Raw genomic sequence first — 52962 nt, 5'->3', positions numbered from 1 at the left:
CGTGCCTACCCCTCTCTCCGCAACCGCTCGACGACGAACTCCCGGTCGAGTTTCGAGATGAACGGGCCGAGCTGCGGGCCTTCGGTGTCGTCGAACAGCAGGCGGTAGCCCGCCGAGAAGAAGTCGCCGATGTCGATGTCGTGTCGCTTCGCCGTCTCGTAGATCTCGCCCTGTATCGCCTCGCCGTCGTGGCCCTCGGCGACGAAGTCCGCTAGTTCGTCAAGGGCCGCTTCTGTCTCTGAATCGAAGTCCGTCGCGGGCAGTTCGGTCCGTTTGAGTTCGTAGTCGAACTCGTTGTTCGTCCGGCGCGCCCAGTTGCGGGCGCGTTCGACGCGAGCGAGCGCGTTGGCGACGGCCCACTCCGGCGCGCCCTCGGGGATGTGCCCCTCCTTGCGGGCGATCTGCTCGCGCAGCTCGGGGTCGTCGGTCATCCCGAGGACGGCGGCGAAGGTGTAGGGGATGCGGACGCGCTCTTCGCGGGGGTCGTCGACGACCATCGGATAGGCCCGCTCGGCGACCTCTCGCTCTTCCTCGTCGCGGGGTTCGATTTCACCGAAGTACAGCGATTCGAAGCGGTCGAACCCGTCGACCAGTCGGTCGACGTTCTCGACGGAGAAGTCCCGCTGTTTGCGCGGGTTCTTCGTGAAGAAGTACTTGAACACCTCCGGTTCGAGGATCTCGAGCACCTCGTCGACGGTGACGACGTTGCCCGAGGAGGAGGAGAGCGGTTCGCCCTCCAACGTGAACCACTCGTAGACCATCGGCACGGGCGGGTCGACGCCAAGGACGTTCTCGGCGATGTCTTCGCCGGAGGGCCAGGAGCCCTCGGCGTGGTCCTTCCCGAACGGTTCGAAGTCGACGCCGAGAATATCCCACTGGGCGGGCCACTCGAAGCGCCACGGGAGTTTCCCGTCGCGCAGGGTGGCGGTTCCCTCGTGCCCACAGCCCTCGATGGTCTGGTCGCCGGCTTCGACGTCCGTACAGACGTAGTGCACCTCGCCGGCTTCTAAGTCCACGTCGGTGACGCCCTCGGTGAGCTTCCCGCAGTTCTCACACTGGGGGACGAACGGGACGTAGTCGTCGTCGACCTTGTCCTGGTACTCCGCGAGCACCTCGCGGGCGCGGTCGGCGCGTTCGAGGACGCGCCGCGTGACGGCCTCGAACTCGCCGTCTTCGTACATCTCCGTGTTCGAGACGAACTCGACGTCGACGCCGACGAGTTCGGCGCTCTTCTTCAACAGGTTGGTGAAGTGCGCGCCGTACGAGTCACAGCAGCCGAAGGGATCGGGGATGTCTGTGTAGGGCTTGCCGAGATTGCGACCGAGCGCGCCCGCGTTCACCTCGCCCAGACCCACGACGTTCCACTCCAGGTCGGCGAGTTGCCGGGGGACCTTCCGCAGTCGGTCTTTGTCGTCGGCGGTGAACACCTGCCTGACCTCGTGACCGCGGTCGCGCAGGGCCTCGGCCACGAAGTATCCCCGCATTATCTCGTTGAAGTGGCCGATGTGTGGCACGCCCGAGGGGGAGACGCCGCCCTTGATGACGATCGGGTCCTCGGGGTCGCGCGCCTCGACGGCGTCCGCGACCGAGTCCGCCCAGAACGCTCGTTCGCCGCCGCTACCGACTTCGTAGGGGTCTTCGGCCATTATGCCTCCGGGACGATCTCGGTGCCGTCGAACTCGCGGTCGGCGACGGCCGCCCGGACGCGTTCGGGGTCGGTGCCGTCTAAGACGACCGTCGGGATGCCCGCGCGCTCGATGACCTTCGCGGCGAGTAAGTCGACCGGCGCGTTGCTGCCGGCGGCCATCTCCATCCCGGCGATGATGTCCACGAGTTCGGACGCCGTGAGGTGGTCGAAGCGCGTCGCCTCGGGGTTTTCCTTGGGATCGTCGTCGTAGACGCCCGCGACGGAGGTGGCGTACACCAGCAGGTCGGCGTCGACGTACTCGGCGAAGGCGGCGGCCACGGCGTCGGTGGTCTGGGCGGCGACGATCCCGCCGAGGACGGGGATGTCGCCGCGGCGGATAGCCTCGCGTCCCGCCTCGTAGCTCTCGGCGGGGGTCGACGCCGCCCGGTCGTCCAGCGCCGCGGTGAGCAGACGGCCGTTCAGGCGCGTGACGGCGATTCCCAGCTGGTCGAGTTCGATCTCGTTGGCCCCCAGCTCGCGGGCGCTCTCGATGTAGTCCCGGGCGGTCGGACCACCGCCGACGACCGCGCCGAGCGTGTGTCCCGCTTCGTCGAGTGTCTGGAGCGTGGCGGCGTACTCGGCCACGCGGTCCGGTTCGAGATTCGGAGCGAGGACGCTCCCACCGATAGAGACGACGACTTTCATTGGCCCGGCGTAACCGCGAAACGCTCTTAAGGGTTGTCAACCCCAGCCGAATACCGCCGTCACAGCATACCGCACCCGCGGACGGTGGCTGACACACGTCAGACGTAAAACCAGCAATATTATCCGTAAAGTGGGCCAGAAATACGTGATAATACCGGGTTCGCGGTTCTGAAAAATGGCCCGCTCTGATCTCCGTACTAAGCGTTTAAATTACACTATAAAACGTCTAAGGCACTCTGAAACGGTTATAAAATATGCATTTCACGGCGATTTTTCCTGAAAGGCCCCGAAGTGACGCGAAGCTTCCTTTCTTTATATACTCTCTCCGGCAGAAGATGGAGTCGAGGTGACACAGATGAGCGCAACTGCATCCCCCTCCAACGAGGAAGAGCCCTCCAAAGAACAGCGCCTGAAGTCCTTCCTCGCGGAGAAGGCCGCCGACGGCGAGATGTACTTCAAGAGCAAATTCATCGCCGACGAGGTCGGCCTCTCGCCGAAGGAAATCGGCGCGCTGATGGTCAAGCTCAAAGACAGCGCCACGGAGATCCACGTCGAGAAGTGGTCGTACACGAGCGCGACGACGTGGCGCGTCGAACCCGCGTAAGGCACCCGCTCCCGCTTCCGGTCCCCACCCCGTTTCTCCTGTCGGGCAGAGTATATTAGTGTCCGCACGCTCTACGACTGAACGATGAGTCGTCCCGCCGACGAATCCCCGTCGCCCGCCGAGATGGCAGCCGTCTTCCACGTCGCGACCGTCCACCGAGACGGCGAGACGCTCCGATATTTCGGCGATCCGCTCGTCCCTCCCCGTAGCGTCGCCGACGAACTCGCTCCCGTGTTCGCCGAGTACGGCTACGACGTCGAGTTAGAGCGACAGGCGTCCGCGAAGCCGACCGACGGCGGGATGCCGCTCGACACGCGCGGACAGCAGTACGCGCTGGTCGCGGAACCGACCGAAGCGAGTCGCGGTGGCGTTCCGTGGCTCAACGTCGCGCTCTTGCTCGCGACGATCGCCTCGACGCTGTACGTCGGCGCGAGCGGGTGGTACTACATCCCCGTCGCTGAGGAACCGCTCCGCGTCTTCGAGGCGTGGCCGTTCGTCGTCTCGATGTTGGGCGTACTCGGCATCCACGAACTGGGCCACTACGCCGCTGCTCGGTATCACGGCGTCGACGTGACGCTCCCCTACTTCATTCCGTTCCCCTCGCTGCTCGGGACGATGGGGGCAGTCATCAACATCCGCGGTCGCATCCCGAGCCGGCGCGCGCTGTTCGACATCGGCGTCGCCGGGCCATTGGCGGGATTGGTCGCCACGGTCGTCGTCACGATAATCGGGCTCACGCTCGACCCGATCACCGTCCCCCAGAGCGTCCTCGACGGCGGTGCCGAGTACGGTATCAACTTCCACGACCCGCTCCTGCTTCAGGGCTTGCAAGAACTCGTCGTACTGCTCGGTATCGGTATCGAGTACGGTCCCCGAGAGGCCGTCCACCCCGTCGTCTTCGCCGGGTGGGCGGGGATGTTCTTCACGTTCCTCAACCTGCTCCCGGTCGGGCAACTGGACGGCGGGCACATCGTCCGCGCGATCGTCGGCCGCCGACAGGAGACCATCGCGGCGGCGGTACCCGGCGCGCTGTTCGCGCTCTCGGGATACCTCTATCTCACCCGCGACGCGCCCCCGATCGGCTTCGGCGTCTGGACCCTCTGGGCCTTCTGGGGCGTCTTCGCTACCGGGCTCGCCTACGCGGGACCGGCGGAACCGACGATCGACGAACCGCTCGACCGCCGCCGTATCGCGCTCGGTGTCGCGACGTTCGCACTCGGAATCGCCTGCTTCACGCCGATTCCGTTCGAGATAGTCACCGCGTAGCCACTCTTTCGTCACGCGGGCGAGACTGTTTCACACTTGGAGGAAGATTAACACGAATTCCGTCGATTTCAGCGTTTTGGACGGCGTTTACGGTCCGGTTGAGAACGGGAAAGAACGATTGTAGCGGCCAGAACTGTTGTGAGAAACTGCTGAACGGCGGCGAACGGTCGTATATTTATACGGGGACGTGTCTCGTACGTTCGTTCATAGCATGACCATCGACCCCGGTACGGCCGACGACGCGGACGGCGACCGAGACGGGAGCGAACTCACGCACGACGAACGGGCGAGTGCCGCGGCTGCGGCCGTCGAACAGGTCGAGACGGCGCTCGCCGCGGACGACCGATTTTAGCGGGCGTTCAGTGCGAGTACCCCCGGTCGGGGAGCGGCTCGCCGTCGAGCGTCACGCCGTCGTCGGTGACGGTACCGACCCGGTGAAGCGGACAGGAGACTGCTTCGCGTGCGGCCGCGAGGTCGTCTTCGGGTATCGCACACACCAGTTCGAAGTCCTCGCCGAAGAACACGCCCAGTTCTCGCCGGTCGTCGTCGTCCGTCGCGACCGTCTCGACTCGTTCGTCGATCGGGAGCGGGTCGTCCAGGGTGGCCCCGCAGTCGCTGGCCGCACAGATCTGGTGGACCGACCGGGCCAGACCGTCGCTGGAGTCCAGCATCGCCGTCGCGTAGGGGCGGAGCGCGACGCCCGCACGCACGCGCGGCTCGAACCGGAACAGATCGTTAGCCGCCTCGTCGTCGCCGCATTCGAACAACCGCAACGCGGCGGCCGAACGACCGAGCGTCCCCGTCACACAGATCGCTTCGCCCGGTGACGCGCCGGATCGGAGGACCGGGCTCTCCGTCTCGCCGAGCGCCGTCGTCGCGGCGGTGAACTCCTCGTGGCCGTCTAAGTCGCCGCCGACGTACTCGGCGCCGACCGACTCACAGACGTCTACCGCTCCGTCGACGAACGCCACCAGTTCGTCGCCGTCGAACTCCGGAGCGGCGTAGACGGCCACCGCCGCCGTCGCCTCGGCCCCCATCGACGCCACGTCCGACAGCGACGTGCCGACGGCCCGCCAGCCGGCGGTGTAGCGGGTCGTCCCGTCGGGGAAGTCCGTCCGCTCGTGAAGCATGTCCGTCGTGATGACCTGCCCGTCGAGGACGGCGCAGTCGTCGCCCGCCGCCGGGAGCCGGTCGCCGATGAGCGCGAGGGCCGCCTGTTCGTCCATACGCACGCGTCGTCCCCCCGGCGCAAAACGACCCGGGATACGTCCGTGGGGACGGCCCCTGTCTCGCGCGGCGTCGAGTCACCCCGTCGCGCGCACGTCGGTACGTTCAAATCGCCGACGCCCGACGGCCCGATATGGACGGCAACCGCTGGGCGACGGTCGCGGGCTTCGTCGGCGCACTCGGCGTCCTCGCGGTGCTGGTGTGGGTCGTCGGCGTCGACCGGACGCTGTCGGCGCTGTTGCGGGCCGACCCGGCCGCGTTGCTCGCCGTCGTCGGGATCGCCGTCGTCTGGATGACCGCGTGGGGCTTAGCGCTGTGGTCGGTGCTGAACGCGCTCGGGAACCCCGTCGCTCCCGCCACCGCGGTGCTGGTCTACACGGCGGCCGTCTTCTCGAACAACGTCACGCCGTTCGGACAGGCGGGCGGGGAGCCGCTCTCCGCGCTACTCATCTCCTCGGCGGCCGACAGCGAGTACGAGACGGGACTGGCCGCCATCGCCACCGTGGACACTGTCCACTTCGTCCCCTCCATCGGCTACGCCATCGTCGGCTTCACGTTCGTCGCGGCCGGCGCGGTTCGCCTCGGCCGCAACCTCGTGTTCGCCGCCGTCGCCGTCGCCGTGCTGGCGGTCGGCTTACCCCTCGCCGCGTACTTCGGGTGGCGCTACCGCTACGAACTCGAAGCCACCGTCGTCCGCGTGTTCACGCCGGTCGTTCGGACGCTCGGCCGGGTCGTCCCGCGGCGGTCGCCGCCGACGGCCGCGGCCATCGAGGCGCGCATCGAGAGCTTCTTCGCGGCCATCGAACGCATCGCCACCGACGGGCGGACCGTCCTCCAGACGCTCGGCCTCTCAGCGGTGGGGTGGGGCTGTCTGGCCGCGTCGCTATGGACGTCGCTGTACGCCATCGGCTACGCCGTCCCGGTGGCGACGGTGCTGCTGGTCGTGCCGCTGGGCAGCATCGCCAGCGTCGCCCCGCTTCCCGGCGGGTCGGGTGCCATCGAGACGGTGCTGGTGACGCTGCTGGTCTCCACCGCCGGCGTCCCGGCGGCGTCGGCGGCGTCGGCGGTGCTCATCCACCGGGGCGCGACGTACCTGCTCCCGACGCTCGTCGGGGCCGGCGTCGCCAGCGCCCTCGGCGCGAATCACGCGGCCGCCAGCCCCGGGGAGTGAACGGTTCACGCCCGACGAAGCGAACGATGCGCTTAAATGACGCGGACGGGAACCAAGGTCCAATGACGACACTCTACGACGCGCCCGCCGAGGACCTCATCGAGGCCCTCACCGAGACGTTCGAGGACGAAGACGACATCGAGGCCCCCGAGTGGGTCACCTTCACCAAGACCGGCGTCGACCGCGAACTCCCGCCCGAACAGGACAACTTCTGGGAGCGCCGCGCCGCCAGCCTGCTCCGGAAGGTCGCCGTCGACGGCCCCGTCGGCGTCAACGCGCTCCGCGCCGAGTACGGCAAGTCCAAGCAGGGTTCGACGCGCTACCGCGTCCGCCCCAAGCAGAAGGCGAAGGGGTCGGGAAGCATCATCCGCACCGCGCTCCAGCAGCTCGAAGACGCCGGCTACGTCGAGACCAGCGAGAACGACGGCCGCCGCGTCACCGGCGACGGACGCGCACTCCTCGACGACACTGCGGGCGAAGTCCTCACGGACATCGGCCGTCCGGAACTCGAACGCTACGCGTAACTCGTTTCTCCGTTCTCCGGCCCACAGTCGAGTCTCCGAAATCGTTTTCCCGCCGACACCGGTAGTTTCATCTAGCTATGAGCGGCGACCCCAGCGAGGAAGACATCGAAGAACTCCGCAAGCAGAAGATGGAACAGCTGAAAGAACAGCAAGAGGGCGGCGACGCCGAGGCCCAGCAGGCCGCACAGGAGCAAGCCGAGGCCCAGAAGAAGGCCGTCCTGCGCCAGCACCTCACCGACGGCGCTCGCAAACGGCTCAACACCGTCAAGATGTCGAAACCCGACATCGGCGACCAGATAGAGCAACAGGTCGTCGCGCTGGCCCGCAGCGGCCGCGTACAGGACCAGATCGACGAAGAGCAGATGAAGGAACTGCTCTCGGAACTCACCCCCGACTCGAAGAGCTTCGACATCAAGCGCCGGTAGATGCGCTGCGGACTGCTGTACAGCGCTGGCAAGGACTCGACGCTTTCGGCGCTCCTCTTAGACCCCTTCTACGACGTGACGCTCGTCACCGGGACCTTCGGCGTCGTCGATCCCGACCCGGCCCGCGAAGCCGCCGAAGCCGTCGGTTTCGCCCACGAGACGGTCGACCTCGACCCCGAGGTAGCCCGCGACGCCGTTTCCCGGATGCACGACGACGGCTACCCGCGAAACGGCATCCAGGAAGTCCACGAACACGCCGTGGAGACGCTGGCGGCGGGCGAGTGGACCGAGTCGCTGGACGCCGTCGCCGACGGCACGCGACGCGACGACCGCGTGCCGACGATCGACCGCCCGCTGGCCCAGAGCGTCGAGGACCGCTTCGGCGTCGACTACCTCGCGCCGCTCGCGGGCGTGGGTCGCGGCGCGATCGACGCGATGGCCGCCGAGAAACTGGACGTGGAGACCGGGCCGAGCGCTCAGGTTCCCAAGGCCGACTACGAGGTCGAACTGCGGGCGCTGCTGGCCGAGGAATACGGCGAGTCGGCCGTCGGCGAGGTGTTTCCCGAGCACACGCAGTCGCGGGTTCGCGGGTTGTCCCAGTAGCGCGGGACCGAGCCCGGTGTTCTCACGGGGAGATAACCGTCGGCTACTGCTAAGTGAGTCGGAGACCGACGGGTACGCGGGGGACGTAGATGACGATATTCGTGCCGTACGATGGGACGACGGTGTCGAGCGCGGCGCTCGAACGCGCTCAATCGCTCGCGTACTCGCTGGACGAGGCGCTCGTGGTTTCGACGGTCGTTCCGCGGGACCGGGAAAACGCACTCGACCACCAGTGGATAACGGCGGACGAGACGTTCGATGCGAAGGCGATCGTCTCGCGCTTCGAGGCGCGCGTCGCGTCGCTCGCGCCGACGGCGGAGTTTCACCCGATAGTCCTCGCCGGACGGGCCCAGTCGGGGAGCATCGCTCGGCGGCTACGGGACGTCGCCCGCGAGAACGGCGCTACGCTCGTCGTGGTCGGCAGCGACAACATCGGTCGCTTCGTCAGACCCGTAAACACCGTCGGCGGCCGGGTCGCCGCGCGACTCGACACCGACCTCTACGTCGTCCAAGAGACCGAAGCGGAGTACCCGCCCATCGCGACCGGGTGAGTCGCCCGTTCGTAGACCCGCTCGCGAACGGACAGGTTCAAGCGCGCCCTCGCTGTATGCGCGGACATGTACGACCGCGTCAAGGGCTTTCGCGACTTCTACCCCGAGGAGATGCAGGCGCGCCGGTGGGCGATGGACACCGTCGAGGACGTCGCCCGCCGGTACGGCTTCCGCGAGATAGGCACTCCCGCGCTCGAAGCGACCGAGATGTACGTCGACAAGAGCGGCGAGGAGATCGTCGAGGAACTGTACAGCTTCGAGGACAAGGGCGGCCGCGAGGTGGCGCTGACGCCGGAGCTGACCCCGTCGGTCGCGCGGATGGTCGTCGCCAAGCAGCAGGCGCTCTCGAAGCCCATCAAGTGGGTCTCGACGCGCCCGTTCTGGCGCTACGAACAGGTCCAGCAGGGCCGCTTCCGGGAGTTCTACCAGACCAACGTCGACATCTTCGGCTCGGCGGAGCCGACGGCCGACGCCGAGATCCTGGCCGTCGCCGTCGACATGCTCACCGACCTCGGCCTGACGAGCGAGGACTTCGAGATCCGGGTCTCCCACCGCGATATCCTCTCGGGCCTGCTCGAATCGTTCGACGCGGACGTGGACACCCGCGAGGCCATCCGCACCGTCGACAAGCGCGCGAAGATCGACCGCGAGGAGTACCTCGACGCGCTGTACGAAACGGGTCTCAGTTACGACCAGGCCGAGGAGTTCGACGACCTGCTACAGGTCGGCGAGGACGAGCTCGACGCGCTCGCGGAGCGTTCCGAGGCCGTCGCCGACGCCACGGAGAACCTGCGGGAAGTGCTCGACGCCACCGCGGACTTCGGCGTCCGCGAGCACGTCACGCTCTCGCTCTCGACCGCGCGCGGCCTCGATTACTACACCGGCGTCGTCTTCGAGTGCTTCGACTCCACCGGCGAGGTGTCCCGCGCGGTGTTCGGCGGCGGCCGCTACGACGACCTCATCGAGGGGTTCGGCGGCCAGCCGACGCCCGCGGTCGGGTTCGCGCCCGGGCACGCGACGCTCCAACTGCTCTGTGAGCGGGCCGGCGTCTGGCCCGCCGAGGAACTGGCGACGGACTACTACGTCCTGCAGGTGGGAGACACCCGCCCGACGGCGGCCCGCATCGCTCGGGACCTGCGCGAGCGGGGCAACGTCGTCGAGAGCGACGTGGCCGACCGCTCCTTCGGCGCGCAGATGGGCTACGCCGACGACGTGAACGCCGAGACGGTCGTCATCGTCGGCGAACAGGACCTGGAGAACGACGAGGTGACGATAAAAGAGATGGACGGGGGCGAACAGGTCAGCGTCCCCGTCGATTCGTTCCCCGGCGAGGACGACCGGCCGACGTTCGAGGACTTCGCCTAGAGCGGCCGTTCCATCTCGTGTTCGGCCCGGTCGCGCAGGCGCGTCTCGAACCCGACCCCGTCGTACAGTTTCATCGCGACGTGGTTCGTCCGCTCGACGGCCAGCCAGACGTGGTCGAGGCCGTTCGCCTGCCCGTGGCCCAGCAGTACCTCGATGAGCCGCGTCCCGATGCCGGCCGACTGGTACTCGGGGTGAACGAAGATCGCCAGTTCCGAGGACTCGCCTTCGGGAATGAGGACGGCGTGCCCGACGGCCGTCTCGTCGTGCCAGACGACGACGTTCAGCCCTTCGGCTAACAGCGTCTCGACCCACTCGCGTATCTGTCGCTCTCCCCGCGGCGGGACTCCCTGCGCGCGGGACTCGTGGTCGAACTGCGCGTACATCGCCACCAGCGGTGACGGGTCGCCGTCGTAGGCCTCGATATCGACCGTTCGGGAGCGCTGGTCGGTGAACGTGACCGGTGGGCGGGGAAACTGGCGAACCTCGTCGGCGGACGTAGCCATCACTCGGAACTAGGGACGGGACACTTCTAAACTCATCCCTCCGATTCTCAGTAGCTGAGAGTCCGTCGGGGAGCTCGCGGCGGCGAGACGGTCGTCGACGGAACGTTCGAGCGCCGGCGCGGACGGTTCGGTCGGACGAAACGGATCGAACGCGCACGGACTGGCGGCTGACGGTCCGCCTACCGGGGTCTGCGTAAACCGACCGCGCTCGGCGTAGTTGCCGCCCCGTCTCGCATGTCGGTAATCGGACAGTACAAGTGCACCGCCATCGAGCATCGGGTATGCGCGCCTACCGAATCGCCTACGACGGTCGCCCGTACAACGGGTTCCAGCGCCAGCCCGACGTGGCGACGGTCGAGGACACGCTGTTCGACGCGCTGTCGCGGCTCGGCGTCCACGACCGGGCCGAGGGGCCGCCCGGGGGCTACGCGGCGGCCGGCCGCACCGACGCCGGCGTCTCGGCGCTCGCCCAGACCGTCGCGTTCGACGCCCCGAAATGGCTCTCGCCGGAAGCGTTCAACAGCGAGCTCCCGGCGAACGTTCGCGCGTGGGCCAGTAGCGACGTCGGCGACGGTTTCCACGCTACCCACGACGCGAGCGAACGCACCTACACGTACCACCTCTACGCGCCCGACGCCGCCGAGGTGATGGCGCGGGCGGCCCTCGACGGGCTCCGGGGCGAACACGACTTCCACAACCTCACGCCGGACGAGACGGGGACGGTCCGAACCCTCGACGGGTCGCTGACCCGCGACGGCGACTTCTTCGTCCTCGAACTGCGAGCCGGCGGCTTCTGCCGCCAGCTCGTGCGGCGCGTCGTCGGGCTGATCGCCGAGGTCGCCCGCGGCGAGTCGTCGTTTCCGAAGGTCGAGCGAGTCCTCGGTCCCGAACCCGTCGAGGGGCCCGGGGGCGTCGCCCCCGCGCCGGCGTACCCGCTGGTGTTGACCGAGGTGACCTACCCCGGCGTCACGTTCGAGACGGACGCCGACGCCCGCGCGAGCGCCCGAGCCGTCTTCGGCGAACTGCGGGCCGAGCGGCGAACGGCGGCGAGGGTTGCCGGGACCGTCCGCGATGGCCTCTCGTAGTCGGAGGGGGTTCGGTCCGTCGTAGCCGAAAAGGCTTACTCGGCCCCCCTGCCTAGACCGGGGCATGAGTTCGGTACCCGCGCGCGGCGACATCGACGAGGCGTACAAGTGGGACTTAGAGTCCCTCTACGCGACGGACGACGACTGGGAAGCCGCGTACGAGGAGGCCGAGGAACGCATCGAGGACCTCGCGGCCTACGAGGGGCGGGTAGCCGAGGACGCCGAAACGCTCCTGTCGGTGCTGGAGACGTACGAGGATCTGATGCGCGTCGTCGCCAACGTCACCGCTTACGCGCGGATGCGCCGCGACGAGGACACGACCGACGACACCTATCAGGCGCTGACCGCCCGCAGTCAGTCGCTCTCTTCCGAGGCCAGCAGCGCGGCTTCCTTCATCGAACCCGAGCTACAGGAACTGAACCGGGGCGACGTCGAGTCGATGATGGACGAGGAACCCGACCTCGACGCCTACAGTCACTACTTCGACGACGTGCTCCGGATGAAACCGCACACCCGTTCGGCCGAGGTCGAGAACCTGCTGGCCGAACTGGGCGAGGTGACCGGCGCACCCGGCGAAGTGTACAACATACTCGCCAACGCCGACATGGAGTTCCCGACGGTCGAAGACCCCGACGGCGAGGCCCGAGCGGTCACGCTCAACAACTTCACGACGCTGCAGAAACATCCCGACCGCGACTTCCGCCAGCGCGTCTACGAGACCTTCTACGACGAGTGGGAAGGCGTCAGGAACGCCGTCGGCACGGCCTACAAGAACTCGGTCAAGACCGACGTGAAGATGGCACAGGCGCGTAACTACGACAGCGCCCGCGGGGCCGCGCTGAACGGCCCGAACGTCCCCGTCGAAGTCTACGATACGCTGGTCGACACCGTCCACGACAACCTCGACCACCTCCACCGCCACGCGGAGTTGAAACGGGAGGCCATCGACGCGGACGAACTGCAGATGTGGGACCTCTACGTCCCCCTCGTGCAGGAAGAATCTCCCGAGATAGAGTACGAACAGGCCTGTGAGTACGTCACAGAGGCCGTCGCGCCGCTGGGCGAGGAGTACCAGTCCCGCCTCGCCGACGGGCTGGAGTCGCGCTGGGTCGACGTCTACGAGACCGAGCACAAGCAGTCGGGGGCGTACTCCGGCGGTACCTACGACTCCCAGCCGTTCATCCTGATGAACTACCAGGACGACGTCGAGTCGATGTACACGCTGGCCCACGAGCTCGGCCACTCGATGCATTCGGAGTTCACCAGCGAGGAGCAGCCGTACGTCTACTCGGGCTACGAGATCTTCGTCGCCGAGGTCGCCAGCACCGTCAACGAGACGCTGTTGACTCACCACCTGCTCGAGACGGTCGAGGACGAGCGACTGCGTCGGCACGTCCTCAACGAGTACTTAGAGCGGTTCCGCTCGACGCTGTATCGTCAGACCATGTTCGCGGAGTTCGAACACCGGACCCACGAGATGAGCGAGGCGGGCGAGCCGCTCACGCCCGACCGACTGGACGACCTCTACGCGGACCTCAAGGGCGACTACTACGAACCGGCGGCGCTCGACGACCGGATCGCTCGCGAGTGGATGCGCATCCCGCACTTCTACCGCGCGTTCTACGTCTATCAGTACGCCACTGGGATATCCGCGGCCGTCGCGCTGGTCGAGAACATCCTCGGAGGGGACGACGACGCCGCGGAGCGCTACGTCGACTTCCTGCGCAGCGGCTCCCGGGAGTACCCGCTGGAGCTCCTCCGGAACGCCGGCGTGGACATGGCCAGTCCCGAGCCGGTCGACTCGGCGCTCTCGACGTACGGCGAGTACCTAGACGAGTTCGCCGGCCTCCTGTAACTCACCGGTTCTGCCGCCGAGCGCGACGATTCGTCGTTTCGACTGTTTGCCGCTCGACGACCGGGGCCTGGAGCGTTCGCGCCCCCGCATATCGCGTACCTGACCCAAAGGCACTTTGTGTCTCAACCGTGTAGTACCGGCCACCCAAATGTCGCGTAGCCCCTCGCTTCCGGACAGGCCACGGCTCGACCTCGATCCAGACATGACGCCCGAGGAGCGTCTCGAGGCACTCCGGGACCACTTCGAAGAGATCGTCCGCGTCAACGAACAGCTAACCGACCAACTCGACGACGCCCGCGGTCGGCAGACCTCGCTCACCGACGAGGTGGACCAGCTCGAACGCGAAAACGAGATGCTGAAGACCTCGTCGCTGTACATCGCCACCGTCGAGGAACTGACCGACGACGGCGTCGTCGTCAAGCAGCACGGCAACAACCAGGAAGTCCTGACGGAGGTCTCTCCGTCGATGCGCGAGAGCCTGGAGGCCGGCGACCGCGTCGCGATCAACGACTCGTTCGGCGTCAAGGAGATCCTCGACCCCGAGACCGACGCGCGCGCGCAGGCAATGCAAGTCGAGGCGTCGCCGGAAGTTTCCTACGAGGACATCGGGGGCCTCGAAGAGCAGATCCGAGAAGTCCGCGAGGCCGTCGAGGAACCGCTGATCAACGCCGAGCAGTTCCACGAGGTCGGTATCGACCCGCCGAGCGGCGTCCTGCTTCACGGCCCGCCCGGCACGGGGAAGACGATGCTGGCGAAGGCCGTCGCCAACGAGACCGACGCCACCTTCATCAAGATGGCCGGCTCCGAACTCGTTCGGAAGTTCATCGGCGAGGGCGCACGGCTCGTCCGCGACCTCTTCGAACTGGCCAGCGAACGCCAGCCGGCCATCATCTTCATCGACGAGATCGACGCCATCGCCGCGAAACGAACGGAGTCGAAGACCAGCGGCGACGCCGAGGTTCAGCGGACGATGATGCAGTTGCTCTCGGAGATGGACGGCTTCGACGACCGCGGCGAGATCCGCATCATCGCCGCCACCAACCGCTTCGACATGCTCGACCGCGCCATCCTGCGCCCGGGCCGCTTCGACCGCCTCATCGAAGTCCCCAACCCCGACGTCGAGGGCCGCGAGCGCATCCTCGAGATCCACACCGAACGGATGAACCTGGACTCGGAGGTGGACCTGCGAGCGCTCGCCCGCGAGGCAGACGGACTCTCCGGCGCGGAACTGGCCTCACTGGCGACCGAAGCCGGCATGTTCGCCATCCGCGACGAGCGAACGACCGTCGAGCAGGCGGACTTCCGCGCCGCCCGGGAGAAGCTCGATCAAGAGGAAGAGTCCGGCAGTCAGCCGGTCGCGTTCGCCTGAACGGGGTTCCGACTCGAAACGGCTCCCTTCTCCCGCGGTTCCGTTCGGTTATCCGACAGTATAGCGGTCGTATCCGTCCGTTAGTCGGCGGTTAGTAAGGGTAGCGGCGCGTGTACGGGCGACCAACGGTGATACCGGACTACTCACTGACCGACGGCGAGCTAGCCCACTGGATTCCCATCGGCGGCGAGCTATCGGTGTCACACGCGGTGCTGTGGACGGTCATCCTCCTCACGTCGCTGTTCGACGTCGTGACGACGACAGTGGGACTCGAACTCGGTCTCCGGGAGGGCAACGCCGTTGCACGGGCGCTCGTCGAGAGCTACGGCGTCGTCGGTCTCGCGGCCCTGAAAATCGGGGCGCTCCTCGTCGTCGCCCTCGTCTGGGCCGCCCTCGACGAGCACCGCTCGACGGCGGCGCTCGTCGGGTTCGCGCTCGTCTCCTCGTTCGTCGTCGCCCTGAACACGATCGCGCTCGTGACCTTCCTCTGAGCCGGTACCGCGCCGATCACTCCTCGCCGCGGTCGGAGATCATATCGCCCCCGCACTCCGGACAGGACGACCGGAGCACGTCTGTACTGTATCCGCACTTTCGACACACGAACAGTTTCGACCGCTCGGCGTCGTCAGATCGCTGAGCCATATACGTCTGTTTCTCCTAAGAGGTGTTAACTATTATCACGACTTGCGAACCACCGAGCGGGAGACGACCGCCGAACTCTCGAACCGCCCGAGGACTTACTGCCGGCCGGGACCAAGGGCGAACCATGAGCGGGACGACGCATCAGTGTCTCTGCGGTGCGACGCTCCGGTTCCGGCAGGACTTGACGCGCGAGCGAACCGGCACGACGCCGACGTGGACCTGTGCGGACTGTGGAACGCGGGTCCCCGGCGTCGTGGCGGAGAAGCTCTCTCATCAACATCCGTCCTGAGAACGGTACCGGTCGCCGAAGATCGGTTTCGGAGAAAGACGGCGGTCAGTCGATGTAGCCGAGCGCCGCGTCGATGCGGCCCAGTTCCGGCCCGGAGGTGTCCGAGCCACAGACGTAGCCGTAATCGTTGGCGACCAGTCCCGATCCGACGAGCGGGCCGCCGTAGTTGACCGTGCCGATGTCGGCCGGGACGCCCAACAGCTCCTCTAAGGCGTCGAGTTCGCCGTCGGTCGCCTTCGGGTGACAGAGCACGCCCTCGTTGGTGGCGACGGCGGCGGTGCCGACCGTGTTGACCCCGGCGATGACGCCGCGCTCTACGGGGACGTCGAGTCCGTCGCTGACCGTCTCGACGGCATCCTCCGAGAGGTCCGGGTGGACGTACGCGCCCGTGTCGTTACAGCAGACGACGTTCCCGGCGGCGTTGATGCGGCCCGGCAGTTTCGTCACCGGCACGTCGACGACGTCCTGAATCCGGTCGACCTCCCGGTCTCGGACGCGAGCGGAGACGAGGAGGCCGTTCCCGTTACCGGTCGCCAGCGCGCCGACGGTCCCCGACTGGCCGATGGTCGTCGGGACGACCGGGACCTCCAGCTCTTCACCTAATTCCTCGCGCAGCGATTCGTCTACGTCGGGGCGAACCAGCACGCAGTCGTCGGTCGCACGGGCGAAGACGCCGACGTACGACGACCCGGAGAACGCGGCGCGGAGCAAGTTTACTCTGCGGTCTCGGCTTCGACGACTGCCTCGCCCTCTTCCTCGAAGCGGGCGGCGCGCACGCGAAGCTTGCTCGGCGGGTTCGACCGTCCCTTGGCCCACGTGGCCTCGTTGATGGAGGTGTCGATGCGGACGGCGTCCTCGTCGACCGAGAAGTGCTTGGCGAGGTGCTCGCGGATGAGCGTCATCGCCTTGTCGGCGGCCTGATGGTTCGGTTCCGCGCGGGCGTCGCGGAGCGGAATCGTGACGACGCGCTCCTCGAAATCACTGGAACTCATTATTCGTCGGTGTCGTTACGCCGCCAGTGGCGGCGCTTGGGGTTGCGCTGCACTTCGCGGTCGGTCTTGAGCATGACCCAAGCCGGGACGCGACTGTTCTGGTTGTCGAGCTTGGCCAGCCGCTTCTTCTTGGCCTTCGACTTCTTACTCATGGTGTCCCGTGTGTTCCGCCCCGTGACTTAAATTCCTTCCTTTTCTGCCCGCGTCCGTCGGCGGCGAGGACCGGCCGCCGTCCGGCGTTATCAGGGTTTGTAAGCGGGGACGTAGAACTAAGTAGGAATATCGGTAGACCATCAGTCGATGAAGCGCCGGGTGGTCCTTCGGACGTTGGGAACAGGGGTGACAGCCCTCGGTAGCGGTTGTCTGGGTGGCGGCGGAGAAGTCATCGTCAGTATTCAACGGGACGTCACCGTCGACCCACGGAACGCGTGGATAGAGGAGGACATTCCGGACCTCTCGGATTCCGGCGGCGCTATCGAGTACATCGTCCGGTCGGAGACTCCCTTCGACGTCTACTTCTTCGCCGACGACGTCGATTTCTCGCAGTACGACTCCTACATCAAGGGTCGTGAACCAGAGAAGACGCCGTCGGGACACCCCGCCTTCAGCCAGACGGCGCTACCGAAAGAGGGATCGGACCTCTACGAAGCGTCGACGGCCGACGGGGGGAACCGCGAACCCGTCGAGATGGCGGGGCCGTACTACTTCGCCGTCGATCACTCGAACTACCGGATGGAGACCCGCGTCGGGAAGTACGACGACCCGCTGACGGCGTTCGTCGACCTGAAGGTGATCCGCAGTCGGTCGCCGTTCTAGACGAACGCGAGGGGAGCCATCGCCAGCACGCCGACCGCACCGCCGGCGACCAGTTCCCGCCTGCCGTCGCCTGCGAGACCCTCGCCGTAGTCGAGCGCCTCGGGGACGAACTCGGTGGCGACGAGGTACACCATCGCGCCGGCCGCGAACCCGAAGCCGAACGGGAGGAATTCCTTCGCGAGCGTCACGAAGTAGTAGGCGACGACCGCACCCAGCGGTTGCGGGAGCGAGGAGAACACCGCCCACCAGACCATCCGCCACTCGCTGACCCCGAGCGACCGCAGCGGGATGGCGATAGCGGTGCCCTCGGGGACGTTGTGGATGGAGATGGCGATAGTCATGAACACCGCGAGCACCGGTACGGCGGTGCCGGCGATGAGGACCGAGTTCGCCGGCGACGCACCTTCCAGCCCGAGTTCGGCGAAGGAGACGCCGACGGCGACGCCCTCCGGGAAGCTGTGGACGGTCAGGATGCCGAGGACGAGCAGGAGCTTCTTGAAGTCGGCCCGCTCGAACTGCTTCGGGCCGTGTTCGACGCCGTCGAGTATCCGGTCGGCGACTTCGACGAGCGCGACGCCCGCGAGCAGCCCCGGTAACAGAAGTATCGGGGACCCGTAAGCCAGTCCCTCCCGGACGAGGCCGAACAGCGACGCCGCGACCATGATGCCCGACGCGAGTCCCCACAGGACGACGTTCCACCGGTCCGAAAACTCCTCGACCAGGAAGAACGGGACCGCGCCCAGTCCGGTCGCCAGCGCGGTGAGAAATCCCGCGACGAAGACGAAGGCCACGTTCTCGACGGCGACCATGACGGAGCTAAGCGATTCGTCGCTATAACAATTATCACTAGTTTGATTGTTTTTGGCCGACCTAGAGCCGTCGACACGTCGGCTATAGTGGCACGGATTCGATAGTTTGGTACGCGGGACCGTCGTCACGCAGGACGCTCTCGGTGAGGCGTATCTCCTCGACCCGTAGCCGACCGACGTCAGGGTCGTTCTCTTCGACGACGCGCTGAACTCGTTCTTTCCCGCCCGCGTGGTCCATCCGGGCGATCGTCGCGTGCGGGGTGAAGTCGTGGTCCTCCGGGTCGAACCCCATCTCGACGGTCCGCGCCTCGATGGCCTCGTGGAGCGCCGTCAGTTCCGCGTCGCCGCGGCCCTCGCGGACGCCGACCCAGACGACGCTGATGTAATCGAGCGACGGGAAGACGCCGAGGCCGCCGAAGCGCGCTTCGAACGGTTCGACGCCGCTGTCGTCGACGGCGGCCTCGAGTTCGGTCACGAGATCCCCGATGCGGTCCGGATCGGTGTCGCCGAGGAACTTCAGCGTGACGTGGGTCTGTCCGGGGTCGGTGAATCGGAGCCCCGACGCGCCCTCGAATCGCTCCTGCACCGCTCGAATCGCGTCGTCGAACCCGTCCAGGTCGACGCTGACGAACAGTCGCTTGCTCATGGTCGAAGCTACGGCGTCGGGCGCAAGAAACCCCCCGGCGGGTCATCGAGTCGGTTCGACGTCACGGGCGGGTCCGCACGCGGTCGCCGTCGACCCGGACAGCGTTCGAGTCAGCGCGTGAACGAGTCCGACAGCGGCTACCGTCGCCGCGGTACCGAAAATCCAGTCGAGTGGTAACAGGGGTAACACGAAGAGCCGTACGAACACCAGCGCTATCATCGAGAGAGCGAGCAGAGCGCGTTTCCGCAGCGTCTCGGCCGGTTCGGTTCGCCAGTAGTCGGGAACGTCTATGCGCGAGGCGAACCGGCGGGCGAGTAGCGCCGCGGTAAGCGTGACCGCGACGCCAGCCAGGGCCACGGGGACGGCCAGCGAACCGCCGTCGGCGTGTATCACCGCACCGGTCAGTATCGCCACGCTGCCGCCGAAGACGACGAGGAGGGCGTCCAGAGCCAGCGGGTCGCGCACGGTCGATAGTTCGGCGGGTCATGGCTCGAATCGTAGCGTCTCGCTGACGTAGCCCTTAACCCGCCGCACCGCCAAACCGAGAGCAATGACAGACCGCGAGCCCGACGACCACGAGTTCTCCGAGGGACAGGGGTTCGACGACCCCTACGACGGCTTCGACCTCGAACCGCCAGAGTTCGAAGTCGACCCCGATAAGGTAGACCCCGTCGACTCCCGCGTCGTCACCGACATGCTCGACCGGCGGCAGGTGCCGGCCGACGACGTCGACGCCGAGCAACTGCTCGACGTCGGCCTGGAGTACATGCATATCAACCGCCACGAACAGGCCGCGGAGACGTTCCAGCGCGTCGCTCAGTACACCGACGACGAGCGGCTCGAACAGGAGGCCTGGACGAACAAGGGAGCCGCCCACGCCGAACTGGAGGAGTGGGACGCCGCCATCGGCGCGTATCGGGAAGCGTTGGATGCGGACGAGGAATCCGACCACGCGGCCACCGCCGAGACGAACCTCGCGTACGCGCTCTGGGAGTCCGGCCGCTCCGAGCAGGCGCTCGAACACGCCGAGCGGGCCGTCGAGATCGACCCGCGGTTCGAGCAGGCGTGGTACAACCGTGGCTTCTTCCTCCTAGAGCGCGGTCTGGCCGAGGACGCCGTCGAGGCGTTCGACAACGCCATCCGCCTGGGCTTTCGCAACGCCGACGTCCTCGAGGAGAAGGCCCGCGCGCTCGAAGAGATGGGCGAGCACGACCGCGCCGAGGAACTGGCCGACGAAGTCGAGGAGATGCGCGAGAACGCCGAACAGCAGCTGCTGGAATGATACTCAACGAGCGCGACACCGACGAGGGCCTGCTCGTCTCGGTCTGTGACCCGGACATCATGGGCGAGACGTTCGAGGACGGCCCCGTCTCCATCACCGTCGAGGAGGGCTTCTACGGCGGGGAGACCGTCTCCGAAGACGAAGTCGTCGACAGCCTCACTCGGTGTAGCGTCGCCAACATCGTCGGCGAGGACAGCGTCGAGGTGGCCGTCGAACACGGTTTTATCGACGAGGAGAACGTCCTCGACGTCGACGGAACCCGGCACGCGCAGCTGCTCTGGCTCTAATCTGTCGAATCGGCTCTATCCGCGCTATCCTTCGCCGCTACTCGATATGCAGGCCGTCGAGTTTCCAGCCGCCTTCGAGGACCACGACGCGGAGCGTGTGGACGCCGCGGGGCAGGTGGAGTTGCGTCGTCACGGTCCCCCACTGCTCCCAGCCGCCCGTCGCGTCGAAGGCGATGCGCGTTCGGGGGTCGTCGTCCACGACGAAACCGACCGTGCCGCCGCCGAACCCGTCCGCCGCCGCGACTCGAAGCGTGACCTCGTGCGGACCCGCCTCGCGAGCGTCGATTTCGTAGGTCAACCACTCGTCGGTGACGAGGAGATCGCGCCCGTCCTCGGGTGAGAGGGGGACGTCTTCGGACTCCCATCGGCCGTTGTGGCGATAGCTTCGGTACGCACCGACGGGGATAGTACCGGGCAGTTCGCGCCGTCGCGCGTCGGGTCGGTGATGGACGCCGTCTCGGCGATCATACCGCTCCCTTCGCCGCGGTTGGTCGCGCTTAACGCGGGTAACCGGTCCATTCTCGTCTGTCTCCTGGTCCCCCATCATACCCTGAATCATACGGGGGACCACCATTGTTTTGTATACGCTAACCGGACGTTAGATGGTTACTAAACGGTTCAACTCGGCGGATTTAGGCGAACCGAAGGAATGTTGCCCGTCGAGTCCCTCTGTCTACTCAATGAGCCAAACCGACATCGAACCGCTCGACGTCGAGCGCATCCGGGAGGAGTATCCCATTCTCCAGCGGGAGTTCGACGGCGAACAGGTCGTCTACCTCGACAACGCGGCGACGACGCAGACGCCCGACCGGGTCGTCGATACCATCGCCGACTACTACCGCCAGACGAACGCCAACGTCCACCGCGGGCTCCACCAACTGAGCCAGGAGGCCAGCATCGCCTACGAGGACGCCCACGACCGGGTCGCCGAGTTCATCGGCGCGTCGGGCGAGCGCGAGGAGATCGTCTTCACGAAGAACACCACCGAGAGCGAGAACCTCGTCGCCTACGCGTGGGGCCTGAACGAACTCGGTCCCGAGGACGAGATCGTCCTGACGGAGATGGAACACCACGCCTCGCTGGTGACCTGGCAGCAGATCGCGAAGAAGACGGGCGCGACCTGTCGGTACATCCGCGTCCAGGAGGACGGCACGCTCGACATGGACCACGCGCGCGAGCTCATCGGCGACGACACCGCGATGGTCAGCGTCGTCCACGTCTCGAACACGCTCGGGACGGTGAACCCCGTCTCGCAACTGGCCGACATCGCTCACGACCACGACGCCTACGTCTTCGTCGACGGCGCGCAGTCGGTGCCCAACCGCCCGGTCGACGTCGAGGCCATCGACGCCGACTTCTTCGCCTTCTCCGGGCACAAGATGGCCGGACCGACCGGTATCGGCGTCCTCTACGGGAAGAAGCACCTCTTAGAGGAGATGGAGCCGTACCTCTACGGCGGGTCGATGATAAAGAAGGTCACCTACGAGGACTCGAAGTGGAACGACCTCCCGTGGAAGTTCGAGGCCGGCACGCCCCCCATCTGTCAGGGCATCGCCCTCGCAGAGGCCTGCGATTACCTCGACGACATCGGCATGGAGCGCATCCAGCACCACGAGGAGCAACTCGCCAACTACGCCATCGAGCGGCTGGAAGACGAGGGCGACGTGGAAATCTACGGCCCGCCCGCGGGCGAGGAGCGCGGCGGCCTCGTCTCGTTCAACGTCGGATCGGTCCACGCCCACGACCTCTCCTCGATCCTGAACGACTCCGCCGTCGCGATCCGGGCCGGCGACCACTGCACTCAACCGCTCCACGATAAACTGGGCGTCGCCGCCTCCGCGCGCGCCTCCTTCTACGTCTACAACACGCGCGAGGAAGTCGACAAGTTGGTCGAGGCCGTCGACGACGCGCGGCAGCTGTTCGCCTAGGGAGGCGCTCCGCGCCTCGGATAGTCGAGCGGGGAGCGAAGCGACCCGCGAGACGCGCGACTGACGGGGAAGCCGATACGTTGGTCGAAGCCGCCGACGACGTTCTGCGCGAGCGGAGCGAGCGCAGAGTCGGGGAGACGAGCGAAGCGAGTCTCACCGGACTCCGCAGTTGTTCGCCGCTGGGGGCGAGTCGAAACGAGGGGCGAGCCTTGAAGCCTGTCGAAATCCTAACACCTGTATGAGCGGACGAGGTGAAACCCCCGACGAAGCGGACGCGGACGAACCGGAGCGAGAAGCTGAATCGGCCGCGTTCGGCGAGACCGTCTACAACGCCGACGGAGCCGTTCTCGGGACGATACGCGGGATGGAAGAGGGCGGGTTCTTCGTCACCACCCGCGAAGGCGTCGAGAGTCTGAGCGTCGAACACGCTCGCTCCGGTCACGATTTCGGGGAGGCCGAACTGATGTGGCGATGCACGGTCTGCGGGGAGATGGGCGAGATCGACGAGGGGCTGCCCGACACCTGTCCCAACTGCGGAACCGAAAAGGAAGCGCTCATGTACTGGACCGAGGACTGACCGCCGCGGGAGACACCGGCCAACGCCACCGCCGCCCGACCATTGAAGCGGGCGTCGCCCGAACGTCTTCGGGACACATGACACTCGAAGACGTGGACCTCGACTACGTTCGACTCGGACAGACGGGACTGTCGGTCAGCGAACTCGCGTTCGGGACGTGGCGCTTCGGCCGCGAGACGGACGAGGGGACCGTCGAGATCGACGAGGAGCGCGCCCACGAACTGCTCGACGCGTACGAGACGGCCGGCGGGCGCTTCGTCGACACCGCCGACGTCTACGGCGGCGGTGACAGCGAGCGCTGGATCGGCGACTGGCTCGACGAGCGGGACCGCGAGGAGTACGTCCTCGCCTCGAAGGTCTACTGGCCGACGCGCGAGGACGACCCCAACGGCCGCGGCCTCGGCCGAAAACACATCCGGCGCAACATCGATCTGATGCTCGACCGGCTGGGGACGGAGTACCTGGACGTGCTCTACATCCACCGCTGGGACGAGGAGACGCCGGCCCGCGAGCTCATGCGCACGCTCACGGGACTCGTCGACGACGGGAAGGTGAACTACCTCGGTGCGTCGACGTTCGAGCCGAACGCGTGGCGAGTCGCCAAGGCAAACGAGATAGCGAAAAAGGAGGGGCTGGAACCGTTCACGGTCTCCCAACCCCGCTACAACCTCGTCAACCGAGAGGTGGAGGGGGACTACCTCGACATGTGCCGGGACTACGGCCTCGGCGTCTGTCCGTGGAGCCCGCTGGGACAGGGCGTGCTCACGGGCAAGTACGACCGCGAGGACCGCGCGGCCGACGACTCGGCGGCCAGCGAGGACGAGGGCTGGAAAGAGGCCTACCTCACCGAGGAGAACTTCGACGTGGTCGACGAGGTGCGCGCCGTCGCCGACGAGGTGGACGCCACGCCCGCGCAGGCCTCGCTCGCGTGGCTGATGCGCCACGACGCCGTCGCCTCGCCGCTGGTCGGTGCCCGCACCGTCGACCAACTCGAAGAGAACCTCGGCGCGGCCACCGTCTCGCTCTCCGACGACCAGTTCGAGCGCCTCGCAGACTCGAAGGGCGGTCCCTACGACGACATCTGAGCAGGAGAGCGGTAGCGTGCAGTGGCCGGGAGCGCGCTCTGTCGCGCGACCCGGGGAAGGGCAGGCCTGCCCGAGAAGCATACCGCGCCTGTGACGCGGTTTCCCCGAACTCGCGGCGTCGCCGCGAGTTCGGCCTTTTTTCATCGACGTTTTTTGTCGGGGGTTGAGCGCTCGCCTACGGCGAGCGCGATTCCCCCCACGAAAAAAGGTCGGACGGCAAGCCTTTTCCGCGCCAGCGGCCTACGAGACGCTAACAATGGGTATCGGCGGCTCAGACATGTACCGGCAGCAGATTCTCGACCACTACAAGAATCCTCGCAACACCGGCGAGATCGAGGACCCCACGTTCACCCACGTCGGCGAGAACCCGATGTGCGGCGACGAGATTCGGATGGACGTCGTGCTGAGCGAGGACGAGGAGACCATCGAACACGTCGTCTTCCGCGGCGACGGCTGTGCCATCTCGCAGGCGTCGGCGTCGATGCTGACCGAGAAGCTACAGGGAATGCCCGTCGGCGATTTGCGGGCGATGGACCGCGACGACATCGTCGACATGCTCGGCGTCGACATCTCGCCGATGCGCGTGAAGTGTGCCGTACTGGCCGAGAAAGTCGCACAGGACGGGCTGGACATCTACTTCGACGAGCTGGATATCGAGAAGACGATGACCGAAGAGGACGACTGAGCGTCACAGCAGCGACGGTCGCGGCAGGAACGACGCTCGACAGGAGCGGCAGGCGACGATGCCGAAGCGGTCGAGACAGCGCCCCTGTTCCTGGCAGAGTTCGCATTCGAGGCGGTCGGCGTTCGTGCCGAACGGCGTGCTCGTGCGTTCGTTGTTTCGTCGAACGGAAGGCAACATTTTGTGTTCGAGTATTAGCAGGTAGGGACGGATAAGCGCTATCTATGGGCAATATTCGGATAGTTCTGCGGATGGAAGCAACAGGGAGGAATGTCAGCGAGCCGGTGTCATTTACTGGCCGGCCCGGCCTCGTCTCGGTGCGCCGACGACGACTGGCGTCCCGGCGAGTGGACTCGCCGAACATCGCCACGGCTTCGCGTTCGCTCGATCCCGGCGATTACGACGGTGGATACGGCTTCCATCGCCGAGCGGTGACTGAGCGCTCGCGCGAGCGTTAACTCGTCGCCGACCGTAAGCGGGGTATGGACATCTCCGCAGAGGTCGTCGACCGCATCGCCGACGCGCCGCTGTCGGCGCACCTCGCGACCAGCGTCGACGGCCGACCGCACGTCGCGCCCGTCTGGTACGTCTTCGAATCGAACGGAACAGAGGGCGAAGCGGCAGAGGAGCGCGCGGCGCTGTACGTCCTCACGGGCGGAAAGAAACTGGCGAACGTCCGCTCGAATCCGAGAGTCGCCGTCTCCATCGAACGAGCGGACGGTCCCGACGTGGACTGGAGCGTCCAGTTGCTCGGTACCGCCCGGGAAGTCGAGGACGACGAGCGAATCGAACGCGTCCAGACGCGGATGGACGAGATATATCGCGGTGAGGGCGAATCCTCGGAGACGGACGGAGACGAGGCCGAAGCGGCCGACGGCGGCGAGGAGATGGAATGGGCCTGTCTGGAGATTCGCGTCGGCAGCGCGAGCTATCAGCAGTACTGAGCCGGTTTCGTGAGAAGGCCAGACCGCGAGTTACGCCAGGAAGACGTGCCGCGGGCGGTCGGCCAGTACGTCTCGGCCCCAGCTCACGGTGTCGGAGAAGGCGTCGGAACGGAAGAAGTCCATCGCGTCGTCCTTGCTGTCCCACTGGCTGGCGATGAACATGTCGTTCTCGTCGTCGCGGTTGATCAGCAGCGCCGTCTCTCGGTGGCCGTCCATGTCCGCTAAGAGGTCGCCGACGGTGGCGAACTTCTCGACGAAGTCGGCGCGGTGCTCCGGCTTGACGGTGTAGAACATCCCCATCGTCCCGAAGCCGTCGGATTCGCCCTGCTTGCGGACGACGCCGGGCAGGTCGGTGAGGTACTCGCTGGCGGTCTCCGCGGCGTCTTCGGTGTCCCACAGCGACGCGACGGCCGCCGTGTCAGCGTCGGGGTCGGCGTAGATGCTGGTGCGAACGTGCGTGTCGTAGCGCTCGAACGCGCCCCGGAGGTTCGAGACCTCGTCGGCCAGTTCGTCCGTCTCGGCCTCGGAGTAGACCACGAGGGCGTAGACGTCCTCGCCGTGGGGCTGGCCCGCGTAGACCCCTTCGGACTGGAGCTGCTCGCGGATCGACTGCGAGGAGGCCGCCGCGTCGGCGCGGTCCCCGTCGGCTCCGTTCTCGCTCCGGTTTTCGCCGTCCGCGTCGCGCTTGCCGAGCGGGCCGCCGACCTGCGATTCGATACCGTCCAAGTCGCCGAGGAACCCGGCGGCCGTCTCGGCGGCCTCCTTCGCCGTCCAGATGCTGACGACGTGGGCCTGCCCGCTCTGGGCGCGGACGGTGGTCAGGACGTGGCGGTCGTAGTGGTCGAAGCTCTCGGCGAGGTCCTCGACGTCGTCGACGAGGGACTCGGCGTCGGCCGACGAGCGGAAGACGAGAGCGTAGTCGCCGGCGTCGTACTCCTCGTCCTCGTGGACGCCGAGGCGGCCGACCCGCTGGGCGGCGTCGTCGACTTCCTCGAAGTCCCCCGAAACGTCGGGGCGGCCGCCGCTGTGACCGGAACCGTCTTCGCCCTCATCGCCGTCGTCCCCACCGTCCCCGTCGTGGCCGCGATCGCTTGCGGGGTGGTCGGCGGCCGCCGCCTCGCCGCCGTGCGGGTGGTCGCCCTCACCGGCGCTGCCGGGGTGGGCGTCCCCGTGGCCTTCGGCGTCGCCGGTCCGGGCGTGTCCCCCTCCTTGTTCGGTGCGGATCCGCGTCGCTTCGCCGCCGGCGTGGGCGGCCCGTTCGGCCGTCGGCTGTCCGGCTGCGGGCCGCTCGTCGGTCGGCACTCGCTGGCCCGCGAGGACGGCGGGTAAGTCCACCGGGTCGAAGCGCCGACCGACGTAGAACGGCCCGAACTCGGCGTAGCGGGAGGTCGAGGGGTCGAAGCGCATCTCGGTCAGCAGTTCCTTCACGCTGGTCATGTCCTCGCTCCAGAGCGTGATACCCCACTCCCAGTCGTCGAAGCCGATCGAGCCGGAGATCATCTGACTGACCTCGCCGCCGTAGCCCCGGCCGATGTCGCCGTGGCGCTTGATGTGAGCCGCGCGCTCCTCGAAGGCCGTGTCGTACCAGTTCTGTTCGGGGTCCCGTCGCTTGTCCATCGGGTAGAAACAGACGAACTCCTCGTCGGGCACGTCGGGGTGCAGGCGCGACTGGATGTACTGGGCCAGCCCCGAGTCGTCGTCGACCTCGCCGTCGAAGTACTCGCGGGCCTTCTCGGTGTATCCCGACGCCTCCGTCACCGAGACGTAGGAGAACGCCCGCTCGGTGAACTGCGCGAACTCCGTCTGCTCGAAGTGGCGCTCGGCGGCGTCCAGATCGCCCATCGTCGGCCGCAGGTGCAGAATCATCACGTCGGCCTTGTGTCCGAGCACCGTGTAGACGGCCGTCTGCCCCTCCTCGGCGTCCTGAACGTCTTCGTACGCAGAGAGGAACTCGACGCCCTCCGAGAGCGCCCGGTCCCGAACTCGCTGCGGCGCGTCGCGCCACGCGTCCCAGTCTATCTGCCGGCAGTCGTGCAGCACGTACCAGCCCTCCTCCGTCTGCGGGGGCTTGCGTTGGTCCATGTCGGCGGCTTACAGTTCGACGGTAACGAACCTTCCCATGTCGCCTAGCAACTGAAGCGCTCAGCACGGAAGGGAAGACAACCGCGAACGGCCAGAAAGCCCCCAGGTGCTCGCCTACTGCGACTCGCTGTCGTCCGAAAATCGAAGATTTTCGGGATGACGAGAGAGCGAAGCTCTCTCGAACCACGCGCTTCCTCACTCGCTACGCTCGCTTCGTCCAGTGCTTACTTCGTCTCGAACGGCGAGCACCCGGCCCCTTTCAGTCCCACCCTGTCGGCTGTTCGACTAGCTATCGGGTGGGACTGAAAGGGGCAGACGGCTACACGAACCCCGGTGAAGTAAGCACTGCACTGAGCGACCGTCGGGAGCGAAGGAAGCGCACAGCGAGCCGCGGGAGTGTAGCCGTCTGGGGCTTTCTGGCTCTAAGCGGTCGGCATTCGAACAGCCGTACTAGCAACGACAACCCGAATAACTAGACGTCGAAGATGCGCCGGAGTTGGGACTCGATCTCGGCGACGAACTCGTCGAGTATCGTCTCGGCCTTCTCGTCGTCGGCGACGATAGCGGTGAGGCGGTCGAGCGGGTCCTCGGGCAGCTCGACGTAGAACCCGTCGTCCTCGTCGTAGAACGGCTCGGACTCGTTGAGGATCTGCTGGTCGATGGCGTGGACGAGTTCGGAGTCGTAGCGGTCGTTCATCACCTCGAAGGCCTGTTTGTACGCCTTCTGCAGCTCCGGGAAGTAGTTCGCGTACTTGTCCTCGAACTTCTCGGGATCGAACTCCGTCATTGGCGGGAGATGGACGCCGGGGGATAAAGGTGACGCGGAGTCGGTCGCCGCGTTCTCAGGGCCCCGCCGAGCGGGCCGCCTTCTGCGGCAGGTAGACGACGAGGTAGGCGACGAACGACATGCCCACCATCCCGCCCAGTACGAGGTAGACGCGGATATCCAGCCCGAGGAGAACGCCGATTATCTCGTAGATGGTCGCCCGCGGGTCCGCGAAGCCGAACGTCTCGGTGTACGAGAGCAGCGCCGCGAGAACGACCAGCACGAGGTCGAACGACAGCCGGGAGTCCATTCGTCCGCCTAATGAGAGATGGGGGCGTATAGCTCTTGTTGCGAGCGAGCTATCCCAACTGCTCGGCGACGACGTCGTCGGCGGCGTCGATGAACGCCGCCTCTTTCCCGGCCGGAATCGTCGCGCCGGCGGCGATGTCGTGGCCGCCGCCGTCGCCGCCGACCGACTGGGAGGCCTCCCGCATCACCACAGAGAGGTCGACGCCGCGGCCGACGAGCGGGCCGGTCGCGCGCGAGGACACCTTCCGCTCGCCGTCGGCGTCGGCGAAGGCGATGATGGGTTTGTCCGAATCCACGCCGTTCGTGCCGAGCGCCATCCCGGCGACGATGCCGACGATGGTCTCGCGGATCACGTCGCCGGCGTCGAAGTACTGGACGTGCGCCGACTGGGTGACGCCGCGCTCTTTGACGAGGTCCAACCCCTCCGAGAGGTTCCGGCGGTGGTTCGAGAGCAGGGAGCGGGCCTCGTCGAGGGGGGCGTCGCGTTCGCCGAGACACACCGCCAGTCCCACGTCCGCGCGCTCGTACCGGGCGGTGGCGTTGAGCAGCGTCGAGAACTCGCTGGCGTCGCGCAGTTCCGTCCCGGTCGGTTCGGCGGTGAGCGTGTAGGTGGTTCCGACGAGCGAGTCGATCTTCGAGGCGGGCACGCCGCGCGTGACCGCCCGCTGGACCAAGGCGCTGGCGACCGTCTGGCGCTCGTCGGCGTCCAAGTCGGCCCACGTGCGCCACTCGCCCTTTGCCTTCAGTTCCAGTCCGAGGTCTTCGAGGAAGCGGGTCGCGCCCGCTTGGTCGTTCGAGATGCCCGGAATCGGAACCTCGGTGGCGTATTCCAGCAGTTTCGGGAGCGGACGGGTCTGCTTCCCGTACAGCGAGAGGTCCGTCCCCTCTGAGAGCACGTCGGCGGCGACGCCCTCCTCGACGATGCCCGCGTTGGCCCCGATCAGTTCGCCGCCGGTGGCCTGCATGTCGCCGACGGCCCCGACGACGGCCAGCGCCGCGAGGTCGCGGTTGTCGCCGTCGTCGGGTTCGAGCGAGCGGGCCAGCGCGTAGGCCGCGCCCGCCCCCGAGAGCTCCGACGCGCCGTTGAGGCCAACCAGCAGGGGGTTGACGTGACAGTCGAAGTCGGCGTAGCCGTCCGTGTCGACGACGGCATCCGGATGACAGTCTCCGGGGTCGGCCGGCTGGTGGTGGTCGGCGACGACCATCTCGAAGTCGCCCGCGGCGACGTGCTCGGAGATGGCGTCGAGTTGGCCCGAGCCGAAGTCCGTGAACAGCACCGTCTCGTGCTCGCGGGCGGCGATGCTCGCGATCTCGTCGGCGTCGAGTTGCTTCTTGAACACCGTCTCGACGGACACCCCGGCCCGTTCGAGCGCCGTCGTGGCGATAGCGGCGCTGGTCAGGCCGTCGGCGTCGATGTGGGAGGCGTGCAGGACACGGTCGGCCGACCGCAGGCGTCGCGCGCCCGCGGCGGCGCGTTCGTCGAGTTCGGGAACTGGACCGGCCATCGTGGCAGGGTACGTTCGGATTCGGATATAAACTCCCGGTCGTCGCCGCGGGGTTCCCGACGGTATTGTTATGCCGCTGTCAGTCGTAGGAAGCCGTATGTCACGTAGCCCGCGAGCGGCGTCCGACGAGTACGGCGAGGTGGCCCGATGAGTCTACTCGGTCGCATCTCCTACACTATCCGCGCGAAACTCAACGCCCTGTTGAACCGAGCGTCGGACCCCTCGGCGGAGTTGGACTACTCCTACGAGGAGTTGCGCGACGAACTGCAGAACGTGACCCGCGGCATCGCCGACGTGACGACCCAGAAGAAGCGGCTGGAGATCCATCGCCGGCGGCTCCGCGAGAACGTCGAGAAGTACGACGGACAGGCCCGCGAGGCGATGCGACAGGACCGCGACGACCTCGCGCGGCGCGCCCTAGAGAAGAAGCAGGCCCACGTCAGCCAGATCAGCGAACTCACCGAGCAGATCGACTCGCTCCAGGAGACGCAGGACGGACTGGTCGGCAAGCGCGCGGAACTGTCGAGCCAGATCGAGCAGTTCCGCACGCGCAAGGAGACGGTGAAGGCCCGCTACGAGGCCGCCGAAGCGTCGGCCCGCGTCTCCGAGGCCTTCACCGGCGTCGGCGACACGATGGCCGACGTCAGTCGGTCCATCGAACGCGCGACCGAGCGCACCGAGCGGATGGAGGCCCGCGCCGCCGCCCTCGAAGAACTGGAAGAGAGCGGGCAGCTGGAGTCCGTCTTAGACGACAGCGACGACATCGACCGGGAACTCGACCGCCTCTCGAACGAGAGGGCCGTCGAGTACGAACTGGAGACGCTGCGGGCCGAGATGGACGAAGACCAGCGAGTGCGCGAGGCCGCGAGCGAGTAGCGCCGGCGGTACCCGTCAGGCGACTCACTCGCGATGAGTCGGCGCGGCCGCCTCGACGGTTTCGCAGGCCAGCGTCTCGAAGTCCGCGCGCTCGGGGACGATATCCACCGATATCCCGGCGTTCTCTGCAGTTTCCTTCGTGGGATTTCCGATAGTTCCGACCGTCGCATCCCGCAGTCCGGCGACGGCGGCCTCGCGGATGCCCCTCTCCTCGGCGGCCGCGAGGAAGTGTCGGACGGTCAGCGAGGAGGTGAAGAGCGCGGCGTCGAGTTCACCGGCGGCGGCGAGTTCGGCGGATTCGCCGGACTCGGGCGGGCGGACGAGGCGGTAGAGCACCGTCTCGTGGACGTACGCGCCCGCGGCTTCGAGTCCATCAGTAAGGACCGCAGAGCCGTGGTCCGAGCGAGCGACTTCGACGCGAGCGCCGGCCACCTCGGCCTCCAGCCTGCGGACCAGCCCCGCCGAGGAGAACTCCTCGGGGACCACGTCGACGGTGTAGTCCGCCTCGCGGAGCGCCGCGGCCGTCGCGTCGCCGATGGCACAGACCGTCGCCTCGCCGGGCGACCAGCCCGCGTCGGCTGCGAGTCCGACGCCCGTCTTGCTCGTCAGGACGACGTAGTCGGCGTCGCTCCGGGGCGAGTTGTCGGTCGGCTCGACGGCGAGCATCGGGTCGGGGACCGGGTCCGCACCCAGCGAGTCGAGCAGTTCGACCGCGGCCGCCAGACGCTCGTCGTCGGGTCGGAACGCCGCGACGCGGAGGCGCGGTTCCTCGCGCATCAGTCTCCCTCCAGGAACTCGACGACGCGTTCCCGCTGGCCCGCGACGGCTCCGATGACGGTGATCGCGGGCGGTTCGATACCTTCCGCGTCCCGCACGTCGACGATGGTCTCTAGGGTGCCGGTGGCGACTCGCTGGTCGGGCCAGGTCGCGCGTTCGACCAGCGCGACCGGCGTCTCGGGGTCCATCCCCGCCTCGCGGAGCGCCGCGGTGTAGTCGGGCAGTTTGCCGACGCCCATCAGGACGACGATGGTGCCGCCCGTGGCCGCGAGCGCCCCCCAGTCGACGGCCGACTCGTCTTTGGTGGGGTCCTCGTGGCCCGTGACAAAGGAGACGGAAGAGACGTGATCGCGGTGCGTGACCGGGATCCCCGCGACCTCCGGGCCGGCGATGGCGCTCGTGATGCCCGGCACGACCTCGAACGGGATCTCGTTCTCGGCGAGCGTCACCATCTCCTCGCCGCCGCGGCCGAAGACGGTGGGGTCGCCGCCCTTGAGCCGAACGACCGTCTTGCCTTCCCGGGCGAGTTCGACCATGCGGGCGTTCGTGTACTCCTGTGGCGTCCACTCGCCGCCGGCGCGCTTGCCCACGTCCTCGCGTCGGTCCTCGGGAATCAGATCGAGAATCTTGGGACCGGGCAGTTTGTCGTGCAACACTACGTCGGCCTCGTCGAGGAGGCGACGGGCTTTCACCGTCAGCAGGTCCGGGTCGCCGGGGCCGGAGCCGACGAGGTAGACCTTGCCGACCGCAGTCCGGTCGGTCATGCGTCTTCCTCTTCCTCCCGGGCGGTCGCCGCGTCGTCGTCGGCCGCGCCCGCGTCGCGCTTGGCCTCGGCGATGAGGTCGTCGGCCCCCCGCTCTGCCAGTTCCGCGGCGAGGTCGACGGCGGCGGAGACGTGGCGCTCGACGGGGAGGTCGCGGCCGACCCGCACCTCCTCGTCGCCGTCCCGCGAGAGGACGCGGACGTTCGTGTGGACGACGCCGCCTTCGAGCGTGGCGTAGACGCCGATGGGAGCCACGCAGCCGCCGCCGAGTTCCGCGAGTATCGTCCGCTCGACGGTCGTCTCGACGCGGGTCCGTCGGTGGTCGATGCGGTCTTTGATCTCTACGGCGAGGTCGCCGTCGACGGCCGTTACCGCGAGCGCGCCCTGTCCGGGGGCGGGGACGAACGCGCTGGTGTCCAGTTCCGTCGTCCCGACGTGATGGGAGAGGCCGGCGCGGTCGAGTCCCGCCCGCGCGAGGACGATGGCGTCGTACTCGACGTCCGGCTCCCGCCCCATCGCGCGGCGTTCGAGTTCCGACAGTCCATTGAACCACGCCTCTACGTCCTGTTCGTAGGGGAACTCGTAGTCGTCATCGTCATTTCCGGCGTGTTCCTTTCGCTCCTGTTCGGCCTCGTGACGCTCCTGGTGTTCGCGCTGGAGCGTCGGCGCGAGCAGCTTCTCGATGCGCGTGTCGACGTTGCCCCGCAGCGGCTCGACGGTGAGGTCGGGCCGCTCGGCGAGCAGCTGCGCGCGGCGGCGGAGGCTCGACGTGCCGACCGTCGCGCCCTCCGGTAAGTCGTCCAGTTCGACGCCGTCGGGCGTCACGAGCGCGTCGCCCGCCGCGGCGCGTTCGGGGACGCCGGCGACGACCAGTTCGTCGGGCCGCTCGGTCGGCATGTCCTTCATCGAGTGGACGGCGGCGTCGAGTTCGCCCGCGATGACCTTCTCGTCTAAACTGCGGACGAACGCGCCGGTCTTGCCGAGGCGGTGGATGAGTTCGTCGCGTATCTGGTCGCCGGTGGTCTCGACCTCCGTCAACTCGACAGTGAGTCGCCTGCTGGCTAGGGCGTCCCTGACCGTGGCCGCCTGCCGCAACGCCAGATCGGAGCCGCGCGTGGCGAGTCGGAGCGTGTCCCCGCGTGTAGTCATACGTCTCTCTCGACGGGCCGCTTTGAAAAGCACATCACTTCCCGCGGCCGATACCCGCTGGAAACCTTTGAGGTATTAGTTCCCAAAGGTTTAATATCGGCAATGTCGTACGACCGGTGCGTGCACTGGCATGGACAGTGACTGACTGACACGCACGGCAGGGGAGGAGACGCGATGCGTCGGCGTGAATTTCGGGTGGGAACGGCCGGCGCGGGGGCACTGGCACTCATCGGCACGCCGGGAGGTACCGGCGTAGCGAGTACGCACTCCGGACCGCCGCGATTTCTGACCGTCGGCGAAGACGGCGTTCTCACGAGTACAACGTCCATCTAAACGACCACAAGATAGACTACCGGACGCCGCGTCGGTTACCGAAAGAGTCGTAACTGATGATGGGTAGACGAGCGTTCGGTCTCTTCGTGCTAGCGATGGTCGCGGTCGTCGCGGCCCCGGTAGCGGGCAGTCCGGGCGTCGACGGGTGGGAGAGCTACGCCGGCGGCGAGCGCAACACCGGTGCCGCCGCGTCGCTGTCACCGCTGGAATCGCCGACGGACGACTGGAACCGCGCGCCCGGCGGCGACGTGGCCGCCAGTCCCGTTATCGTCGACGGGCAGGCCTTCGTGGCGACCGGGGAGTTCGTCAACGCGCACGCGCTCGATGACGGAACTCGTCAGTGGACCAGAGACGTGGAGAACCAGCGATACGACTCGCTGGCCGCGACCGACGGCACCGTCTACGCGACGACGGCCGACGGCGTGACGGCCCTCGGCACCGCCGACGGTGACGAGCAGTGGTCGACGGCGCTCGCGGGAGCCCCCTTCGGGTCGCCGACGGTCCACGACGGCGTCCTCTACGTCGGGAGCGACGACGGGACGCTGTACGCCGTCGACGCCGACACCGGCGACACGGCGTGGAGCTACGACGCCGGGACGTCCCTCTCGGCCACCGCCCCGGCCGTCGCCGACGGCACCGTCTACGCCGGCGACCGCAACGGGACGCTCCACGCGGTCGGAACCGACGGTAGCGGCCTGTGGACCGACTCGGTCGCCGACGAGCGACTCACCTCGCCGGCCGTCACCGACGGGTCGGTGTACGTCGGCGCGGTCGACGGCACCGTCGCCGCGTACGCGCCCGACGGAACGCGACAGTGGACGGCCGCGCTCGGTGACGCGGTGCGCTATTCGCCGGTCGTCACCGACGACGCCGTCTACGCCGCGACGGCCGCCGGCGACGTGGTCGCGCTCGACGACGCGGACGGCGGCGCGACGACGTGGACCGAGGAAGTACCGGCGACCGGTGGCAACGGCGTCTCGATGTCGCTGCACGGCGAGACGCTCGTGGCCGCCACCGACGCCGGCGCGGTCCACGGCATCTCGACGGACGGAACCAGCCTGTGGACGAGGGAACTCAGTGGGACCGCCGTCTCGCCGCCGGCCCTCGTCGACGGGACGGTCGTCGTCGGGACCGACGCCGGCGAGGTGTACGCCCTCACGGACGAGAGCGAAGCGGGCGGCGGGAGCGACGGATCGACCGGTGACGACTCGACCGAGAGCGAGTCGAGCGGTGGTGCCACGTCAGGTGGAAGCGCCCCGCCGAGCGGCGGCGCGGGTGGCGCAAGCGGGGACGGTACGGGCGGCGCGACCGACGGCTCACAGGGCGACGGGACGACCGCGACGCCGTCCGGCGGGACGACTGCCGCGCCGGATGGCGCGGGAGCCCCGACCGGAGACTCCGCGACCGCTACCGCCGCACAGGCGACCCAGCCCGGAGGGGAGGCGGCCGAGAGAGCGACCGCGGGTGCGACTGGGACGGCGAGCAGCGGCGAGGAGCCGACCGGCATCACCGCACGGCCGACGGCTGCGACCGACGAAACCGCCGGATCGCCGGTCGAAACCACCGACGGCAGCGGTCCCGGCTTCACCGCCGCACTCGCGGTGCTCGCGGTGCTACTGGCTGGCCTGCTCGCGCGCCGTCGCTAAGAGGTTACCACGGCTCGTTTTTCAGCCCGAGCCCGTAGGCGATCCCGTTCGTCAGCACGTGCAACAGCGGCGTGAGCAGGAGGATCGCCGCCAACACGGGGACGGTGAACGTCGCGCCGAACCACGACGGCGCGAGGACGAGCGCGCAGGCGAGCGCGCCGACCACGAAGTCCAACTGATCGAGTCCCGGAAAGGCCGCTCCGCGTTCGCGGCCGCTCCGGCGCTTGAGAAACGACGCGCCGATGTCGCCGAGCATCGCCCCGAACGCCAGTCCGAGGCCCGCGAGCAGCGGAAACGTCGGGAGCGCGTGGCCGACGAGATCGCTCGCCGCGGGCGCGAGCACCGAGAGCAGTATCGCGAGCGCCAGTCCCGCGAGCGTGCCGGCGAGCGTCCCGCGCCACGTCTTGCCGTCGCCGAGCAGTCGGCTGTCGCCCATCGTCCGTCCGCCGTCGATCGGCCGGCCCCCGCCGGCGAGCACCGCCGCGTTGTTGGGCACGTACGCGGGCAGCATCACCCACACTGCCGTCACAACCACACCGAAGACGTCCATGTCCGCGCCGTCTCGGCCCGGCGTCTTAACGCGTGTCATCTACCGACGACTGAAGTCGTGGGCTTGTCCGTGGACTCCCGGTCTGACGACGAACCGTCGTAGGCGGTGTAATCGCCGTTCCCGTTCACCATCCCAGACTTGAGGGCGAGATGACCGTCGCCCAACCCATCGGGACGTTTGCCCGGTGGTAAAGTTAGCAACTTGAGACCGATGTTCTTCGACGCGTTGTAGTCGCCGTCAACCGAGTAGCCACACTCGTTGCACTCGAACCAGCCAGTCTTGCTATCGCGGTTCGTGCTGGACTGATGCTCGCACTTCGAGCAGGTCTGACTCGTAAACGCAGGCGGAATCTCCTCCACGCGGATACCGTACCCGCTGGCTTTGTACGCGAGCATTTCTTGAAGTTCGCGGAACGCCCAGTTGTGCATTTGACGCTTTATTTGGTCGTTCCCGTTGTCCATTCGCTCGCGGATGTGGGTCAAGCGTTCGACGGCTCGTTGAATCGTGGGAGTGGTCGGCTGTTACCCTTCTTCCAGTCTGCAACTGTAGATTTCATCGCTTCGACGGCTTTCGAGTAGGCGCGAACGCAGAGGTTCGCGGGCAGGTCTGTCTCGTCTCGTAGGTCGTGGTACACTTCGTCGTGTATCGTGGACTTGTTGAGGATGAGATAGCCGTCGTCGTTTCTACCGTGTTGGACAGTGTAGTTACAGGCGTGGTTGAACTGCCCGATGGTCTGATGGAGGTCGCTCTGTCGGTCTTCGGGAACGGTTCGTTTGACCGGAACGGTTCGTTTGACCTCCATCTGTAACCTCACATACGAAGTAGTGTTTTATAAATTCTACAACGGGCGTGGGGGAGTCGGATTGCTATCGCTCGTGGTTGGTTTCGAGCCTTGTGACTCGTACCGAGCGCGTGTCACGACGACAGCGGTACGCGGCAACCTTCTTGCCGTCCGGGTGGCAACTATCGGGCATGTTGCCGCCACTGGCACGTCGGTTCGTCGCCGGGGAGTCGGCCGCCGCGGCCCTCGAACATGCCCGCCGGACGAACGAGCGGAACGTCGGCGTCATCTGCAACCGATTGGGCGAGCACTATCACGAACGCGCTCCGGCGGCGGCCGACACCGCCGCCTACGAGCGGCTCGTCGCCGACATCGGCGCGAGCGACCTCCGGGCGTGCATCTCCGTGAAGCCCTCGCAACTCGGGCTGCTCGTCGACGAGACCCTCTTCCGCGAGAACCTCGCGCGCGTCGTCGAGAGCGCCGCGGAACACGGCGTCTTCGTCTGGATGGACATGGAGGACCACACGACGACCGACGCCGCCATCGACGCCTTCCAGACGCAGGCCGAGGAACAGGGGGGCGGCGTCGGTCTCTGTCTCCAGTCGAACCTCCGACGGACGGCCGACGACCTCGAACGGCTCGCGGACGTACCCGGGAAGATTCGGCTGGTCAAGGGCGCGTACGACCCGCCCGCGGACGTGGCCTATCAGCGCAAAGCCGAGGTGAACGCGGCCTATCGACGGGACCTGGAGTTCCTGTTCCGCGAGCGCACCGGCGGGGTCGCCGTCGGCAGCCACGACCCCGAGATGCTGACGCTGGCGGCGGACCTCCACAGCGAGTACGAGACGCCCTACGAGGTGCAGATGCTGATGGGCGTGCGGACCGACGCCCAGTACGAGCTCGCCGGCGTCTGTGACGTCTGGCAGTACGCCCCCTTCGGCAGCGAATGGCCCGCGTACTTCTGGCGGCGCGTCCTCGAACGCAAGGAGAACGCGCTGTTCGCGCTTCGCGCGCTCGCCGGCGGCTAGTTCCGCGCTTGGAACGGGAAAGGAAAGGGCTCATATCCCGTGACAGCCACTATCTCCTATGGCCTCGTCTTCGTCGTGGAAGCGTGACTTCGCGAGCGGCCTCATCGTTCTGTTGCCCATCATCGTCACCCTCACCGTCATCATCTACCTCTACGGCATCCTGGCTTCCGCGGCGTTTTTCATCCCCGCCATCGACTCCGGGCTCCTGATCGCGCTCGGTGTGCCCGCCGACGCCGCCACCGCCCGAGCGGTGGAGTTCGCCCGGGTCTTCGTCGCGCTCGTCCTGTTCGTCCTGCTCGTCTTCTCCGTGGGCTACCTGATGCGGACCGCCTTCGGCGACATCGTCGAGCGGGCCTTGGACGACGCGATGAACCACGTTCCGGGGCTTCGAGTGGTGTACAACGCCTCGAAGATGGCGGTCGAGACGGCGGTGTCGGGCACCGACGAACTCCAGAAACCCGTGAAGCTCGAAGTGTGGGACGGGCTGCGGATGACCGCGTTCAAGACCGGGAAGACGACCGACGACGGCCGCGACGTCCTGTTTCTGCCGACGGCACCGAACATCACCACCGGGTTCGTCATCGAAGTCTCTCCCGAGGACTACGAGGAGACCGACGAACGCGTCGAAGACGCGCTGACGCGCATCCTCAGTGCCGGGTTCGGCGACACGCACGACGGCGACAGCCCGATCCCGATGACCAGCGAAGACTAACTGGGTTCAGCTTAGACGTAGCGGAACCACTCTTCTCGCTCGCCTGACTCGACGAGGTCGAAGAAGGCCGTCTGGAGCTCGTCGGTGACCGGTCCCTTGGTCCCCGCGCCGATCTGGTTGTCGTCGACGCTGCGGATGGGCGTCACCTCAGCCGCGGTGCCGGTGAAGAACAGCTCGTCGGCGGTGTACAGTTCGCCCCGCGAGATGGTCGCCTCGTCGTGGACCTCGTAGCCCAGTTCCTCGGCGAGTTCGATGGCGGTGCGCCGGGTGATGCCGTCGAGGATTGACTCGGCCAGCCCGGTCGTGTAGATCTCGCCGTCGCGGACGAGGAAGATGTTCTCGCCCGGCCCCTCGGCGACGTTGCCCTCCTGGTTGAGGACGATTGCCTCGACGTAGCCGTTGCCTCTGGCCTCCAGCGACGCGAGGACGCTGTTGACGTAGGGACCCGTCGTCTTCGCGTTGGTCGGGATCTGATCGGAGGAGTACTTCCGCCAGGAGGAGATGGCCACGTCGACGCCGTCTTCGAGCGCCTCCTCGCCGAGATACGCGCCCCACGGCCACGCGGCGAGACCGACCTGCACGGGCGACTTGCCGGGGTTCAGCCCGAGCGGCCCGTACCCGTAGAAGGCGATCGGGCGGATGTAACAGGACTGCAGGCCCTCACGCTGGATGAGTTCCACCGTGGCCTCGGTGAGTTCGTCCTTCTCGAAGGGGATCTCCATGTCGTACACCTCGGCGGAGTCGTAGAACCGATCGAGGTGTTCCTCCCAGCGGAAGATGGCCGGGCCTTCCTCGGTCTCGTAGCAGCGAACCCCCTCGAAGACGCCGGTGCCGTAGTGAAGCGCGTGGGTAAGCAAGTGGACGTTCGCGTCCTCGAAGTCGACGAACTCGCCGTCCATCCAAATCTCCTCGACGCCCTCGAACATCTCGGGACGGTCGCTCATGCGCTGGTCCCCCGCGTCCGACAGTCACGTGTGATACCGACCGTTGGTTCGTCGTGAGTCATATACACCCAATTGAATTCCTCCGTTAAGAGTGTTGACGGTGTCTGTTCACTGTTGGCAGTTGCGTGAGCCGGCGAAAAAAGGACGCATCGTCGGCGGTCGTGCGGACCCGCCGACGGAATCGTGCACGGTCGCGGACTCGCGCTCTCAGTTGTCCGCGGTCGCGGTCTCGTTCTCGGGCGTGGCCGTCTCCTCGTCTAAGACGATGACGTCAGACGGCGTTCCCGCGTCGGTCGCGGTTTCGTTCCCGCCCATCGGCGTCTCCGTCCCGGTCTCGCCCTCGTCAGTCGCGTTCTCGTCCGCGGCGACGCCCTCACAGCCGCCGGTCGAGAGCGTCATCGGCTCCGAGAGGTCGAGCGCGGTCCGGGTCGGCTCCGCGTCCTCGTCGGAGGCGTTGGCCGAGACGACTTCCCAGTTCTCGACGGTGCCGTTGTAGTACTGGCCGGCCAGCACGGCCTCGTCGTTGAAGGCCGGACTGACGCTGATCGAGAAGTTCTCGCCGAGGCCGCTGTAGACGCCGCCGTCCGTGGCCGCGTCGCCCCACGTCCAGTCGACGCGAGCGGTCTCGTTGTCGACGGTCCAGACGTCGTAGCTGGTAGGCCCGTCGTACTGGTCGTCGCGGACCGTCCACGTCCCGTTGGCCGGGAGTTGGGTTATATCGAGGGACGCCGACCCGCCACTGGAGTTGGCGTTGCCCTCGTTACCGTGGACGAACACCAGGCTCAGCGTGTCGTCGGCCGTGTCCTCGGTGCCGTTCGTGTCCGAGTACAGGAAGACGATGCTCGTATTGGCCCGCTGGAGGTCCGTCGTCCCCTCCGAGCCGTACGCGTCGCCCGTCGTGTTGATGTAGGGGTTATCCGCGAACTCCTCCGGAAGCCGGTAGTCGTAGAACTCCTGTGCGGACTCGTTCCCGGAGAGCGGCGTTACCACGGTACACTGGTCGCCCTGGACGGCGGCGTACTGCCCATCGGCGCTCGCCGCCTCGTCGGTCGGCGTCGCGTCCTCGCCGTCGTCAGACGGCGTCGCCTCTCCGTCGTCCGTCGGCGTCTCCGCCTCCTCGTCGGACGGTGTAGCCGTCGGTTCCGCCTCGTCGTCGGGCGGCGTCTCCATCGGTCCGTCGGTCGGTGTCTCGGTCGGCGTCTCGTCGGCCTGTGCGGCGACCAGACCGGTCGTCGGTGCCAGCAAGACGGCGGCTACCACGAGCAGCGTGGCGAGCCGTCGCCCCGAAAGCCGGTTTAAACTTGGAATCGGTGCCATGCACCCAATTACCCACGACAAGCGGGCATTGTTATTCCCGCCGTAGCGAATCGTAAGCCCGGCTGATTCAGACGGCGATCTCGGCAAGCCCGACTTAGCGACGCGCGGTTCGCGGTCGCGGAGAGGTCACTCGAGCGCGGCCAACAGCGCCGCTCCCTCGACGTAGACCAGACCTTCGCGCTCGGCGTAGGCGCGGGCGGCGGCCGGCGGCAACGCCTCGCCCGTCTCGTCGTCGAGCATCTCACAGACGACGGCGGCGGGGGGTTGGTCGGCGGCGGCGGCCAGCGCGACCCCGAGTTCGGTGTGGCCCTCCCGGTCGTCCAAGAGGTTCGGGGCGGCCCGTAACAGGTGGACGTGGCCCGGCGAGCGGAACGCCTCGGCGAACGCGTCCGCGTCGGGGTCGGCGGCGACCGCGGCGAGTTCGCGGATGGTCAGCGCGCGGTCCTCGTCGGTGATACCCGTGAAGGTGTCGCGGTGGTTCACCGTCAGCGAGAACGAGGAGCGCTCGTCGTAGCCCAGTTCGTGGTCCGCGGCGGTCGGGTGGTCGACGACCTCCCGCATGAACGGGAGGTCTAAGGCGTCGGCGACGGCGTCGGAGAGGGCGACGCAGACGAGACCGCCCGCGTCGTTACGCATGTGGGCGACGGCCGCCGAGTCGACGGCCCCTGCGGGGTAGATTACGTCCGTTTCGCCCTCGCGGTCGGCGGCGTCGTGGACCAACACGGGGTCGCCGCGGGCGAACGCGGCGACGGCGTCGGCGGCGCTGTCCGCGTCCACGGCAGTCTCACTCCGAGACATGGACGGTCACCTCGTCGCCGTCTTCCAGTTCGAGCACGTCCCGGAGCTTCTCGGGGGCGATGACCTCCAGTTGCTCCTCGCCGTGGTGGGTCCGCTCGGGCGCGATGACGTGGGCGGGCTCGTACTCGCCGTCGCCGCTCTCGACGGAGACCGGGTAGCAGTACGCCGGGCCGTAGGTGCGCTCGTCGTCCTCCCAGCCCTCGATAGTCACGGGTTCCAGCGCGCCGAGTCGCGCGCGCTTGCGGACGCTCTCCTCGGTGAGTTCGAGGTTCAGCGTCCCGGCGAACGGTTCGTAGTTCAGTCGCTCGATGAACTGCTCCATGTATCCGGGCAGCGTGATGTAGTGCCGTCCCTCGCCCATCCCCGAGGTGACGATGCCGTTCAGGTGGACGCTGGCGTCCGATTCGAAGATGCGCCGGTAGTCCGCGTACTCCGACTGGAGGCGGCGCTCGCCCGCGGCGGTGATGCGGACTTCCTGACCGTCGCCGCCGATGTCGCGGTCGAGGAAGTCCGCGTCTTCGAGCCGTTGGAGGCGGCGCGAGGCCGTCTGATTCGAGGCCTCGAGCCGCGCCGCGAGGTCCGCACAGGATACCTTCGTCGGCTCGTCCAGCGCGCCGTCGAGCGCGAGCAGTTTCAGCGTCGCCAGCTCGTCGCGCCCGACGACCCGTCCCGATGATTCAGCCATACGCGACGCTACGGAGTCGCGACCGATAAGCGTACCGAACGTGATATGAATTCCAGATGTGGAACGACAGGGAACTGGAGTCCAGTTGCCGACTCGCGTTCAGTACTCGACGAGCGCGTCTCGCTCCCAAAATTCGCTTCCCTTCTCCAACTTCGGCACCCACGTCTGTTCGTCCTCGGCGAGGACGGCCACGCGGGACTCCTCGACCTCTTTGAGCACGTCGTGGGGGAGGTACTCGCTGACGGCCTCGGTGAACTCTCTGACATCGCTGTGGTCGGGCATCGAGTCGCGATCGAGTCGCCCGCGCGAGTGGCCGACGTGCATGTACGCCTTCATCTCGACGAAGTCGGCGTCGGCTCGGTCGCACATCGCCGCGTACCATTCGGGGTGGTGCATGTTGTGGCCGTCGACGAGCGTCGTCCGGATCACCGTGCGCGTCTCGTCCTTCTCCGCGAGGACGTCGAACGTGTCGATCAGCGACTCCCACGCGCCGTCCTCGACGGCCTTGACCGTCGAGTCGAACGTCTGTCGGTCGGGGGCGTCGACGGAGACGTACAGTTGGGTCGGGTCGCACTCGGCGAGCATCTCGGGATTCGTGCCGTTCGAGACGAGGAACGTCGTGATGTCCCGCGCGTGGAACTCCTCGATGAGTTCCGGCAGGTAGGGATACAGCGTCGGTTCGCCGTCGAGCGAGATGGCGACGTGGCGCGGCTCCATCGCCTGGTCGAAGACGTCGTCGGGCACCTCGTCGTTGCCGCCGAACCCCGAGAGCAGGTCCCTCTGGAGCTCCACGGAGGCATCGGCGACGGCCGCCGGATCGTCCCACTCGACGTCGCCCAGTTCGTACGCGTGGCCCGCGTGGTCGCGCCAGCAGAAGACGCAGCGCTCGTTGCACTTCACGACGGGCGTCATCTGGATGCAGCGGTGGGACTCGATCCCATAGAAGAAGTATTTATAACAACGCCCCTCGCCGCGCAAAGAATTGGCCGTCCAGCCACAGGTCTGTGCCGCAGTGTGATTCTGGCTGTGGTAGTCCGGATCGTCTACCTGTTTGGCTCCGTCGGACTCGCTCATTGTTAGGGCTAGTGTACAGGGAGCCTAAAACATCCTTTCGTCCGGAACCCCGAGATGGAGGGTGACAAGCAACCCCCAAGATGAGATTACAGCGACAGGTTCGCGGGTCCGTATCGCATTCCACACACGGGGCAGCACTGCCAGTGAGCATCGAGTTCCTCACCGCACGCTCCGCAGTTGTCCGGTGTTAGCGGTTTGGGAGTCTGATCACGGCTATCTCCCAGTTTTCTTTCAACGTTAGAGAGGAGTTCCGCGGTCTTCGAATGGTTGTAGACGATATTGACACCATTTCCCTCTCTTCCGTGTCCGAGCAGCAGTTTAATCTCGTCGTCGTTCAGGCCGTAATCCTGTTTCATCGTCGTCGTCCAGAAGTGGCGAAAGCTATGTGGGTTGACCGGCTTGTCGACGTTCGCCCGACCGGCAGTTGTTTCGAGCATCCGTCGAATCGTACCTTGACACAGCGGTTGGTCTAGTTTCGTGTAGTGGTGATCGGGATCACCGACGAAGACATACGTGGATGGACTTCGAGCCAGTTTGTGAGAGCCCACTGTGCACCGAGCAGTGGTCGTCGATTGACCCGTCTCGCTGCACCTTTCAGGCCTTCACGGTCAGTATTGAGCGAGAACGTTCCGTGTTCAAGGTCGATATCTCGAATCCGAAGTCCCTGAATCGCGCTGATTCGTTGTCCGGTGTTCAACAGCAACTCCAATAGTGCCCTGTTTCGAGGGCCATCGACGTGTTGTCTGAGCGCCTGCACGTCACGACGTAAGAAAACCTCGCTGTCGTCGTGACCTGACTTTGGTTGCTCGCTGTACACGGTAATCTCCGCAGGTGAAGCGATATCGAAATACCAGACGAACGTTCGCGCTGCGGACTGAGCGATTGCCAGTGTGCGTTTGGCCAGCCCACAGTCCTTCACGTGTGGATTTTCGCCGGTGTGCATTGCATCCATTGCGTCGTTGAACTCCGAGGGGTCCAACGAACAGAGGTCAGGAATCGCACGCACTGCGACCTTCCGTATCGAACGCAGGTACGTCTGAACAGTGCTGACCGCGAACGTCTTCGCTTCCCCGTCTGGCGTTACGTAGGTCGCTTCCGATTCCTCTGGATGGAGTGCAGACGACCACTCAAGCAATGCCTCGGTCGTCTCCCGAGGCAGTTTTCCGTCTGCGCCGTAGCGTTCGAGTCGCGCTCGTTCGCTCCGGAGTTTCCGCACGGGCCCCTGTGCCATCTCAGTTCAGCTCCAACAGCCACTGATCGACAGGCGAATCAGTGATTCCGGCAAAGACTCTGATATCGATTCCACATTCGATTTTTCGATGGTGCAAACAAGACCTGAGTAACGAGCGCCCGAACCAGAGCGCCCGCACTCCGTGTGGGCGCTCATAAGCAAGGTGAGTGCCTCGGGGCTTGTCCCCGAGGTACTTCACACGAATCGGTGTTCGTCCAACCTTGGAGATTCCCCCGCCAATACCGAGAGAGAAAGGGCAAGATAGGGTGCAGAGCGAGGTAGTTCTATAGGAGCATTGGTCTAAGAGCCAGATTCGAGACCCCCAGAAACCAGAATATAGGCGTCTGAGGTGCTATTTCCGGCAAATATGGAAGGAGTCAGGCGAACCTTCGACAAGCAAATAGTGACAGTTTTCGTTATCTTCGATCAGATGGACTGTCCAAGTTTGTCGCAGTCTATCGATTCTCCTAACCTTGGAAGTTAAAATGTATCTGTCAGGTGTTGTCTGAGAGTTGATAAGCAAGCAGTAATCACCCCATTCCATCCTATTCTCCGCTGCATCTCCAGTTCGGTCAAACACTTGCGTAGAGCTATCTTCCTAGAAAGGATTGGTACAGGCATCAACGCCATTAGCGGGATATCTGCCCAAGGTTGGAGTTAGCGTCCCGTCATCTGTTGAGCACCGTTCCCTCACCCCGCATCGCGTTCTTCGTCCAACCACAGGCCTGTGCGGCCGTGTGGTTCTAGCTGTGGTAGTCGGGGTCGTCGACCTGTTTGGCCCCGTCGGACTCGCTCATTATGAGACAGATGGACGCCGAAACTGAAACATCCTTTCGTCCGTCACACCGAGTCCGTCGATCGGGAACCGTTCACGCCGAGGAACGCGGTAGATATTAGCTGCAGTTCGCGTATACTATCTCCCTCGGTACGAACGTATCTTTCTATGTATTTCTCGATATCCCGTATTTGAATACACTATTTCCAATTTCTCCGCCTTCTCGCCCATATACCGAATATATCTTCGTTTCTTCGCTTGATAGCTATATTTTTCCCTTATACGACTGTCCATTCGTTTTCAACGGCTTATCGCCCCGTTTCCGTCCGCCGAGTGGCCCGTCTCTCAAAACGGTCATTCATAGAGCTCTACGGAATGCGGTAGACTCCCTCCTTGGATTGCCGAACCGGTCCGCCCCGAATAGTCGGAGAGGACGGTTACGATTACTCCGTAGGACGCAACCGCCGCATTTCTCTCGTCGGCGTATATTCCACTCAGATAGAATTGGAACGTTCCCGAAACCAGTATTTGAGTACACGTCACATATTGGACGATAGACAACGCTTAAACGTCCGTAGAAACTACGTGCTGTCGTACGAAACCGATGTCAAACAGCCAATCGGAAGTGTCGACTGAACTCGCCGCCCGCGACGACCCCCGCCTGAACGAGGAGTTCGTCCGAACGCAGCCGGCGACGTCCGACAGGCATCCCGCGATGCTCGTCGGCGTCGTCCATGACCACCCCGCCAGCAGCTACCGCGTCCGAGAGGTAGCGACAGCGTTCGACCCAGACGTCCTCGGGCTCGAACTCCCGGCGGTGGCGGTACCGTACTTCACGGGGCGAGGAGCGGACAGCGCGGACGGAGGAGACGACGCGGCGGCGACGGACGAGATGACCACCGCCGTCGCCGCGTCGCCGGACGCGGAGACGGTCGGCATCGACACGCTCGGTTGGCGGTTCGGCTATCGCTTCGCCCGCAACGCGCTCGACGAGCGCGCGTCGCCGGGGACGGTCGGACGGGCGGTCGGCGAGATCGGTCACATCGCTCGCCACGCCCTCGACTGTCGGCTGGGGGCTGAGGGAGCCCACCGCGACGCCCTCGATCACGACGTCACGGCGGCCGACTCGCCGACCGCCCAAGCCGACGACGAACGGACCCGCGTCGCGCGGAGCCGGGCGCTGCTCGGCGCGTTCGAGCGACCGCACGCCGACCTGTTGCTCGACGGGACGCGCGAGCAGACCATGGCGGCGAACGTCGACGCCCGCCGGCGAGACGGGTCGGTCCTCGCCGTCGTCGGGATAGACCACCTCGATAGCGTCGCCGATAGACTGACCTGAGACGCGAACTAAAAAAGTACCGGACGGGCAGACAGCGACTCAGAAGTTCGATTTCAGGTGGATACCGTCGTCGTTTATCTTGTCGACGTTCGCCTTCTCGAGGCTGTACGTCTCCTCGCTCTCGTCTGTCCAGCCCAGTTTCCGGCGGATGCTCCCGGAGAGTCCCGAGTCCGGTTTCACATGTGCGGTTCCGCCGCTGGCTCGTTCGATGGTGCCGACCATGTCGCCGTCGGCTGTCATCACGTGCTTTCCCTCGTCTTCGGAGCGGAAGTTTCGGACCATGGCTGTGATGTCACGCTGACGTCGAGCCCTTCCGGGGTCGGGTGCTCGTAGCGTCCCGTGACGGAAGAGACGACGGCGCGAGCGGGTATTGATATACGCGGACTATCCGAGACGACGTCCGGGGTAAGCCCGTTCGCCGATTCGTCGGTGAGTGCGACCACACGGAAAGCGCCCCTTGTCGGTGTCGTCGGGTAGCGACCGAAATCGTCCGAACACGGACCTTCCGCGTCTCGGAGCCGGATACGGACCGCTTGTTCGTTCGCACCGAGCTCGGCGTCGACGATAAGTCGGCGTTGCCCGTCTCGAGTAGTGACAGCGGACGAGCGAGTCGCTGCCAAGCGTAGTTATCTGGTCGCCACGCTCATCCGGACAGCGACGAGATGGCGAGCGGAGACTGAAAATACCGCTCCAATCGGCGACGGAACGCACTAGTCGGAATGCTGTCAGACGGCGAAACGCAGGCATACCGTCAGTACCGGCCCCGCGGCGTGCCCGGTCGGCGACGCACCCGACCGAGGCGCGGACCGCTACTCACTGCCGCGCTCTGTCCGACTCGACGGAAGCGAACCCCCCTCGCCTCACCGGAGACGCGCCGCGCTATCCGCGCGGGACGCCGGGGAGTGATCTTACGATGCGTCGGCGCGCAGCGGGAGGTATGGTCGAGCGCTACACCGAGGTCCAGAGCAACGAGCGATTTGAGTACGGGGTCGTCACGTACCTCGACGGCGACGACGAGACGGTGACGGCGATACGGTGACGGCGGAAGGGTACGTCGCGAACGACATCCTCGACGGCAACGGGGAGTCGGTCGCCGTGGTCGCAGAACCGAACCGCACGCTCCACGTCCCGTTCGACCGCGTCGTCCAGATTCGCTACTCGATAGCGGACTGAGCGAGCGGAGCGGAGTCGTCGCAGGTCCGGACGACGGCACCGCGGTCCGGGATCGTCTCGACGGAGCGAACATTGAACCTGTTGGCGAGCGTACTCGAACGCCGGTGGAACCCTATGGACATCAGCGACATCGTTTCGGCGGAGTACGACTCGTTCGACGCGGACACCCGCGTCTCGGAACTCGAAGGCGCGATACGGGAGTCGGGGGACAAAGCGGTGGTCGTCACCGAGGACGGCGAGTACGAGGGGCTGGTCACCCAGCGGCAACTGATCGGCGGCCACCGGAACCCCGACGCGAAGGCTCGCGGCCTCGTCTGGCACGTGGCGAAGGTGGATGCCGACGAGGACGTGCGGACCGTTGCGCGCCTGATGGTCGGTAGCGACGCGAAGGCGCTCCCCGTCTTCGAGGACGAAGAACTGGTGGGCGTCGTCACGGCCGACGACTTGCTCGCGAAGGTGCAGCCGTTCCTCCGAGTGCTGACGGTCGACGCCGTCTCGACGCCGGACCTCCTCACCGTTCCGCGGGACGCGACGCTGGGCGAGACGCTGCACACGCTCCGCGAGCAGCGCATCACGCACCTGCCCGTGGTCGAGGACGACGCCGCGGTCGGCATCGTCGGTCTCGCGGACGTCCTCGACTTCGCGGCCCGCGAGATGCGACGCGGGCAGGGCGGGTCGCCGGCCGCGGAGGTCCAGACCGGCGGCGGCCGCTCGCACGGCGGGTTCGGGGAGCGGTCGGGCGACCTCGACCGGATGCTCGACCTGCCGGTCGAGAACGTCATGAGCGAACCGATAGCGACCACGACGCCGAAGACGGGCCTCGACGAGGCCGTCGGGACGATGCTCTCTCGGGGCATCTCCTCGCTCGTCGTGACCGACGGCGGGCGTCCGGCCGGCATCGTCACCAAGACGGACGTCCTGGAGGCGCTTTCGGTGACCGAAGAGACGCAGTTCCCGGTCCAGATAACCCACATCGATCTCCTCGACGACATGACGCGCGCGGACGTCGCGAGGCTGATAGAGGGCGTCACGCGGAAGTACGGCGGGCTGAAGGTCTTGGAGGCGAACGTCTTCCTCCACGAGCACGACGAGACGCTGCGCGGGACACCGCTCGTCATGGCGCGAATCCGCCTGTTCACGGACAAGGGCCACTTCGTCGGCACCGGCGAGGGGTACGGCGCGCGACACGCCCTGCACCTGGCGCGCAACGTCGTCGAGCGACAGATACTCGAGGGGAAGGACTACGCCCGCACGAAGAAACACCCGAGCGAGGACTACTGGAACAAGGTGTTCGGGTGGTGGCTTACCGGGTCGCCACGGCGGTAACGGTCTCGCGGCCGACGGGAACGTTAACACGTCAGTCCGCGAACGCTCAGGTATGACCGACCAGACAGACCACGCCATCGCGATTCCGGTCGACGGCGTCGAACTGGACGGGGAACTGGTCCTGCCTACGGACGCCGACGGCCTCGTTATCTTCGCCCACGGGAGCGGCAGCAGCCGGAAGAGCCCCCGAAACGCGTTCGTCGCGGGCGTACTTCGGGACCACGGCGTCGGGACGCTGCTGTTCGACCTCCTCACCGAGGCGGAGGACGAGCGCTACGAGACCCGCTTCGATATCGAGCTGCTGACCGAGCGACTGCTCGCGGCGACCGAGTGGCTGCGAGCGCGCGAGGACACGCGCGACCTGAACCTGGGGTACTTCGGGTCGAGCACCGGGGCAGCGGCGGCCCTGCGCGCCGCGGCCGAGCGTGGCGACGACATCGCCGCCGTTGTCTCCCGCGGCGGTCGGGTCGACCTCGCCGCCGAGCAGTTGCCCGCGGTGACCGCCGCGACGCTGTTCGTCGTCGGCGGCGCGGATACGCAGGTTCTCGAACTCAACCGGGAGGCCTTCGAGGGACTCACCGGTCCCAGCGAGCTAGAGGTCGTCGAAGGTGCCGGCCACCTCTTCGAGGGGCCGGGGGAACTGGAGGGGGTCGCCAGCCTCGCGGCGACGTGGTTCGAGCGCCATCTCGCGTGAGCCGGGGGTCGCGCCGCCGCGGTGATCAGTACGGCGGCGACTCCGCCTCGACGACCGCCGCGAGGTTGCGGAACTCCGCCGCCAACAGGACGAGGAAATCGTCCATCGTGACGATACCAGCGAGGGTGCCGTCGTCGCGGACGACGGGGAGGCGGCGGACCTTCGCCGCCAGCAACCGGTCGAGGGCGTCGAGGACGTTCGCGTCGGTCGCGACGGTGACGAGTTTCCGCACCATCACGTCGCCGGCGGTCGTCTCGCGCGGGTCCGTGCCCGTACCGACGACGTCGAGCGCGAGGTCCCGGTCGGTGACGATGCCGACCGGCCGATCGTCCTCGACGACGACGGTGCTGCCGACGCCCGCATCGCGCATCTTCCGTGCCGTTTCGTCGATCGGCGTCTCCGGGGTGACGGTGACGACGCGCCGCCTGGTGAGTGACTGGATGGTCATCGGTGTCCCGTTCGCTCTATCGGGACGACACCGCTAAACTCCGTGGGTGATGTTGCCCCCATTATCTTGGTGCTCGCCGTCGTCTCTCCGAGATGTATGTCGACGATCGACACTGATCGAGAGCGGTTGCGGCGTGTCCGCGAAAAGCTCGACCACTGGCAGTTCGACGCACGCGACGCGGCGTACGAAGAGTTCTTCGGGGGCGAGAACGCGGCGGTGACCGACGAGGAGCGACGGCTCCTAGATGAGATAGATTCGACGCTCGTCCGACAGACCGGGCGCGGCTTGTGGGACGCGGACGAGTACGGCGTCGTCGCGGCCGGCGTGGCCGGCGAGAACCCGCAGGTGGTCTGTATCGGCCACCCCGAGATCCCGGACGAGGGATACCGCGACGAGGACAGCCTATCCGAATCCACGCGAGCGGAACTCAACGACTTACTCTGGGAGTACGCCGAACGCGTCGCGAGTCGCCTCCAAACCGATCTCGATGATTTTCTGCGGGACGCCCGCGACGAGGGGTGAGTCCCCGCCGAGCGACCGACCTATCCCCGCGCCGAAATTTCCATTTACCCGGACCGTATCGACGGACATAGCGAACTAAGACGACGAGGAGAACCTCTCGACCGTCGGGTCGGGCGGCGTCGACAAGCTCGGAGAAGCAATCGAAGACCTCGAGGAGTACCCGGACGAACTCGCCTCGATCCACTGCCGAATCGAGAAGAATGATGGCGAGATCCCCGGACATGTCCGGAACCGGATACTCGAAGACGCCGACCAATTCGGCGACGACCTCGAGGAGACGACCGACCGACTGCTCGAGGAACTCCGCGAGCTGAAACGCGCGGTGTGAGCCAGAGGCGACCGAGCGCTGGCCCGTTTCGGACCGCCGTTTAAGGGGACGCGCGCCGTCGTGACGAACTGCGATGACAGACGAACCCCGACGGTCGGCCGACTCGGATAGAGCGACGCGTGCGGACGGCGGCGACGCGTCCGAGGAGTGGACGGACATCCATCTCTCCGAACCCGAACCGGACAGCTGGGAGATCGATTTGCACGTCGAACACGGGGCCGTCGAGACGGTCGTGCTCCGCCTCCACGCCGACGGGTTGCCCGGCGTCGTCAACAGCCTCCTCTCGGACGTGGACGACGAGCTCGTTCGGCGGGTCCTCGCGTACGCCGTGGAGCGACAGGACGTCGACCCGGCGACGCTCGTCGACGAGGAGTGAGCGGCCCGGCTACGCCCAGACGCGGCCGTGGGCTTCGAGGCGGTCGAGCGCGCGCCTCGGGCCGAACCCGGGGACGCCGTCGTTGTAGTCCGTCCCGCAGAGGATGGCGACGTCGACGAGCTGTGCCCGCGTGAGGCCGAGTTCGTCGAGCGTCGCGCGGAAGTCCATGCACTCCAGGCGGCCGGCACTCGCGAACTCCCGGAGCGTCAGCGGCGCGCCGTACAGTAACGCGTCGTAGTCGTCGGTCACGACGTACTCGGTGGCCCCCGCCCGCGCCATGTGCGCGGCCTGCGCTTCCGCCTCGGACGGAGCTACGAGCGTCGGGATATCGAGCAGTTCGAGCAGCTCGTCGGTGGTCTGTCGGATTGGCTTCGTCAGGCCCTGCGCCTGCGCCCGATTTCGGGCGGCCGCGCAATGGTCCCCTCGTTCGGCCGCCGCCTTCGCCTTCGCGTCGGCTCGCTTCCGGCGCTTGCGCCGCGAGGAGAGCCGGGACTGCTTGAGCGAGACGGGGCCGCCGTCGAAGACGAACACCGGGAAGAGGCAGCGTTCGAAGAACGCGGGGACGCCGCGGACGACACCCAGCAGGTTCGGGACCGCGGTCCCGTCGCTCGTCGTGTACGCCGCAGGGTCGGTGTATCGCACCGTCCGCTGCATGTGGCGGTACAGCCAGGTCAACTGCCCCGCGCACGGTGGCGCGGGGCTTGTCAGTGAACTCGGCCTCTACCCCCGATTAGGGGGACGGGACGAATCCCCGATTCGGCGTCACGGTTCCTGACTTCAGGGCGAGTTGACTGTC

64 protein-coding genes and 2 pseudogenes are annotated in these 52962 nt (G+C 66.6%); 33 read left to right on the top strand and 33 right to left on the bottom strand.

All coding sequences use genetic code 11. The features are described from left to right. Positions 1-5 precede the first annotated feature (5 nt). Together lysS and pyrH are read right to left on the bottom strand one after the other, a co-directional pair. Entirely contained in the window at positions 6-1646 is a 1641-nt protein-coding gene (lysS, locus tag EGH23_RS15625) for a lysine--tRNA ligase (protein WP_220580921.1), read from the bottom strand. Continuing rightward, on the bottom strand, positions 1646-2332 hold the full coding sequence (pyrH, locus tag EGH23_RS15620) for a UMP kinase (protein ID WP_220580920.1): 687 nt from the start codon (positions 2330-2332) through the stop codon (positions 1646-1648). The genes lysS and pyrH overlap by 1 nt, the downstream gene beginning before the upstream one ends. A gap of 355 nt (positions 2333-2687) precedes the next feature. On the opposite strand from pyrH, the gene EGH23_RS15615 reads away from it, so the two are divergent. The 3 genes from EGH23_RS15615 (at position 2688) to EGH23_RS15605 (ending at position 4554) form a co-directional block, all read left to right on the top strand. Beyond that, positions 2688-2936: a DUF7123 family protein gene (locus EGH23_RS15615; protein WP_162318152.1), complete on the top strand. Its 249-nt coding sequence runs from the start codon at positions 2688-2690 to the stop codon at positions 2934-2936. 84 nt (positions 2937-3020) lie between these two features. Continuing rightward, the gene (locus tag EGH23_RS15610) at positions 3021-4202 is read left to right on the top strand and encodes a site-2 protease family protein (RefSeq protein WP_220580919.1); all 1182 of its coding nucleotides are present in this window, start codon (positions 3021-3023) and stop codon (positions 4200-4202) included. Positions 4203-4413: 211 nt separating this feature from the next. After that, a complete protein-coding gene (locus EGH23_RS15605; RefSeq protein WP_220580918.1) occupies positions 4414-4554 on the top strand; it encodes a hypothetical protein in 141 nt (46 codons plus the stop codon). A gap of 7 nt (positions 4555-4561) precedes the next feature. On the opposite strand, the gene thiL is transcribed toward EGH23_RS15605, so the two are convergent. Continuing rightward, positions 4562-5428: a thiamine-phosphate kinase gene (thiL, locus tag EGH23_RS15600; protein WP_220580917.1), complete on the bottom strand. Its 867-nt coding sequence runs from the start codon at positions 5426-5428 to the stop codon at positions 4562-4564. Positions 5429-5562: 134 nt separating this feature from the next. On the opposite strand from thiL, the gene EGH23_RS15595 reads away from it, so the two are divergent. The 6 genes from EGH23_RS15595 (at position 5563) to hisS (ending at position 10068) form a co-directional block, all read left to right on the top strand. Further along, positions 5563-6600 carry a lysylphosphatidylglycerol synthase transmembrane domain-containing protein gene (locus EGH23_RS15595; protein ID WP_220580916.1) on the top strand — a complete coding sequence of 346 codons (1038 nt, stop codon included), beginning with the start codon at positions 5563-5565 and terminating at the stop codon, positions 6598-6600. Positions 6601-6662: 62 nt separating this feature from the next. After that, on the top strand, positions 6663-7124 hold the full coding sequence (locus tag EGH23_RS15590) for a 30S ribosomal protein S19e (protein WP_220580915.1): 462 nt from the start codon (positions 6663-6665) through the stop codon (positions 7122-7124). 77 nt (positions 7125-7201) lie between these two features. Next, on the top strand, positions 7202-7549 hold the full coding sequence (locus tag EGH23_RS15585; RefSeq protein ID WP_220580914.1) for a DNA-binding protein: 348 nt from the start codon (positions 7202-7204) through the stop codon (positions 7547-7549). Then, entirely contained in the window at positions 7550-8152 is a 603-nt protein-coding gene (locus EGH23_RS15580; protein WP_220580913.1) for a DUF7411 family protein, read from the top strand. Between the two features lie 89 nt (positions 8153-8241). Continuing rightward, positions 8242-8703 (top strand): universal stress protein, encoded by a 462-nt coding sequence (locus tag EGH23_RS15575; protein ID WP_220580912.1) that lies wholly within the window; start codon positions 8242-8244, stop codon positions 8701-8703. 66 nt (positions 8704-8769) lie between these two features. Further along, complete coding sequence (gene hisS, locus EGH23_RS15570; protein ID WP_220580911.1) at positions 8770-10068, top strand: histidine--tRNA ligase; 1299 nt, start codon at positions 8770-8772, stop codon at positions 10066-10068. Here hisS and EGH23_RS15565 read toward each other — a convergent pair. Continuing rightward, complete coding sequence (locus EGH23_RS15565; protein ID WP_220580910.1) at positions 10065-10571, bottom strand: GNAT family N-acetyltransferase; 507 nt, start codon at positions 10569-10571, stop codon at positions 10065-10067. The two genes, hisS and EGH23_RS15565, sit on opposite strands and share 4 nt — an antisense overlap. A 281-nt stretch (positions 10572-10852) precedes the next feature. Here EGH23_RS15565 and truA point away from each other — a divergent pair, with 281 nt between their 5' ends. From truA to EGH23_RS15545, 4 genes are all read left to right on the top strand, one after another. Beyond that, complete coding sequence (gene truA, locus EGH23_RS15560) at positions 10853-11656, top strand: tRNA pseudouridine(38-40) synthase TruA (protein ID WP_220580909.1); 804 nt, start codon at positions 10853-10855, stop codon at positions 11654-11656. 64 nt (positions 11657-11720) lie between these two features. Next, entirely contained in the window at positions 11721-13511 is a 1791-nt protein-coding gene (gene pepF / locus EGH23_RS15555; RefSeq protein WP_220580908.1) for an oligoendopeptidase F, read from the top strand. A gap of 148 nt (positions 13512-13659) precedes the next feature. Continuing rightward, positions 13660-14880 carry a proteasome-activating nucleotidase Pan2 gene (gene pan2, locus EGH23_RS15550; protein WP_220580907.1) on the top strand — a complete coding sequence of 407 codons (1221 nt, stop codon included), beginning with the start codon at positions 13660-13662 and terminating at the stop codon, positions 14878-14880. Between the two features lie 128 nt (positions 14881-15008). Continuing rightward, positions 15009-15371: a DUF5658 family protein gene (locus EGH23_RS15545; RefSeq protein WP_220580906.1), complete on the top strand. Its 363-nt coding sequence runs from the start codon at positions 15009-15011 to the stop codon at positions 15369-15371. 16 nt (positions 15372-15387) lie between these two features. Here the strand turns inward: EGH23_RS15545 and EGH23_RS26890 are convergent, their stop codons facing one another. Then, positions 15388-15522: a hypothetical protein gene (locus EGH23_RS26890; protein WP_268899456.1), complete on the bottom strand. Its 135-nt coding sequence runs from the start codon at positions 15520-15522 to the stop codon at positions 15388-15390. Positions 15523-15646: 124 nt separating this feature from the next. Between EGH23_RS26890 and EGH23_RS15540 the strand changes: the two genes are divergently transcribed. Continuing rightward, positions 15647-15811, top strand: a complete 165-nt coding sequence (locus EGH23_RS15540) for a hypothetical protein (RefSeq protein WP_220580905.1) — start codon at positions 15647-15649, stop codon at positions 15809-15811. A gap of 45 nt (positions 15812-15856) precedes the next feature. On the opposite strand, the gene EGH23_RS15535 is transcribed toward EGH23_RS15540, so the two are convergent. Genes EGH23_RS15535 through EGH23_RS15525 form a run of 3 tightly spaced genes read right to left on the bottom strand, consistent with a single transcriptional unit; the run spans position 15857 to position 16955 of the window. After that, a complete protein-coding gene (locus tag EGH23_RS15535) occupies positions 15857-16522 on the bottom strand; it encodes a translation initiation factor IF-6 (RefSeq protein ID WP_220580904.1) in 666 nt (221 codons plus the stop codon). Between the two features lie 2 nt (positions 16523-16524). Beyond that, positions 16525-16803: a 50S ribosomal protein L31e gene (locus tag EGH23_RS15530; protein ID WP_220580903.1), complete on the bottom strand. Its 279-nt coding sequence runs from the start codon at positions 16801-16803 to the stop codon at positions 16525-16527. Beyond that, positions 16803-16955 carry a 50S ribosomal protein L39e gene (locus EGH23_RS15525; protein WP_135303897.1) on the bottom strand — a complete coding sequence of 51 codons (153 nt, stop codon included), beginning with the start codon at positions 16953-16955 and terminating at the stop codon, positions 16803-16805. Before EGH23_RS15525 ends, EGH23_RS15530 begins: the two co-directional genes overlap by 1 nt. A gap of 148 nt (positions 16956-17103) precedes the next feature. Here EGH23_RS15525 and EGH23_RS15520 point away from each other — a divergent pair, with 148 nt between their 5' ends. Then, entirely contained in the window at positions 17104-17619 is a 516-nt protein-coding gene (locus EGH23_RS15520) for a hypothetical protein (RefSeq protein ID WP_236044869.1), read from the top strand. Here the strand turns inward: EGH23_RS15520 and EGH23_RS15515 are convergent. The 3 genes from EGH23_RS15515 to EGH23_RS15505 form a co-directional block, all read right to left on the bottom strand. Continuing rightward, the gene (locus EGH23_RS15515) at positions 17616-18428 is read right to left on the bottom strand and encodes a ZIP family metal transporter (protein ID WP_220580902.1); all 813 of its coding nucleotides are present in this window, start codon (positions 18426-18428) and stop codon (positions 17616-17618) included. The genes EGH23_RS15520 and EGH23_RS15515 overlap by 4 nt on opposite strands. Positions 18429-18510: 82 nt before the next feature. Then, positions 18511-19074: an RNA 2',3'-cyclic phosphodiesterase gene (gene thpR / locus EGH23_RS15510; protein ID WP_220580901.1), complete on the bottom strand. Its 564-nt coding sequence runs from the start codon at positions 19072-19074 to the stop codon at positions 18511-18513. 42 nt (positions 19075-19116) lie between these two features. Further along, complete coding sequence (locus EGH23_RS15505; protein WP_220580900.1) at positions 19117-19539, bottom strand: hypothetical protein; 423 nt, start codon at positions 19537-19539, stop codon at positions 19117-19119. 85 nt (positions 19540-19624) lie between these two features. Here EGH23_RS15505 and EGH23_RS15500 point away from each other — a divergent pair, with 85 nt between their 5' ends. Next, complete coding sequence (locus EGH23_RS15500) at positions 19625-20356, top strand: tetratricopeptide repeat protein (protein ID WP_220580899.1); 732 nt, start codon at positions 19625-19627, stop codon at positions 20354-20356. After that, positions 20353-20643 (top strand): DUF424 domain-containing protein, encoded by a 291-nt coding sequence (locus tag EGH23_RS15495; protein ID WP_162318172.1) that lies wholly within the window; start codon positions 20353-20355, stop codon positions 20641-20643. Before EGH23_RS15500 ends, EGH23_RS15495 begins: the two co-directional genes overlap by 4 nt. A gap of 37 nt (positions 20644-20680) precedes the next feature. On the opposite strand, the gene EGH23_RS15490 is transcribed toward EGH23_RS15495, so the two are convergent. Continuing rightward, positions 20681-21217 (bottom strand): carbohydrate-binding protein, encoded by a 537-nt coding sequence (locus tag EGH23_RS15490; RefSeq protein WP_220580898.1) that lies wholly within the window; start codon positions 21215-21217, stop codon positions 20681-20683. A 106-nt stretch (positions 21218-21323) separates the two neighbouring features. Between EGH23_RS15490 and EGH23_RS15485 the strand changes: the two genes are divergently transcribed. The 4 genes from EGH23_RS15485 to EGH23_RS15470 all read left to right on the top strand — a co-directional run bounded on the left by EGH23_RS15485 (position 21324) and on the right by EGH23_RS15470 (position 24918). Next, positions 21324-22571 (top strand): aminotransferase class V-fold PLP-dependent enzyme, encoded by a 1248-nt coding sequence (locus EGH23_RS15485; protein WP_220580897.1) that lies wholly within the window; start codon positions 21324-21326, stop codon positions 22569-22571. 238 nt (positions 22572-22809) lie between these two features. After that, positions 22810-23148 carry a DUF7130 family rubredoxin-like protein gene (locus tag EGH23_RS15480; RefSeq protein WP_220580896.1) on the top strand — a complete coding sequence of 113 codons (339 nt, stop codon included), beginning with the start codon at positions 22810-22812 and terminating at the stop codon, positions 23146-23148. 77 nt (positions 23149-23225) lie between these two features. Continuing rightward, positions 23226-24233, top strand: a complete 1008-nt coding sequence (locus EGH23_RS15475; protein WP_220580895.1) for an aldo/keto reductase — start codon at positions 23226-23228, stop codon at positions 24231-24233. Positions 24234-24489: 256 nt separating this feature from the next. Beyond that, on the top strand, positions 24490-24918 hold the full coding sequence (locus EGH23_RS15470; RefSeq protein ID WP_220580894.1) for an iron-sulfur cluster assembly scaffold protein: 429 nt from the start codon (positions 24490-24492) through the stop codon (positions 24916-24918). A 3-nt stretch (positions 24919-24921) separates the two neighbouring features. Here EGH23_RS15470 and EGH23_RS15465 read toward each other — a convergent pair whose 3' ends face one another. Beyond that, positions 24922-25095 carry a hypothetical protein gene (locus EGH23_RS15465; protein WP_220580893.1) on the bottom strand — a complete coding sequence of 58 codons (174 nt, stop codon included), beginning with the start codon at positions 25093-25095 and terminating at the stop codon, positions 24922-24924. Positions 25096-25397: 302 nt separating this feature from the next. On the opposite strand from EGH23_RS15465, the gene EGH23_RS15460 reads away from it, so the two are divergent. Further along, on the top strand, positions 25398-25859 hold the full coding sequence (locus EGH23_RS15460) for a pyridoxamine 5'-phosphate oxidase family protein (protein WP_220580892.1): 462 nt from the start codon (positions 25398-25400) through the stop codon (positions 25857-25859). Positions 25860-25889: 30 nt separating this feature from the next. On the opposite strand, the gene EGH23_RS15455 is transcribed toward EGH23_RS15460, so the two are convergent. The 4 genes from EGH23_RS15455 to recJ all read right to left on the bottom strand — a co-directional run bounded on the left by EGH23_RS15455 (position 25890) and on the right by recJ (position 30521). Next, entirely contained in the window at positions 25890-27941 is a 2052-nt protein-coding gene (locus EGH23_RS15455; RefSeq protein ID WP_220580891.1) for a heme-binding protein, read from the bottom strand. Positions 27942-28413: 472 nt separating this feature from the next. Continuing rightward, positions 28414-28728 (bottom strand): DUF5783 family protein, encoded by a 315-nt coding sequence (locus tag EGH23_RS15450; RefSeq protein ID WP_220580890.1) that lies wholly within the window; start codon positions 28726-28728, stop codon positions 28414-28416. A gap of 55 nt (positions 28729-28783) precedes the next feature. After that, the gene (locus EGH23_RS15445) at positions 28784-29017 is read right to left on the bottom strand and encodes a hypothetical protein (protein WP_220580889.1); all 234 of its coding nucleotides are present in this window, start codon (positions 29015-29017) and stop codon (positions 28784-28786) included. A 49-nt stretch (positions 29018-29066) separates the two neighbouring features. Further along, positions 29067-30521 (bottom strand): RecJ family nuclease, encoded by a 1455-nt coding sequence (recJ, locus tag EGH23_RS15440; protein WP_220580888.1) that lies wholly within the window; start codon positions 30519-30521, stop codon positions 29067-29069. A gap of 147 nt (positions 30522-30668) precedes the next feature. On the opposite strand from recJ, the gene EGH23_RS15435 reads away from it, so the two are divergent. Then, on the top strand, positions 30669-31397 hold the full coding sequence (locus EGH23_RS15435; protein ID WP_220580887.1) for a PspA/IM30 family protein: 729 nt from the start codon (positions 30669-30671) through the stop codon (positions 31395-31397). A 24-nt stretch (positions 31398-31421) separates the two neighbouring features. Here the strand turns inward: EGH23_RS15435 and EGH23_RS15430 are convergent, their stop codons facing one another. From EGH23_RS15430 to hemC, 3 genes are read right to left on the bottom strand one after another with little or no spacing between them, the layout of a single operon-like run. Next, positions 31422-32174, bottom strand: a complete 753-nt coding sequence (locus EGH23_RS15430) for a uroporphyrinogen-III synthase (RefSeq protein WP_220580886.1) — start codon at positions 32172-32174, stop codon at positions 31422-31424. Continuing rightward, positions 32174-32938 carry a uroporphyrinogen-III C-methyltransferase gene (gene cobA / locus EGH23_RS15425; protein ID WP_220580885.1) on the bottom strand — a complete coding sequence of 255 codons (765 nt, stop codon included), beginning with the start codon at positions 32936-32938 and terminating at the stop codon, positions 32174-32176. Before cobA ends, EGH23_RS15430 begins: the two co-directional genes overlap by 1 nt. After that, positions 32935-34086: a hydroxymethylbilane synthase gene (gene hemC / locus EGH23_RS15420; RefSeq protein ID WP_220580884.1), complete on the bottom strand. Its 1152-nt coding sequence runs from the start codon at positions 34084-34086 to the stop codon at positions 32935-32937. The genes cobA and hemC overlap by 4 nt, the downstream gene beginning before the upstream one ends. Before the next feature lie 174 nt (positions 34087-34260). On the opposite strand from hemC, the gene EGH23_RS15415 reads away from it, so the two are divergent. Together EGH23_RS15415 and EGH23_RS15410 are read left to right on the top strand one after the other, a co-directional pair. Beyond that, entirely contained in the window at positions 34261-34419 is a 159-nt protein-coding gene (locus tag EGH23_RS15415) for a hypothetical protein (protein WP_220580883.1), read from the top strand. A 56-nt stretch (positions 34420-34475) separates the two neighbouring features. After that, positions 34476-36065 (top strand): outer membrane protein assembly factor BamB family protein, encoded by a 1590-nt coding sequence (locus tag EGH23_RS15410; RefSeq protein WP_220580882.1) that lies wholly within the window; start codon positions 34476-34478, stop codon positions 36063-36065. A gap of 4 nt (positions 36066-36069) precedes the next feature. Here EGH23_RS15410 and EGH23_RS15405 read toward each other — a convergent pair whose 3' ends face one another. The 3 genes from EGH23_RS15405 to EGH23_RS15395 are packed head-to-tail and all read right to left on the bottom strand — an operon-like array spanning position 36070 to position 37417. Continuing rightward, complete coding sequence (locus tag EGH23_RS15405) at positions 36070-36615, bottom strand: CDP-2,3-bis-(O-geranylgeranyl)-sn-glycerol synthase (RefSeq protein WP_220581001.1); 546 nt, start codon at positions 36613-36615, stop codon at positions 36070-36072. Between the two features lie 35 nt (positions 36616-36650). Continuing rightward, positions 36651-37076: a zinc ribbon domain-containing protein gene (locus EGH23_RS15400; RefSeq protein WP_220580881.1), complete on the bottom strand. Its 426-nt coding sequence runs from the start codon at positions 37074-37076 to the stop codon at positions 36651-36653. 17 nt (positions 37077-37093) lie between these two features. Further along, the gene (locus EGH23_RS15395) at positions 37094-37417 is read right to left on the bottom strand and encodes a hypothetical protein (RefSeq protein WP_220580880.1); all 324 of its coding nucleotides are present in this window, start codon (positions 37415-37417) and stop codon (positions 37094-37096) included. A 170-nt stretch (positions 37418-37587) separates the two neighbouring features. Between EGH23_RS15395 and EGH23_RS15390 the strand changes: the two genes are divergently transcribed. Next, entirely contained in the window at positions 37588-38424 is an 837-nt protein-coding gene (locus EGH23_RS15390; protein WP_220580879.1) for a proline dehydrogenase family protein, read from the top strand. A gap of 58 nt (positions 38425-38482) precedes the next feature. Next, on the top strand, positions 38483-39136 hold the full coding sequence (locus EGH23_RS15385) for a DUF502 domain-containing protein (protein ID WP_162318192.1): 654 nt from the start codon (positions 38483-38485) through the stop codon (positions 39134-39136). An 11-nt stretch (positions 39137-39147) separates the two neighbouring features. Here EGH23_RS15385 and EGH23_RS15380 read toward each other — a convergent pair whose 3' ends face one another. The 7 genes and pseudogenes from EGH23_RS15380 to EGH23_RS26385 form a co-directional block, all read right to left on the bottom strand. Further along, the gene (locus EGH23_RS15380; RefSeq protein ID WP_220580878.1) at positions 39148-40080 is read right to left on the bottom strand and encodes a branched-chain amino acid transaminase; all 933 of its coding nucleotides are present in this window, start codon (positions 40078-40080) and stop codon (positions 39148-39150) included. A gap of 207 nt (positions 40081-40287) precedes the next feature. After that, positions 40288-41397, bottom strand: coding sequence for a hypothetical protein (locus EGH23_RS15375; protein ID WP_220580877.1), 1110 nt, complete (start codon positions 41395-41397; stop codon positions 40288-40290). Between the two features lie 126 nt (positions 41398-41523). Then, complete coding sequence (gene ribB, locus EGH23_RS15370) at positions 41524-42195, bottom strand: 3,4-dihydroxy-2-butanone-4-phosphate synthase (protein ID WP_220580876.1); 672 nt, start codon at positions 42193-42195, stop codon at positions 41524-41526. Next, on the bottom strand, positions 42182-42880 hold the full coding sequence (locus tag EGH23_RS15365) for a DUF120 domain-containing protein (RefSeq protein WP_220580875.1): 699 nt from the start codon (positions 42878-42880) through the stop codon (positions 42182-42184). The genes ribB and EGH23_RS15365 overlap by 14 nt, the downstream gene beginning before the upstream one ends. A 99-nt stretch (positions 42881-42979) precedes the next feature. Beyond that, on the bottom strand, positions 42980-43954 hold the full coding sequence (twy1, locus tag EGH23_RS15360) for a 4-demethylwyosine synthase TYW1 (protein ID WP_220580874.1): 975 nt from the start codon (positions 43952-43954) through the stop codon (positions 42980-42982). Between the two features lie 86 nt (positions 43955-44040). Further along, positions 44041-44897, bottom strand: a pseudogene (locus tag EGH23_RS27050) (tyrosine-type recombinase/integrase). A gap of 974 nt (positions 44898-45871) precedes the next feature. Continuing rightward, positions 45872-45982, bottom strand: a pseudogene (locus EGH23_RS26385) (4-demethylwyosine synthase TYW1); the annotation flags it as partial. 582 nt (positions 45983-46564) lie between these two features. On the opposite strand from EGH23_RS26385, the gene EGH23_RS15345 reads away from it, so the two are divergent. Further along, the gene (locus EGH23_RS15345) at positions 46565-47299 is read left to right on the top strand and encodes a hypothetical protein (RefSeq protein WP_220580871.1); all 735 of its coding nucleotides are present in this window, start codon (positions 46565-46567) and stop codon (positions 47297-47299) included. 39 nt (positions 47300-47338) lie between these two features. Here EGH23_RS15345 and EGH23_RS15340 read toward each other — a convergent pair whose 3' ends face one another. After that, positions 47339-47581 carry a hypothetical protein gene (locus EGH23_RS15340; protein WP_220580870.1) on the bottom strand — a complete coding sequence of 81 codons (243 nt, stop codon included), beginning with the start codon at positions 47579-47581 and terminating at the stop codon, positions 47339-47341. 753 nt (positions 47582-48334) lie between these two features. Here EGH23_RS15340 and EGH23_RS15335 point away from each other — a divergent pair. The 3 genes from EGH23_RS15335 to EGH23_RS15325 all read left to right on the top strand — a co-directional run bounded on the left by EGH23_RS15335 (position 48335) and on the right by EGH23_RS15325 (position 50492). Beyond that, entirely contained in the window at positions 48335-48472 is a 138-nt protein-coding gene (locus EGH23_RS15335) for a hypothetical protein (RefSeq protein ID WP_220580869.1), read from the top strand. A 114-nt stretch (positions 48473-48586) separates the two neighbouring features. Beyond that, positions 48587-49798 (top strand): CBS domain-containing protein, encoded by a 1212-nt coding sequence (locus tag EGH23_RS15330; RefSeq protein WP_220580868.1) that lies wholly within the window; start codon positions 48587-48589, stop codon positions 49796-49798. A 52-nt stretch (positions 49799-49850) separates the two neighbouring features. After that, positions 49851-50492 carry a dienelactone hydrolase family protein gene (locus tag EGH23_RS15325; protein WP_220580867.1) on the top strand — a complete coding sequence of 214 codons (642 nt, stop codon included), beginning with the start codon at positions 49851-49853 and terminating at the stop codon, positions 50490-50492. Positions 50493-50517: 25 nt separating this feature from the next. On the opposite strand, the gene EGH23_RS15320 is transcribed toward EGH23_RS15325, so the two are convergent. Then, on the bottom strand, positions 50518-50940 hold the full coding sequence (locus tag EGH23_RS15320) for a CBS domain-containing protein (protein ID WP_220580866.1): 423 nt from the start codon (positions 50938-50940) through the stop codon (positions 50518-50520). 96 nt (positions 50941-51036) lie between these two features. Here EGH23_RS15320 and EGH23_RS15315 point away from each other — a divergent pair, with 96 nt between their 5' ends. Together EGH23_RS15315 and EGH23_RS15310 are read left to right on the top strand one after the other, a co-directional pair. Further along, positions 51037-51462 (top strand): DUF1708 domain-containing protein, encoded by a 426-nt coding sequence (locus EGH23_RS15315; RefSeq protein ID WP_220580865.1) that lies wholly within the window; start codon positions 51037-51039, stop codon positions 51460-51462. A gap of 401 nt (positions 51463-51863) precedes the next feature. Next, complete coding sequence (locus tag EGH23_RS15310; RefSeq protein ID WP_220580864.1) at positions 51864-52166, top strand: hypothetical protein; 303 nt, start codon at positions 51864-51866, stop codon at positions 52164-52166. Positions 52167-52175: 9 nt separating this feature from the next. Here EGH23_RS15310 and EGH23_RS15305 read toward each other — a convergent pair whose 3' ends face one another. Next, entirely contained in the window at positions 52176-52841 is a 666-nt protein-coding gene (locus EGH23_RS15305) for a PIN domain-containing protein (protein ID WP_220580863.1), read from the bottom strand. Positions 52842-52962: the final 121 nt, after the last annotated feature.

The organism is Haloarcula nitratireducens, assembly GCF_019599505.1.
The sequence above is the reverse complement of the archived record's forward strand: the minus strand, read 5'-3'. Positions and strand labels throughout refer to the sequence as shown.

Excerpts from the sequence above, each read along its gene's own strand:
- EGH23_RS15435 (WP_220580887.1), top strand. The coding sequence starts at position 30,669 with ATGAGTCTACTCGGTCGCATCTCCTACACTATCCGCGCGAAACTCAAC.
- pan2 (WP_220580907.1), top strand. The coding sequence starts at position 13,660 with ATGTCGCGTAGCCCCTCGCTTCCGGACAGGCCACGGCTCGACCTCGAT.
- lysS (WP_220580921.1), bottom strand. The coding sequence starts at position 1,646 with ATGGCCGAAGACCCCTACGAAGTCGGTAGCGGCGGCGAACGAGCGTTC.
- EGH23_RS15400 (WP_220580881.1), bottom strand. The coding sequence starts at position 37,076 with ATGGACAACGGGAACGACCAAATAAAGCGTCAAATGCACAACTGGGCG.
- EGH23_RS15495 (WP_162318172.1), top strand. The coding sequence starts at position 20,353 with ATGATACTCAACGAGCGCGACACCGACGAGGGCCTGCTCGTCTCGGTC.
- EGH23_RS15340 (WP_220580870.1), bottom strand. The coding sequence starts at position 47,581 with ATGGTCCGAAACTTCCGCTCCGAAGACGAGGGAAAGCACGTGATGACA.
- EGH23_RS15585 (WP_220580914.1), top strand. The coding sequence starts at position 7,202 with ATGAGCGGCGACCCCAGCGAGGAAGACATCGAAGAACTCCGCAAGCAG.
- EGH23_RS26890 (WP_268899456.1), bottom strand. The coding sequence starts at position 15,522 with ATGGCTCAGCGATCTGACGACGCCGAGCGGTCGAAACTGTTCGTGTGT.
- EGH23_RS15500 (WP_220580899.1), top strand. The coding sequence starts at position 19,625 with ATGACAGACCGCGAGCCCGACGACCACGAGTTCTCCGAGGGACAGGGG.
- EGH23_RS15430 (WP_220580886.1), bottom strand. The coding sequence starts at position 32,174 with ATGCGCGAGGAACCGCGCCTCCGCGTCGCGGCGTTCCGACCCGACGAC.
- pepF (WP_220580908.1), top strand. The coding sequence starts at position 11,721 with ATGAGTTCGGTACCCGCGCGCGGCGACATCGACGAGGCGTACAAGTGG.
- EGH23_RS15590 (WP_220580915.1), top strand. The coding sequence starts at position 6,663 with ATGACGACACTCTACGACGCGCCCGCCGAGGACCTCATCGAGGCCCTC.
- recJ (WP_220580888.1), bottom strand. The coding sequence starts at position 30,521 with ATGGCCGGTCCAGTTCCCGAACTCGACGAACGCGCCGCCGCGGGCGCG.
- EGH23_RS15605 (WP_220580918.1), top strand. The coding sequence starts at position 4,414 with ATGACCATCGACCCCGGTACGGCCGACGACGCGGACGGCGACCGAGAC.
- EGH23_RS15525 (WP_135303897.1), bottom strand. The coding sequence starts at position 16,955 with ATGAGTAAGAAGTCGAAGGCCAAGAAGAAGCGGCTGGCCAAGCTCGAC.
- EGH23_RS15315 (WP_220580865.1), top strand. The coding sequence starts at position 51,037 with ATGTCGACGATCGACACTGATCGAGAGCGGTTGCGGCGTGTCCGCGAA.
- EGH23_RS15375 (WP_220580877.1), bottom strand. The coding sequence starts at position 41,397 with ATGGCACCGATTCCAAGTTTAAACCGGCTTTCGGGGCGACGGCTCGCC.
- EGH23_RS15405 (WP_220581001.1), bottom strand. The coding sequence starts at position 36,615 with ATGGACGTCTTCGGTGTGGTTGTGACGGCAGTGTGGGTGATGCTGCCC.
- EGH23_RS15465 (WP_220580893.1), bottom strand. The coding sequence starts at position 25,095 with ATGTTGCCTTCCGTTCGACGAAACAACGAACGCACGAGCACGCCGTTC.
- EGH23_RS15385 (WP_162318192.1), top strand. The coding sequence starts at position 38,483 with ATGGCCTCGTCTTCGTCGTGGAAGCGTGACTTCGCGAGCGGCCTCATC.
- EGH23_RS15580 (WP_220580913.1), top strand. The coding sequence starts at position 7,550 with ATGCGCTGCGGACTGCTGTACAGCGCTGGCAAGGACTCGACGCTTTCG.
- EGH23_RS15325 (WP_220580867.1), top strand. The coding sequence starts at position 49,851 with ATGACCGACCAGACAGACCACGCCATCGCGATTCCGGTCGACGGCGTC.
- EGH23_RS15320 (WP_220580866.1), bottom strand. The coding sequence starts at position 50,940 with ATGACCATCCAGTCACTCACCAGGCGGCGCGTCGTCACCGTCACCCCG.
- EGH23_RS15410 (WP_220580882.1), top strand. The coding sequence starts at position 34,476 with ATGATGGGTAGACGAGCGTTCGGTCTCTTCGTGCTAGCGATGGTCGCG.
- EGH23_RS15380 (WP_220580878.1), bottom strand. The coding sequence starts at position 40,080 with ATGAGCGACCGTCCCGAGATGTTCGAGGGCGTCGAGGAGATTTGGATG.
- thpR (WP_220580901.1), bottom strand. The coding sequence starts at position 19,074 with ATGAGCAAGCGACTGTTCGTCAGCGTCGACCTGGACGGGTTCGACGAC.
- EGH23_RS15615 (WP_162318152.1), top strand. The coding sequence starts at position 2,688 with ATGAGCGCAACTGCATCCCCCTCCAACGAGGAAGAGCCCTCCAAAGAA.
- ribB (WP_220580876.1), bottom strand. The coding sequence starts at position 42,195 with ATGTCTCGGAGTGAGACTGCCGTGGACGCGGACAGCGCCGCCGACGCC.
- EGH23_RS15415 (WP_220580883.1), top strand. The coding sequence starts at position 34,261 with ATGCGTCGGCGTGAATTTCGGGTGGGAACGGCCGGCGCGGGGGCACTG.
- twy1 (WP_220580874.1), bottom strand. The coding sequence starts at position 43,954 with ATGAGCGAGTCCGACGGAGCCAAACAGGTAGACGATCCGGACTACCAC.
- EGH23_RS15610 (WP_220580919.1), top strand. The coding sequence starts at position 3,021 with ATGAGTCGTCCCGCCGACGAATCCCCGTCGCCCGCCGAGATGGCAGCC.
- EGH23_RS15565 (WP_220580910.1), bottom strand. The coding sequence starts at position 10,571 with ATGGCTACGTCCGCCGACGAGGTTCGCCAGTTTCCCCGCCCACCGGTC.
- EGH23_RS15455 (WP_220580891.1), bottom strand. The coding sequence starts at position 27,941 with ATGGACCAACGCAAGCCCCCGCAGACGGAGGAGGGCTGGTACGTGCTG.
- EGH23_RS15475 (WP_220580895.1), top strand. The coding sequence starts at position 23,226 with ATGACACTCGAAGACGTGGACCTCGACTACGTTCGACTCGGACAGACG.
- truA (WP_220580909.1), top strand. The coding sequence starts at position 10,853 with ATGCGCGCCTACCGAATCGCCTACGACGGTCGCCCGTACAACGGGTTC.
- EGH23_RS15575 (WP_220580912.1), top strand. The coding sequence starts at position 8,242 with ATGACGATATTCGTGCCGTACGATGGGACGACGGTGTCGAGCGCGGCG.
- EGH23_RS15395 (WP_220580880.1), bottom strand. The coding sequence starts at position 37,417 with ATGGAGGTCAAACGAACCGTTCCGGTCAAACGAACCGTTCCCGAAGAC.
- EGH23_RS15485 (WP_220580897.1), top strand. The coding sequence starts at position 21,324 with ATGAGCCAAACCGACATCGAACCGCTCGACGTCGAGCGCATCCGGGAG.
- EGH23_RS15490 (WP_220580898.1), bottom strand. The coding sequence starts at position 21,217 with ATGGTGGTCCCCCGTATGATTCAGGGTATGATGGGGGACCAGGAGACA.
- EGH23_RS15365 (WP_220580875.1), bottom strand. The coding sequence starts at position 42,880 with ATGGCTGAATCATCGGGACGGGTCGTCGGGCGCGACGAGCTGGCGACG.
- EGH23_RS15595 (WP_220580916.1), top strand. The coding sequence starts at position 5,563 with ATGGACGGCAACCGCTGGGCGACGGTCGCGGGCTTCGTCGGCGCACTC.
- EGH23_RS15310 (WP_220580864.1), top strand. The coding sequence starts at position 51,864 with ATGACAGACGAACCCCGACGGTCGGCCGACTCGGATAGAGCGACGCGT.
- EGH23_RS15460 (WP_220580892.1), top strand. The coding sequence starts at position 25,398 with ATGGACATCTCCGCAGAGGTCGTCGACCGCATCGCCGACGCGCCGCTG.
- EGH23_RS15450 (WP_220580890.1), bottom strand. The coding sequence starts at position 28,728 with ATGACGGAGTTCGATCCCGAGAAGTTCGAGGACAAGTACGCGAACTAC.
- EGH23_RS15345 (WP_220580871.1), top strand. The coding sequence starts at position 46,565 with ATGTCAAACAGCCAATCGGAAGTGTCGACTGAACTCGCCGCCCGCGAC.
- hisS (WP_220580911.1), top strand. The coding sequence starts at position 8,770 with ATGTACGACCGCGTCAAGGGCTTTCGCGACTTCTACCCCGAGGAGATG.
- EGH23_RS15530 (WP_220580903.1), bottom strand. The coding sequence starts at position 16,803 with ATGAGTTCCAGTGATTTCGAGGAGCGCGTCGTCACGATTCCGCTCCGC.
- hemC (WP_220580884.1), bottom strand. The coding sequence starts at position 34,086 with ATGACTACACGCGGGGACACGCTCCGACTCGCCACGCGCGGCTCCGAT.
- EGH23_RS15520 (WP_236044869.1), top strand. The coding sequence starts at position 17,104 with ATGAAGCGCCGGGTGGTCCTTCGGACGTTGGGAACAGGGGTGACAGCC.
- EGH23_RS15480 (WP_220580896.1), top strand. The coding sequence starts at position 22,810 with ATGAGCGGACGAGGTGAAACCCCCGACGAAGCGGACGCGGACGAACCG.
- pyrH (WP_220580920.1), bottom strand. The coding sequence starts at position 2,332 with ATGAAAGTCGTCGTCTCTATCGGTGGGAGCGTCCTCGCTCCGAATCTC.
- EGH23_RS15470 (WP_220580894.1), top strand. The coding sequence starts at position 24,490 with ATGGGTATCGGCGGCTCAGACATGTACCGGCAGCAGATTCTCGACCAC.
- EGH23_RS15445 (WP_220580889.1), bottom strand. The coding sequence starts at position 29,017 with ATGGACTCCCGGCTGTCGTTCGACCTCGTGCTGGTCGTTCTCGCGGCG.
- cobA (WP_220580885.1), bottom strand. The coding sequence starts at position 32,938 with ATGACCGACCGGACTGCGGTCGGCAAGGTCTACCTCGTCGGCTCCGGC.
- EGH23_RS15330 (WP_220580868.1), top strand. The coding sequence starts at position 48,587 with ATGGACATCAGCGACATCGTTTCGGCGGAGTACGACTCGTTCGACGCG.
- EGH23_RS15515 (WP_220580902.1), bottom strand. The coding sequence starts at position 18,428 with ATGGTCGCCGTCGAGAACGTGGCCTTCGTCTTCGTCGCGGGATTTCTC.
- thiL (WP_220580917.1), bottom strand. The coding sequence starts at position 5,428 with ATGGACGAACAGGCGGCCCTCGCGCTCATCGGCGACCGGCTCCCGGCG.
- EGH23_RS15390 (WP_220580879.1), top strand. The coding sequence starts at position 37,588 with ATGTTGCCGCCACTGGCACGTCGGTTCGTCGCCGGGGAGTCGGCCGCC.
- EGH23_RS15540 (WP_220580905.1), top strand. The coding sequence starts at position 15,647 with ATGAGCGGGACGACGCATCAGTGTCTCTGCGGTGCGACGCTCCGGTTC.